Annotated in this window: 50 protein-coding genes (2 of these 50 cut by a window edge); 17 read left to right on the forward strand and 33 right to left on the reverse strand. The window is 70.3% G+C overall.

Annotation, left to right across the window (positions count from 1 at the left end; all coding sequences use genetic code 11):
• The 4 genes from ACPCJR_RS20300 to ACPCJR_RS20315 all read right to left on the reverse strand — a co-directional run.
• Positions 1–1,989, reverse strand: partial view of a penicillin-binding protein 1A gene (locus ACPCJR_RS20300; protein ID WP_391514446.1) — the 5' portion only. Its footprint begins 1,020 nt before the window's first position; 1,989 of the gene's 3,009 nt are visible here — the first part of the coding sequence; its start codon is at positions 1,987–1,989; the stop codon falls past the left edge of the window.
• Between the two features lie 79 nt (positions 1,990–2,068).
• Complete coding sequence (locus tag ACPCJR_RS20305; protein ID WP_391514444.1) at positions 2,069–3,586, reverse strand: PepSY domain-containing protein; 1,518 nt, start codon at positions 3,584–3,586, stop codon at positions 2,069–2,071.
• A 94-nt stretch (positions 3,587–3,680) separates the two neighbouring features.
• On the reverse strand, positions 3,681–4,874 hold the full coding sequence (locus tag ACPCJR_RS20310) for a flagellin (protein WP_391514442.1): 1,194 nt from the start codon (positions 4,872–4,874) through the stop codon (positions 3,681–3,683).
• A gap of 182 nt (positions 4,875–5,056) precedes the next feature.
• Positions 5,057–6,250: a flagellin gene (locus ACPCJR_RS20315; protein ID WP_391514440.1), complete on the reverse strand. Its 1,194-nt coding sequence runs from the start codon at positions 6,248–6,250 to the stop codon at positions 5,057–5,059.
• A 202-nt stretch (positions 6,251–6,452) separates the two neighbouring features.
• Here ACPCJR_RS20315 and ACPCJR_RS20320 point away from each other — a divergent pair, with 202 nt between their 5' ends.
• Positions 6,453–6,854, forward strand: a complete 402-nt coding sequence (locus ACPCJR_RS20320) for a flagellar biosynthesis repressor FlbT (protein WP_391514439.1) — start codon at positions 6,453–6,455, stop codon at positions 6,852–6,854.
• A 33-nt stretch (positions 6,855–6,887) separates the two neighbouring features.
• On the opposite strand, the gene ACPCJR_RS20325 is transcribed toward ACPCJR_RS20320, so the two are convergent.
• The 3 genes from ACPCJR_RS20325 to ACPCJR_RS20335 all read right to left on the reverse strand — a co-directional run bounded on the left by ACPCJR_RS20325 (position 6,888) and on the right by ACPCJR_RS20335 (position 8,887).
• Positions 6,888–7,103 (reverse strand): DUF3606 domain-containing protein, encoded by a 216-nt coding sequence (locus ACPCJR_RS20325; protein ID WP_391514437.1) that lies wholly within the window; start codon positions 7,101–7,103, stop codon positions 6,888–6,890.
• A gap of 118 nt (positions 7,104–7,221) precedes the next feature.
• Positions 7,222–8,361: an acyltransferase family protein gene (locus ACPCJR_RS20330; protein ID WP_391514624.1), complete on the reverse strand. Its 1,140-nt coding sequence runs from the start codon at positions 8,359–8,361 to the stop codon at positions 7,222–7,224.
• A gap of 160 nt (positions 8,362–8,521) precedes the next feature.
• Positions 8,522–8,887: a restriction endonuclease gene (locus ACPCJR_RS20335; protein ID WP_391514435.1), complete on the reverse strand. Its 366-nt coding sequence runs from the start codon at positions 8,885–8,887 to the stop codon at positions 8,522–8,524.
• Between the two features lie 232 nt (positions 8,888–9,119).
• On the opposite strand from ACPCJR_RS20335, the gene ACPCJR_RS20340 reads away from it, so the two are divergent.
• Both ACPCJR_RS20340 and ACPCJR_RS20345 read left to right on the forward strand, forming a co-directional pair.
• Positions 9,120–9,548 (forward strand): TIGR01244 family sulfur transferase, encoded by a 429-nt coding sequence (locus tag ACPCJR_RS20340; protein WP_391514433.1) that lies wholly within the window; start codon positions 9,120–9,122, stop codon positions 9,546–9,548.
• Between the two features lie 236 nt (positions 9,549–9,784).
• Positions 9,785–10,417, forward strand: a complete 633-nt coding sequence (locus tag ACPCJR_RS20345) for an HdeD family acid-resistance protein (protein ID WP_391514432.1) — start codon at positions 9,785–9,787, stop codon at positions 10,415–10,417.
• Positions 10,418–10,555: 138 nt separating this feature from the next.
• Here the strand turns inward: ACPCJR_RS20345 and ACPCJR_RS20350 are convergent, their stop codons facing one another.
• From ACPCJR_RS20350 to ACPCJR_RS20390, 9 genes are all read right to left on the reverse strand, one after another.
• On the reverse strand, positions 10,556–11,479 hold the full coding sequence (locus ACPCJR_RS20350) for a transporter (RefSeq protein ID WP_391514430.1): 924 nt from the start codon (positions 11,477–11,479) through the stop codon (positions 10,556–10,558).
• A 345-nt stretch (positions 11,480–11,824) separates the two neighbouring features.
• Positions 11,825–12,655, reverse strand: coding sequence for a 3-keto-5-aminohexanoate cleavage protein (locus ACPCJR_RS20355; RefSeq protein ID WP_391514428.1), 831 nt, complete (start codon positions 12,653–12,655; stop codon positions 11,825–11,827).
• A 28-nt stretch (positions 12,656–12,683) separates the two neighbouring features.
• Entirely contained in the window at positions 12,684–14,045 is a 1,362-nt protein-coding gene (locus tag ACPCJR_RS20360) for a sigma-54-dependent transcriptional regulator (RefSeq protein WP_391514427.1), read from the reverse strand.
• Positions 14,035–15,888, reverse strand: a complete 1,854-nt coding sequence (locus ACPCJR_RS20365; RefSeq protein WP_391514425.1) for a sensor histidine kinase — start codon at positions 15,886–15,888, stop codon at positions 14,035–14,037. Before ACPCJR_RS20365 ends, ACPCJR_RS20360 begins: the two co-directional genes overlap by 11 nt.
• Positions 15,889–16,117: 229 nt before the next feature.
• Positions 16,118–16,999, reverse strand: a complete 882-nt coding sequence (locus tag ACPCJR_RS20370) for an ABC transporter ATP-binding protein (protein ID WP_391514423.1) — start codon at positions 16,997–16,999, stop codon at positions 16,118–16,120.
• A gap of 8 nt (positions 17,000–17,007) precedes the next feature.
• Complete coding sequence (locus ACPCJR_RS20375) at positions 17,008–17,829, reverse strand: ABC transporter permease (protein WP_391514421.1); 822 nt, start codon at positions 17,827–17,829, stop codon at positions 17,008–17,010.
• Between the two features lie 13 nt (positions 17,830–17,842).
• The gene (locus ACPCJR_RS20380) at positions 17,843–18,823 is read right to left on the reverse strand and encodes an ABC transporter substrate-binding protein (RefSeq protein ID WP_391514419.1); all 981 of its coding nucleotides are present in this window, start codon (positions 18,821–18,823) and stop codon (positions 17,843–17,845) included.
• Between the two features lie 254 nt (positions 18,824–19,077).
• A complete protein-coding gene (gene minC / locus ACPCJR_RS20385; RefSeq protein ID WP_391514417.1) occupies positions 19,078–19,806 on the reverse strand; it encodes a septum site-determining protein MinC in 729 nt (242 codons plus the stop codon).
• Positions 19,807–19,912: 106 nt separating this feature from the next.
• Complete coding sequence (locus ACPCJR_RS20390; protein WP_391514415.1) at positions 19,913–21,205, reverse strand: DUF2254 domain-containing protein; 1,293 nt, start codon at positions 21,203–21,205, stop codon at positions 19,913–19,915.
• Positions 21,206–21,529: 324 nt separating this feature from the next.
• Here ACPCJR_RS20390 and typA point away from each other — a divergent pair, with 324 nt between their 5' ends.
• Positions 21,530–23,356: a translational GTPase TypA gene (gene typA / locus ACPCJR_RS20395; protein WP_110353293.1), complete on the forward strand. Its 1,827-nt coding sequence runs from the start codon at positions 21,530–21,532 to the stop codon at positions 23,354–23,356.
• A 298-nt stretch (positions 23,357–23,654) separates the two neighbouring features.
• On the opposite strand, the gene ACPCJR_RS20400 is transcribed toward typA, so the two are convergent.
• Positions 23,655–25,343, reverse strand: coding sequence for a methyl-accepting chemotaxis protein (locus ACPCJR_RS20400; protein ID WP_391514413.1), 1,689 nt, complete (start codon positions 25,341–25,343; stop codon positions 23,655–23,657).
• A gap of 420 nt (positions 25,344–25,763) precedes the next feature.
• Between ACPCJR_RS20400 and minC (ACPCJR_RS20405) the strand changes: the two genes are divergently transcribed.
• The 4 genes from minC (ACPCJR_RS20405) (at position 25,764) to ACPCJR_RS20420 (ending at position 30,000) form a co-directional block, all read left to right on the forward strand.
• The gene (minC, locus tag ACPCJR_RS20405) at positions 25,764–26,402 is read left to right on the forward strand and encodes a septum site-determining protein MinC (protein WP_391514623.1); all 639 of its coding nucleotides are present in this window, start codon (positions 25,764–25,766) and stop codon (positions 26,400–26,402) included.
• Positions 26,403–26,414: 12 nt separating this feature from the next.
• Complete coding sequence (gene minD / locus ACPCJR_RS20410) at positions 26,415–27,230, forward strand: septum site-determining protein MinD (protein ID WP_110353290.1); 816 nt, start codon at positions 26,415–26,417, stop codon at positions 27,228–27,230.
• Positions 27,227–27,508, forward strand: a complete 282-nt coding sequence (minE, locus tag ACPCJR_RS20415) for a cell division topological specificity factor MinE (RefSeq protein WP_391514411.1) — start codon at positions 27,227–27,229, stop codon at positions 27,506–27,508. The genes minD and minE overlap by 4 nt, the downstream gene beginning before the upstream one ends.
• 1,028 nt (positions 27,509–28,536) lie before the next feature.
• Positions 28,537–30,000, forward strand: coding sequence for a carbohydrate porin (locus ACPCJR_RS20420; RefSeq protein WP_391514409.1), 1,464 nt, complete (start codon positions 28,537–28,539; stop codon positions 29,998–30,000).
• 58 nt (positions 30,001–30,058) lie between these two features.
• Here the strand turns inward: ACPCJR_RS20420 and ACPCJR_RS20425 are convergent, their stop codons facing one another.
• Positions 30,059–33,259: a helicase-related protein gene (locus ACPCJR_RS20425; protein ID WP_391514621.1), complete on the reverse strand. Its 3,201-nt coding sequence runs from the start codon at positions 33,257–33,259 to the stop codon at positions 30,059–30,061.
• Between the two features lie 310 nt (positions 33,260–33,569).
• Entirely contained in the window at positions 33,570–34,526 is a 957-nt protein-coding gene (locus tag ACPCJR_RS20430; RefSeq protein WP_391514408.1) for a GlxA family transcriptional regulator, read from the reverse strand.
• A gap of 123 nt (positions 34,527–34,649) precedes the next feature.
• Between ACPCJR_RS20430 and ACPCJR_RS20435 the strand changes: the two genes are divergently transcribed.
• Entirely contained in the window at positions 34,650–35,444 is a 795-nt protein-coding gene (locus ACPCJR_RS20435; protein ID WP_391514406.1) for an SDR family NAD(P)-dependent oxidoreductase, read from the forward strand.
• Positions 35,445–35,497: 53 nt separating this feature from the next.
• Here ACPCJR_RS20435 and ACPCJR_RS20440 read toward each other — a convergent pair whose 3' ends face one another.
• Positions 35,498–36,376 carry a LysR substrate-binding domain-containing protein gene (locus ACPCJR_RS20440; RefSeq protein WP_391514404.1) on the reverse strand — a complete coding sequence of 293 codons (879 nt, stop codon included), beginning with the start codon at positions 36,374–36,376 and terminating at the stop codon, positions 35,498–35,500.
• A gap of 217 nt (positions 36,377–36,593) precedes the next feature.
• Here ACPCJR_RS20440 and ACPCJR_RS20445 point away from each other — a divergent pair, with 217 nt between their 5' ends.
• A complete protein-coding gene (locus ACPCJR_RS20445; RefSeq protein ID WP_391514402.1) occupies positions 36,594–37,595 on the forward strand; it encodes a DMT family transporter in 1,002 nt (333 codons plus the stop codon).
• A gap of 31 nt (positions 37,596–37,626) precedes the next feature.
• Entirely contained in the window at positions 37,627–38,640 is a 1,014-nt protein-coding gene (locus ACPCJR_RS20450; protein WP_391514400.1) for a zinc-binding alcohol dehydrogenase family protein, read from the forward strand.
• Between the two features lie 62 nt (positions 38,641–38,702).
• Here the strand turns inward: ACPCJR_RS20450 and ACPCJR_RS20455 are convergent, their stop codons facing one another.
• The 4 genes from ACPCJR_RS20455 to ACPCJR_RS20470 form a co-directional block, all read right to left on the reverse strand.
• Positions 38,703–39,455: a TerC family protein gene (locus tag ACPCJR_RS20455; protein ID WP_391514398.1), complete on the reverse strand. Its 753-nt coding sequence runs from the start codon at positions 39,453–39,455 to the stop codon at positions 38,703–38,705.
• Between the two features lie 250 nt (positions 39,456–39,705).
• Complete coding sequence (locus ACPCJR_RS20460) at positions 39,706–40,677, reverse strand: tripartite tricarboxylate transporter substrate-binding protein (protein ID WP_391514396.1); 972 nt, start codon at positions 40,675–40,677, stop codon at positions 39,706–39,708.
• A 67-nt stretch (positions 40,678–40,744) separates the two neighbouring features.
• A complete protein-coding gene (locus ACPCJR_RS20465; RefSeq protein ID WP_391514394.1) occupies positions 40,745–42,250 on the reverse strand; it encodes a tripartite tricarboxylate transporter permease in 1,506 nt (501 codons plus the stop codon).
• A gap of 16 nt (positions 42,251–42,266) precedes the next feature.
• A complete protein-coding gene (locus ACPCJR_RS20470) occupies positions 42,267–42,932 on the reverse strand; it encodes a tripartite tricarboxylate transporter TctB family protein (protein ID WP_391514393.1) in 666 nt (221 codons plus the stop codon).
• A gap of 463 nt (positions 42,933–43,395) precedes the next feature.
• Here ACPCJR_RS20470 and ACPCJR_RS20475 point away from each other — a divergent pair, with 463 nt between their 5' ends.
• The 6 genes from ACPCJR_RS20475 (at position 43,396) to ACPCJR_RS20500 (ending at position 50,062) form a co-directional block, all read left to right on the forward strand.
• Positions 43,396–43,647, forward strand: coding sequence for a hypothetical protein (locus tag ACPCJR_RS20475; protein ID WP_391514391.1), 252 nt, complete (start codon positions 43,396–43,398; stop codon positions 43,645–43,647).
• Positions 43,648–43,885: 238 nt separating this feature from the next.
• On the forward strand, positions 43,886–44,974 hold the full coding sequence (locus ACPCJR_RS20480) for a helix-turn-helix transcriptional regulator (protein ID WP_391514389.1): 1,089 nt from the start codon (positions 43,886–43,888) through the stop codon (positions 44,972–44,974).
• A gap of 190 nt (positions 44,975–45,164) precedes the next feature.
• Positions 45,165–46,079, forward strand: coding sequence for an SMP-30/gluconolactonase/LRE family protein (locus tag ACPCJR_RS20485; RefSeq protein ID WP_391516816.1), 915 nt, complete (start codon positions 45,165–45,167; stop codon positions 46,077–46,079).
• A 62-nt stretch (positions 46,080–46,141) separates the two neighbouring features.
• Positions 46,142–47,980 (forward strand): glycoside hydrolase family 15 protein, encoded by a 1,839-nt coding sequence (locus ACPCJR_RS20490; protein WP_391514386.1) that lies wholly within the window; start codon positions 46,142–46,144, stop codon positions 47,978–47,980.
• 413 nt (positions 47,981–48,393) lie between these two features.
• On the forward strand, positions 48,394–49,284 hold the full coding sequence (locus ACPCJR_RS20495; protein WP_391514384.1) for an alpha/beta hydrolase: 891 nt from the start codon (positions 48,394–48,396) through the stop codon (positions 49,282–49,284).
• 310 nt (positions 49,285–49,594) lie between these two features.
• Positions 49,595–50,062 carry a 5' nucleotidase, NT5C type gene (locus ACPCJR_RS20500; RefSeq protein WP_391514383.1) on the forward strand — a complete coding sequence of 156 codons (468 nt, stop codon included), beginning with the start codon at positions 49,595–49,597 and terminating at the stop codon, positions 50,060–50,062.
• Positions 50,063–50,428: 366 nt separating this feature from the next.
• Here the strand turns inward: ACPCJR_RS20500 and ACPCJR_RS20505 are convergent, their stop codons facing one another.
• The 9 genes from ACPCJR_RS20505 to crcB form a co-directional block, all read right to left on the reverse strand.
• Positions 50,429–50,629 carry a hypothetical protein gene (locus ACPCJR_RS20505; protein ID WP_391514381.1) on the reverse strand — a complete coding sequence of 67 codons (201 nt, stop codon included), beginning with the start codon at positions 50,627–50,629 and terminating at the stop codon, positions 50,429–50,431.
• Positions 50,630–50,680: 51 nt separating this feature from the next.
• Complete coding sequence (locus ACPCJR_RS20510; RefSeq protein ID WP_110353924.1) at positions 50,681–50,935, reverse strand: hypothetical protein; 255 nt, start codon at positions 50,933–50,935, stop codon at positions 50,681–50,683.
• 552 nt (positions 50,936–51,487) lie between these two features.
• Positions 51,488–52,726, reverse strand: a complete 1,239-nt coding sequence (locus ACPCJR_RS20515) for an ammonium transporter (protein ID WP_391514379.1) — start codon at positions 52,724–52,726, stop codon at positions 51,488–51,490.
• Positions 52,727–52,879: 153 nt separating this feature from the next.
• Positions 52,880–53,908 carry an urea transporter gene (yut, locus tag ACPCJR_RS20520; RefSeq protein WP_391514377.1) on the reverse strand — a complete coding sequence of 343 codons (1,029 nt, stop codon included), beginning with the start codon at positions 53,906–53,908 and terminating at the stop codon, positions 52,880–52,882.
• A gap of 15 nt (positions 53,909–53,923) precedes the next feature.
• Complete coding sequence (locus ACPCJR_RS20525; RefSeq protein ID WP_391514375.1) at positions 53,924–54,859, reverse strand: urease accessory protein UreD; 936 nt, start codon at positions 54,857–54,859, stop codon at positions 53,924–53,926.
• 4 nt (positions 54,860–54,863) lie between these two features.
• On the reverse strand, positions 54,864–55,511 hold the full coding sequence (ureG, locus tag ACPCJR_RS20530; RefSeq protein WP_391514373.1) for an urease accessory protein UreG: 648 nt from the start codon (positions 55,509–55,511) through the stop codon (positions 54,864–54,866).
• Positions 55,512–55,531: 20 nt separating this feature from the next.
• Positions 55,532–56,212 (reverse strand): urease accessory protein UreF, encoded by a 681-nt coding sequence (locus ACPCJR_RS20535; RefSeq protein WP_391514371.1) that lies wholly within the window; start codon positions 56,210–56,212, stop codon positions 55,532–55,534.
• A gap of 41 nt (positions 56,213–56,253) precedes the next feature.
• Entirely contained in the window at positions 56,254–56,919 is a 666-nt protein-coding gene (gene ureE / locus ACPCJR_RS20540; RefSeq protein ID WP_391514370.1) for an urease accessory protein UreE, read from the reverse strand.
• Positions 56,920–56,943: 24 nt separating this feature from the next.
• Positions 56,944–56,948 carry the 3' portion of a fluoride efflux transporter CrcB gene (gene crcB / locus ACPCJR_RS20545; RefSeq protein WP_391514368.1) on the reverse strand. Its footprint extends 379 nt past the window's final position, so 5 of the gene's 384 nt are visible here — the last part of the coding sequence; its start codon lies beyond the right edge, outside the window — the gene reads right to left on this strand; it ends in the stop codon at positions 56,944–56,946.

A 56,948-nucleotide genomic window follows, 5' to 3' on the forward strand; every position in this document is an offset into this window, starting at 1 on the left:
CAGGCTGGCGGGGGCCTTGGGCGCGATGCCGCCTTCGAGCAGGCGCGCGGTGACGAGGTTCTTCGAGAATTCGAGGCCGCGCCGGATCGTCGTCGCGCCCGAGCCGCCGCCGTCGTAGTTCTTCGGCGACCAGGAATCGCCGATGCCCCCGATGGGCGGCAGCGTGACGGGCGCGTCCATTACCAGGGTGTTGGGCTGCATCCCCGCGTTGAGGGCCGCGAGATAGGTCAGCGGCTTCAGGGTCGAGCCCGGCTGGCGCACGGTCTGCGTCACCCGGTTGAGCTGGCTCAGCGGATAGGAGAAGCCCCCGCTCATCGCCAGGATCTTGCCTGTGCGGTTCTCGAGCACGATGGCCGCGCCCTGCACGGTCGGGCGCACCCGCAGGTCGGCGCGGGGGCTGCCCCTGCCCTCGCGCAGGCGCACCCGCACGGCGTCGTAGAGCTGGAGCTTTCCGCGCGCGGGGCCGGGTTCGAGGCTCGCGACACGGCCATCGGGCAGGCCGACCCGCGTTCCGTTCTTGCCCGTCTGGAGCACGACCGCGAGCGGCCAGCGCACGTCGTAGAGCGGCGGCCGGGCCGAGAGAAGCGCGCGCTGCCAGGCGGGCTGGACCGCCGGCTTGGCGGGAGCCTTCGCCTTGGCGCCCTTCGCCCCCTTCGGCGGGGGCGCCGGCTCCGCGGCCGGCTCGGGGGCGGGGGTGGCGGCCTCGATGCGCTTTACGGCTTCGGCGAGGTTCAGCTCCGGCCCCTCGTAGCGGGCGCGGCCGGTGCCGCGCTCGTAGGTCGAGAGCCCCTCCTGCAGCGCGCCCTCCAGCGCACTCTGCAGGCCCGCATTCACGGTGGCGCGCACGGTGTAGGAGGCCTTGGTGAGCGATTCGAGCCCGGCGAAGGTGCGCGCCTCGCGGGCCACGTGATCGACGAGGTAGAAGCCGGAATCCTGGCGCGCGGCATCCGGCGGCCTGATGCCGAGATCCGAGGCGAGCGCCGCGTTCATCTGCGCCTCGGTGATCGCGCCCTCTTCCTTCATGCGGCTGAGCACGTAGGCGCGGCGCTCGCGCGCCCGATCGGGATATTTGTCGGGGCTGTAATAGTTCGGCCCCTTCGGCAGCCCGGCGAGCAGGGCGGCCTCGGGCAGGGTGAGTGCGCCCACCGATTTGCCGAACCACGCGCGCGCGGCCATCTCGATGCCGTAGGCGCCGCGGCCGAGATAGATCCCGTTGAGGTAGAGCCCGAGGATCTGCGGCTTGGTCTGGAGGCGCTCCAGGCGCGAGGCCACGATCATCTCGCGGATCTTGCGCTCGTAGGTGACGTCGTCGCCCACCGAGAGGTTCTTCACCACCTGCTGCGTAATGGTCGAGCCGCCGGCCGGGCGCCCCGGCGAGGCGAGGTTGCCGACGAAGGCGCGGATCACGCCGCGCTCGTCGATGCCGCGGTGCTGGTAGAAGCGCTTGTCCTCGGCCGCGACGAAGGCCCTTTGCACGAGATCCGGCACGCCCTCGACCGGCACCACGAGGCGCCGGCCGTTGGCCTCGAAGCTCTCCGAATAGGGCTTGCCGGCGGAATCGAGGATCACGCTGGCACTGGGCAGCCGGATGTCGCGCAGGGCCTCGGCCGAGGGCAGGTCCCGCACGGCGTTGTTGTAGAAGGTGATCACCGCGCCCGGGTCGAAGGGGGAGTTGGCCGGGCTCTCGCCCTTGCAGAACTGCTTGTAGCTCGTGTTCAGCTCGTTGAGATCGAGCCCGTGCAGGATCTTGGGCGCGTTGTCGCCCGCCACCGCGCTCGGATCCTCCATGGCGGTGGTGATGAGTTCGTCGAGGTTGATGTCCTCGATGTCGAAGGACTTGCGCATGTGGGCGCAGCCGTCGCGCAGGATCGCCACGACCTCCCCGCCGTCCTTGGCCGGGTCGAACTGGGTCCGCACCGCATCGGGCCGCGTCGTGACCTGGCTGAGGGTCAGCGCGGTCGCGAACAGCTTGATCAGGATGACGTTCATCGAGCGATTCTGAGGACCCCGGGCGGGACGCGGCGGAGGGCGTGCCGGCGCCGATCAAGCGGCGCACAACGCGGCTGATTTATGGAGGCGATGCCCGCGCCGCACGGCTCGTCCCCATGCGCCGCAGGCGCCGCCATCCGATCACGGTGCCCGAGAGCGCGATCACGAGTCCGCCGGCGATCAGGCCGAGCATCAGCGCGTCCCAGGCCGGGCGGCTGCGGATCAGGGGGGCGACGTCCAGGCTGTGCAGCCCGTTGAACAGCCAGCGCGAGACCCGGGCCGAGCGGTCCATCCGCGACAGGATCTCGCCCGTGGCGGGATCGACGTGGAACCACGTCGCCGACGGGTCGGCGAAGACGAGCCGCAGGACGGGGAGCGGGCGCGCCTCGTGGTGCCCGTACCAGTAGGCGTCCTCCGCCTCGATCCACTCGGCGCGCGGGGACGGCGCCTCCGGGATCAGGTGCCGGGCCGTGGCGAGGATGTGCGCGCGGTCCGGAGCGGGCGTGCCGCAGCAGGGGCGCGGGGGCGCCTCTCCGCAGGCGGCCAGGACGAGGGGGGCGCCGTCGAGCCGGGAGAAGCGCACCTCGCGCAGGTCCGGGCAGGCGCGGGCAACCGCCTCGCGGTCGAAGGGGTATGGAATCTGCGCCGGCCCCGCGTAGCGCTCCAGCGCGTCGCGCTCGGGGGCCGGCGACGAGAACCAGCGGTTCGGATTCATCGAGAGCCAGCCGCTGACGATGAAGGTCAGGAGCGCGGTCCCGCCGAGGAGCCCGCCGAGATGGTGCCAGGCCGCCCAGCCGCGATAGGGCGTCACCGCGCCCTCGGCGTAGCGCCGCCGCAGCCGCAGGCGGATCAGGCCGAGGAGCACGCCGCTGACCGCCCCCGCGATGGCGATTCCCGAGACCCACAGCACCACGTCGCGCCACAGTTCGGGCCGGGCGCGCAGGGGCGTGAGATAGATCCAGTGCGGGACGGCGCCGAGCCAGTTCCAGAACCGCTCTCGGCGCGTCGTGTCGAGGGCGATCTCGCCGGTCTTCTCCGAGACGTAGAGCCGCGTGCCGGCGGGGTCGCCCAGGGCCAGGAGCCGGAAGGGGCGCAGCGGGTCGTAGCGTTGCGGCACGGTCCACTGGTCGCGCAGGACGGGACCGAGATCCTCCACCGCCGCCGCCGCCGGATGGCGGGCGGCCACCGCGCGGGCGCGCTCGGGAGCGAGCGCCTCGATCCGCCGCCCGTCCGCGGCCGAGACCGTGCGGCGGGCGCCGTCCCATTCCAGGATGCGGTAGACCGGCTCGTCGTCGAGCATGGCGAGGGTAAGCCCGCGCGGCGCGCCCGGAAGGCCGGATCGGGCCAGGGCCTCGTCGGGCGTCAGCGCCACCCGGTCGAGGGCGACCGGCGGCAGGGCGGCGCGGCGCTCGGCCTCGGTGAGGCGCGGGAAGCCGACATACATCATCACCGCGCCGGAGACGAACCACACGGCGAAGAGCAGGCAGGTGAGGATGCCGAGCCAGCGATGGGCGAGATGGAGCCCTCGCCGCAGGCGCTTGTCGAGCCGCCTCCGGCGCCCGGCGAAGGAGTTCGGGAGAAGAGGAATCGGCCGCAAGCCTCGCGACGGGGTGCCCGCGGACGGCCGCGTTGCCGACCGCATAGACGATCCCGCCGCGAAGGGGCAGCCCGCGCCGCCCCGGAGAGGGGCCTCAGCGCAGGAGCTGCAGGATGCCCTGCTGCGCTTGGTTGGCCAGCGACAGGGCCGAGATGCCCAGCGACTGGCGCGTCGACAGCGCCTGGGAATTGGCCGCCTCCTGATTGAGGTCGGCGTTGGTCAGGTTCGCGGCGCCGGTATCGAGCACGTTGATGAGCCGCTTGGTGAAGTCCTGCCGGTTCTGCACGACGGAGAGGTTCGAGCCGAAGGTCGAGCTGGCCGAGCGCAGCGTGTCCGAGGCGCCGGTCAGGCTCGTCAGCGTGCCCTTGATGTCGACATCGAGCAGGAAGTTGCCGCGACCGACATTGGCGCCGGAATCCCCGTTGATGGCGCCGAGATCGAGGCCGTCCGCGGTCAGATCCTGGCCCTGCACGTCGAGATTGGCGGTGTCGCGCTCGTTGAAGGCGATGTGGAGCTTGTTCGACGGATCGCCGTTGCTGATCAGGTTGACGCCGTTGAAGCTCGCATCCTTGGCCAGTTGCGTGATCTGCGTCAGCAGGCTGTTGTACTGCTCGGCCAGCTTGGCGCGCGTGTCCACGCCCGACACGGTCAGGTTGGCGCCCGCGGAGATGGTGTCGTTGCTGGTGCCGTACTTGTCGGCCGTGGTGGTCGTGCCGGCGGCAAAGCCCAGCGCGGTCTGGTCGCCCGAGGTCTTGAACTCGACGTTGGCGCTGGCGTTCAGCACGATCTTCGTGCCGGTCGTGTCCTTCGAGAACATGTTCGGGCCGGCCGCGGTGTTGAGCGCGGTGATGGCGGCGTCGATCGTCGAGTTGCTGGCGATGGTCGCCGCCTTGGTCGCGCCGTTGACGTAGAAGTTGACCGTGGTGGCGCTGGTGGTGGAAGCGGCGAAGGCCGTGCCGGCGGTGCCGGTGGTGGTGATCTGGGTCGAGAGCGCCTGGTTGGCGGTGGACTTGGCCGAGTCGATCAGCTTCTGGATCGAGGTGATGCCCTGGTTGGCCGCCTGGATCGTCTGAACGCCGTTCGAGATCGAGTCGAGCAACGCGCCGAGATCACCCGAGCGGCTGCTGAAGGCCTGGGCGGTGAAGAAGTTGACAGGGTTGTCGAGGGCGGAGGAGACCTTCAGGCCGGTGGCGAGGCGGTTCTGGGTCGTGGAGGTCAGGCTTGCCGTGTCCTGCAGCGAGAGCAGGTTCTGGCGGGTGGAGGCGGAGAGTGTGACACTGGAGGACATGAGCGGAAGACCCCGATCAGGCAGATGACGAACCCGGTATTAGGGTTAATCAAGCACGGGGCGGGTTGCCGTAGGGTTAACGATGACTTCGCATCACGAGATTTCTTGCTGACCCGACGCGAGAACGGCCGGGGCGATGGCCCCGGCCGTTCTTTTCCTACGCGTTTCTCAACGTCTTCGCATCAGCGCAGGAGCTGGAGGATGCTCTGCTGCGCTTGGTTGGCCAGCGACAGGGCCGAGATGCCCAGCGACTGGCGCGTCGACAGCGCCTGGGAATTGGCCGCTTCCAGGTTGAGGTCGGCGTTGGTCAGATTGCCGGCGCCTTGATCGAGGACGTTGATCAGGTTCTTCGAGAAGGTCTGCCGGTTCTGCACGACGGAGAGGTTCGAACCGAAGGTCGAGCTCGCCGAGCGCAGCGTGTCCGAGGATGTCGTCAGGCTCTTCAAGGTCGTGTTGATGTCGTCGTCGAGCAGGAAGTTGCCGCGACCGACGTTGCTGCCGGAATTGCCGGTGATCGCAGTCAGGTCGAGGCCGTCCGCCGTCAGGTCCTGGCCCTGCACGTCGAGGTTCGAGGTATCCTTCTCGTTGAAGCTGATGTGGAGCTTGTTCGACGGATCGCCGTTGCTGATCAGGTTGACGCCGTTGAAGCTCGCGTCCTTGGCCAGCTGCGTGATCTGCGTCAGCAGGCTGTTGTACTGCTCGGCCAGCTTGGCGCGCGTGTCCACGCCCGACACGGTCAGGTTGGCGCCCGCGGAGATGGTGTCGTTGCTGCTGCCGTACTTGTTGGCCGTGGTGGTCGTGCCGGCGGCAAAGCCCAGCGCGGTCTGGTCGCCCGAGGTCTTGAACTCGACGTTGGCACTGGCGTTCAGCACGATCTTCGTGCCGGTCGTGTCCTTCGAGAACATGTTCGGGCCCGCCGCGGTGTTGAGCGCGGTGATGGCGGCGTCGATCGTCGAGTTGCTGGCGATGGTCGCCGCCTTGGTCGCGCCGTTGACGTAGAAGTTGACCGTGGTGGCGCTGGTGGTGGAGGCGGCGAAGGCCGTGCCGGCGGTGCCGGTGGTGGTGATCTGGGTCGAGAGCGCCTGGTTGGCGGTGGACTTGGCCGAGTCGATCAGCTTCTGGATCGAGGTGATGCCCTGGTTGGCCGCCTGGATCGCCTGAACGCCGTTCGAGATGCCGTCGAGCAGGTTGCCGAGATCCGAGGAGCGGTTCGACAGGCTCTGGGCGGTGAAGAAGTTGACGGGGCTGTCGAGGGCGGAGGAGACCTTCAGGCCGGTGGCGAGACGGTTCTGCGTGGTGGAGGTCAGGCTTGCCGTGTCCTGCAGCGAGAGCAGGTTCTGGCGGGTGGAGGCGGAGAGCGTGATGCCGTTGGACATGGGGCGATCCTTGTGGGTCTTGAAGTCGCCGTTTTGGCGATGACTCGACCCTCCATGCGGCGCCTTGCCGAGACCTTAATCGGTTTCAAGGATTCACGGCCTATCACCCCATTGAACGCATGAAGATCAGCAAGTCCCTCCGACGTAGTTAACGAATTCTGCAAGTCTTGTTGAACATTGAACCGTCAAGGAACCACGACCCATGGCGCTGCGCATCGAACTGAAGCCCCAGGAGCGGCTGATCATCAACGGCGCCCTGATCCGCAACGGCGACCGCCGCTCGGTCTTCGTCATCGAGAACCAGTGCAAGTTCCTGCGCGAGAGCGAGATCATCACCGAGACGGACGCCGACACCGCCGCCAAGCGGCTCTGCGTCACGCTGCAATTCATCTACCTCGCCGACAATCCGCCGGAGGCCGAGGATCTGTTCGTGCGCCAAGCCACCGAGATCCTGCGGGCGTCGCCGAGCATGGCGCCCTACCTCCTGGCGATCCAGGACGAGCTGTCGGCGCAGCAATATCACCGCGCGATCAAGCGCGGACGCGAATTGATCGCCTACGAGCGCGAACTCCTCGGGCACCTCGATGCGGCCAACGGCGGCTGATCGTCGGGGCGGCCGGGCCGCGAGTGCGACCCTTCAGACGATGCCGCTCGCCTTGTAGGGCCAGGGCTTGCCGAGATGGGCGGCGACCCGCGCCGCGTCGGAACCCACCGCCTCGACCGCCGCCTGCACCTGCTCCACCGGCACTTCGAACCGGCGCGCCCAGTAGGCGCGGTCGCGGGGCTCGCCCAGGACCACCTCGGCGGGGTCGCCGCTCGCCGCGTTCGTCTCGTTCGCCACCTCGTTCGCCATGCGCCGGCCCCTTCCTAAAGCGCGCCCGCGACGGGATGGCGGGCGCCCGGGGGAAAGCGACGGGCGGGGCGCGAAGGTTCCGCCCTCGCCTCCGCATGGCCCTGCGCGCCCGCGGCGCTCACGCCTCGCGGGGCGCCACCGACGCGGGCTGCAAGTGGCCGGTCCGGGCCGGGGCGGGGGCGATGTGGAAGGCGGCCGGACGCCGGAACAGGACGTCGAGGCGGGTGCCACGCACCAGCCGCTCGAAGGCGAGCGGCAGCGTGACCGCCACGACGGTCACGATCAGGCTCGCGAGGCCGACGCCGAGGGCGTGATCGGGAAGCGCGAGGTTGAACTTGACGATCAGCGTGCGGGTCAGCGCCATCGGCAGGAAGAAGCCGAGATAGATCACGATGGAGCGCTCGCCGCAGGCGCGCAGGGTCGCGGTCACGGGCCCGCCCGCGCGGGTCATCAGGGCGGCGAAGGCGACGATGGCGAGCGCGCCCACGGTGCCGAGCCCGAGGCTCACCACCGGCAGGCGGGCGAGCGTCGGCACGGCCTCGATGCCCGTCGGCGTGAAGACGAAGACGGCCTCCAGCAGCGCCCACAGGGCGAGGCCCGTCAGCGCCGGAACGACCGCCCCGCGCACCCGGTCGGCGAAGCGGAAGATCCATTCGGCGAAGAGGTAGCCGCCCAGGAAGTAGACGTAGCGCTCGCAGAACTCGTCGAGCAGGTAGGGCCAGCTGCTGGTCGGCAGGATCTGCAGGAGCGCGGCGCCGGCCAGCAGCACGAGCCCGGGCACGCGGCGGTGGAGAAGCTTCGTCACCACCGAGAACACCGCGAGCAGGTAGACGAACCACAGCGTCGAGTAGGGGACCACCAGCGCCTCGGCCAGGTGCAGGCCGAAGGCCGCGAGCTGGGCGCTCAAGCCGTCCGCGCCGGCGACGATCGGGCCCGCCTTGAACAGCGACTGGATCACCACCCACAGGACGTAGAAATAGGCGAAGTGGACCACGCGGCGATCCGCGAACAGGCGCCAGTCGCGGTCGATCACCCGGCCGAGGAAGAGCCCCGAGAGCAGGAAGAAGTCCGGGATCCGGAAGGGGCGCGCAAATTCCACGACGGTGTGCAGGAAGCCCTCCCCGCCCAGCGCCTCTCCGGTGCCGAGCGTCGAGTGCATCATCACGACGAGGATGATGCACAGCCCCTTGGCGACATCGACCCAGGCGAGGCGGGCCGCCTCCTCGGGAAGCAGGCGGAGGGGCTGGCTGGCCGCCATCGTGGAGGCGGGCGCGGTCTGGGGCGCAGTCTGGGGCGCGGTCATGGGCTCGGGCCTGCGAAATCGAGCCGTCATCCTCACCGCCGGGGGTTAAGTGGGGTTGAGCGCGGGCCGGCAACCTCGCGGCGCGGTTAATGCCCGGACAAGACGGTCGGGCCGGTCAGCGGCGGTCGCGCCGCGCGCGGGTCATGCGGGTCGGGGCGTGGAAGTCGTCGGGCTTGTCGCGCACCCAGGCCAGGAAGCGCGCGATCTCGGGGTCGGCCCGCAGCGCCTCGACCTGCGCCAGCCGGCGCGCGATCTCGGCCTCGCTGTAGCGGGCATGGATCGCCGAGTGGCAGATCTGATGCAGCCGCACGGTCTCCCCGTGGGTCCCGCCCTTCAGCTTGGGCGTGAGGTGATGCAGGCTCTGGCGCGCGTGCCGGGGAATCGGGCGCTCGCAGAGCGGGCAGACCGGCACGGAAGCGGGCGCCGGCCCGTGGGTTTCCGGATCCTCGTCCCGCCAGCGCCGGGCGCGCCGCCCCACCACGTTCCCCTCCCACGAAACCGCCCGGCTCCGCGGGGCGCGAGGAAAACCGGGCGGAGGGCGTCGCGGCTCCCCGGCTCGGCCGCGTCACGTGCGCCGGGGCAATCCTTCGGGACGCCCGGCTCGCCTTGCCGCCGCGCAGAGCCCGCGCTACGCCCAGACCCGCGAATCGTCCCATCCGGAAGCCGGCCGCCCTGGCGGAGCCCGGCTCGCGGCAGACCCGAGGGCCAGCGACATGAAGCGGACGCCCATCGACCCAACCTTCTCGGTCGCCGGCCAGCCGAGCCTCGAGGAGATCGCCGCGCTCGGCCGGGACGGCGTGGCGCTCCTCATCAACAACCGTCCCGACGGGGAGGAGCCGGACCAGCCCGGCGCCGCGGCCGAGCGGGCGGCGGCCGAGGAAGCGGGTCTGGCCTATCTCGACCTGCCGGTGACCGGCCCGACCCTGACCCGCGAGGCGGTCGAGCGGTTTCACGCCGCGGTCGAGGGCGCGCGAGGCCCCGTCGTCGCCCATTGCCGCAGCGGCACGCGCTCCCTCACCCTCTGGGCGATCGGTGAGGTGCTCGCCGGCCGCCTGCGCCGGGACGAGGTGGCAGCGCTGGGAGCCCGCCACGGATACGACCTCTCGGGGGCCGAGCGCTGGCTCGCCGCGAACGCGGTCTGACGCCGAGGAGGGCCACGGGTCCACCTTCCGGATGAACCGTCCCCGCCCGTCGGAGAACCGAACGGGCGCGGCTCGCTCTCACGCAACCTCTTTGCGGGGAAAGCAACTCAACGTCGGGCTGGACGGAACGCAGGACACGACCCGGCGTTGCGCCATGGTACCGGAGAAGCGTCCCGCGACGGCCGGTTCCGGCGGCGGCAGGCCGATCTCGCCGGTCGATTTCGAAGGAGTGGACGATGGTGGGTTCATCCGACACGTCCGGGGCCACGACTCCCTCTGGCGCATCCCCCCCGCCCACCGGGCCGGCCCATCTCGACGCGATGAACGCGCTGCTCGCCAGCAACTGGTGGCTCGTGGCCCTGCGCGGCGTGCTCGCCATCCTGTTCGGCCTCGCGGCCTTCCTGGCGCCCGCCGCCTTCGTGCTCTCGCTGGTGCTGTTCTTCTCGGCCTACATGCTGGTCGACGGCCTCTTCGGCATCGGCGCGGCGATCCGGGCGGCGCAGCGGCACGAGCGCTGGGGCTTCCTGCTGCTCGAAGGCCTGCTCGACATCGTCGTCGGCGTGGCGGCCTTCCTGGTGCCGGCGGCGGCGGTCTGGGCCTTCGTGCTCCTCGTCGCGGCCTGGGCCCTGCTCTCGGGCGGGCTGATGATCGCGGCCGCCTTCCGCCTCCACCCGCATTACGGGCGCTGGTGGCTGGGCCTCGGCGGGGTGATCTCGGTGCTGTTCGGGATCGCGCTGGTCATCAATCCCGGCATGTCGGCGCTGGTGCTGACATGGTGGCTCGGCGCCTATGCCGTGGCCTTCGGCGTAATGCTGCTGATCCTCGGCTTCCGCCTGCGCTCCCGCCATTCGGAGGCTGGGCGCGTTTGAGACGCCCGGGAACCCGGATCGTGCGCGAACACGCCGAGAACCGTGCCGGTCGCTCGACCGGCACGGTGACCGAGGGGATCGTTCGGCGCGTCCCTTCGCGCCGAGGTCTTCCGCTTCAGGCAACCGCGCCCGCATCCATCAGCGCTGTGCGCGCCTGATCTTCTCCGACACCGTCGGACCGGCGGCTTCGTTGCTGCGGACCGTGACCCGGTTCGGAACCTGGTCGGCCTTCTTTTCCGGCCGCCAGAGCGGCAGGATCAGGCGCACCCATCCGCGGGTCTCCTCGCCGTTGAGGTTGCGCTGGGCGATGTCGCGGGTGACGAAGGTCTGGAGCGTGAACTTCTCGAACGCGTAGCCGACCAGGGGCCCCATCGCGAACTGCCCGACGGGGCGATAGCCGGGCCGATTCGTCGGCAGGTCGGTCGAACCGAAGGCGACGGCACCGAACTGCCATTTGCCGATTCGCTTGGTCGCGGTCAGGTCGAGGTTCAGGTAGTCGGAGTAATGCACGTTGGTCGGGGAGTTCTCCGCCAGCATCGTGCCGTAATGGAGGTTGGCCGTGAGGTTCCAACCATCGGCGACATAGCTGATCGCGAAGCGCTGGGCGATCGAGGCGGAGCGGAGCGCCAGGAGCGTGTCGCTGGGCCAGAAGCCGCCGAGAAAGTAGCTGACGCCGACATTGTCGCCGATTTTCCAGGCGATCTGAGCCGTCGTCAGCGGCTGGAAGAGGCCCGACTGCCAGGGCCCCAGCTGCGGGCTCTGAAAGTTGTAGGGGAAGGATTGGAGGAAGCGCAGCTGACCACCCAGCACCTTCCAGGGCGTCGCCCAGAGGAAGACGGCGAGGTTGTTCTGACCCTGGTTAGCCCGCGGCGACGTGCTGCGCTCGGCAAAACTCGACGTGACGTTCACCTGAACGCCTTCGGGAAGCTGCCAACCCGTCGGCAGGCCGACGGTAATGCCCGGAAGGGCGGCGGAACGGGCTAGGGCCGCGGAGGGCATCCCGGCCAGACCAACACACGTGACGACCTGCGCGTAGCGGCGCGCCTTCTGACCGAACTGCAACGTTATTCCCCCAATGGCTTGCCAGCGTGAGCCGCCGTCCTCGGCCCTGGCGTTTTCTGACCCGTAGCCGCTTCACAGTGAGCGCAACGGCCGCGGGGCGACAGCCGGGATGGGGCTTATCAATTGATGTTTTCTTGCGATTGTTACGGTTTTTTCAGAATACAACAGATTAAAAATATTTTTCTGTTCTTCGCAAAATAGGGGATTATAGGCGTGACCTGATCGTTGCGTCGGCCGCACCAGTGTAGGCGATGGGCAAGATCCTCCTCATCCAGAGCTGTTTTGGGGCTGGGAATACCTATAGCTGCCGGGAGCCCCGCAGCCCCGCGGCGCGCTCCGAGGCCGTCAGGCCATCATCGCCCGCGCCGCGTCGGCGTCGGCGAGCGGACGGCCGAGGAGGCGGGCGCCTTCCGCAGCGCGGCGGATCTGGGCGGCGTTGCTCTCGGCCGGGCGGCCGTCGGGGGCGAGAAGGCTGTTCTCGAAGCCGACGCGCACATGCCCGCCCAGGGCCGCGGCGGCGAGGGCGCAGGCATTCTCCCGCGGGCCGAACGCGCAGATCGACCAGAGCGGCACCCCCTCCCCGGCTACAGCGAGGAAGGGCAGCAGGTCGGCGGGAGCGGAGACTTGCCCGGGGGTGTAGCGGCCGAGCACGAACAGCGGGAAATCCCCGCCCTCGCCGAACACGCCGCGCGCCTTCAGCTCGGCGTAGCGGATCACCTCGGCCGGCTCGTAGAGGATGATCTGGAGGAGGACGCGCTCGCGCCGCGCCCAGGCGAAGAACGCCGCCGCCGCGGCCTCGGCCGCCGCATCGGGCACGATCTCGCGCAGCGCCAGCGACACCGCCTCGGGACGCGTCTCTCGCACCACCGCCATCTGCTCCGGCGCGGCGTAGCGCCCGGCCGCCTCCGAGGTGATCTGCACCACGAGCCGCTCGCCCACCTCGGTCCGGATCGCCGCGGTGACGGCGCGGTACGCCTCGGCGTCGAGCAGATGGCGCCCGTCCGCGTCGCGGACATGGACGTGGATCAGGGCCGCCCCCGCTTCCGCGATCTCGGCGGCGGTGCGGGCGATCTCGGCGGCCGTGATCGGAAGGGCCGGATGGTCGGCCTTGGTGCGGGTGGCGCCGTTGGGCGCGTTGGCGAGGATGAGCGGCGGCCAGCCGGCGTCGTGCGTCACGGATGAACTCTCTGGTCAGGATCAGGAATCAGTCGCCCGCGCTGAGGCCCAGGCGCCGCATGCGGTCGGAGAGCGTCTTGCGCGGCAGGCCGAGCGCCCGGGCGGCCTCGGCGATGCTCTGGCCGGAGGCCTTGAGCGCATCCTCGATGACGAGGCGCTCCACCCGGTCGAGCAGGGCGTCGAGGCCCGGCGCTTGCCCGGCGCCGCCGGCCAGATCCGGGCTGAGGAAGCCGAGCATGTAGCGCTCGGCGGCGTTCTTGAGTTCGCGCACGTTGCCCGGCCAGTCGGCGAGCATCAGCGTGCGGCGCAAGGACGGGGGCACCTCGATCACCGGGCGCTGATACTTCACCGCCGCCTGGACGAGGAAGAGCTCGAACAGCAGCGGGATGTCCTCGCGCCGCTCGCGCAAGGGCGGCAGGCTCAGCGTCACGACGTTGAGGCGGAAGAACAGGTCGCGGCGGAAGCGGCCGGCCTCCGAGAGCGCGCCGAGATCCTCCTTGGTGGCGGCCACCACCCGCAGATCCACGGGCACGCTCGTGTTCGAACCCAGCCGCTCGACGCGCCGGTCCTGCAGCACCCGCAGCAGCTTCACTTGGAGAGCCAGCGGCATGCTCTCGACCTCGTCGAGGAACAGGGTGCCGCCGCTGGCATGCTCGACCTTGCCGATGCGCCGCTTGCCCGCTCCCGTGAAGGCGCCGGCCTCGTGGCCGAACATCTCGCTCTCGAACATGCTCTCGGGGATGGCGCCGCAATTGATCGCCACGAACGGCTTGGCCGCCCGCGCGCCGCCCTCGTGCAGGGCGCGGGCGACCTGCTCCTTGCCCGCCCCGGTCTCGCCGAGCACCAGCACGTCGGCGGCGGCAAAAGCCAGCGAGGCGACGTCGTCGCGCAGGCGGCGCATGGCCGGCGAGGGACCGACGAGGCAGCGCTCCACCGCACTGCCCCGCGCGTCGTCCCGGTCGAGGGCCATGCGCAGGCGGCGGTTCTCGCTCACCAGCGCGCGCTTCTCCAGGGCGCGCCGGACCACCTCGACGAAGGCATCGTTGACGAAGGGCTTCTCGATGAAGTGGTAGGCGCCCTCGCGCATGGCGGCCACCGCCATGGCGATGTCGCCGTGGCCGGTGACGAGCACCACCGGCAATTCGGGATCGCGGCGGCGGATGTCGGCGAGCAGCGCGAGCCCGTCCTGCCCCGGCAGGCGCACGTCGCTGACCACCACGCCGGGGAAGTCGCGGCCGATGGCCGGCAGCGCCGCCTCGGCACTGGCATAGGCCTCGACCGAGAACCCGGCGAGCTGGAGGGTCTGCTCCATGGAGAGGCGGACCATCTCCTCGTCGTCGATCAGCACGATCCGCGGACGCGGCACCGCCTCCGAACGATCAGGAAACATGCCGCATCCTCTCTCGGGGCGAAGTCCGGGCCGGATCCTCGGCCGCCTCCAGCACGAGGTCGAAGGCAAGGCCGCCGCCAGCGATCGGGCGGGGCCGCAGCGTGGCGCCGAACTCGCGGGCGATGGCGAGCGAGATCGGCAGGCCGAGGCCGAGCCCCTCCCCCGCCGGCTTGGTGGTGAAGAACGGATCGAAGATGCGCGTCAACGCCGCCCCGTCGAGACCCGGCCCGTTATCCTCGACGCTGAGGACGACGTGCCCCTCCCCCGCCCAGGCCCGCACGGCGACATGGGCACCGGCCCGGCCCTTGACCGCGTCGAGGGCGTTGCCGACGAGGTTGACCAACACCTGCGAAAGGCGGATCGGCTCGAACACGACCCATTGCGCGGCCGGATCGAGATCGGTCGTCACCTGCGCGGCCGAGGCGCGAATGCGGGGCGCGAGGATCGCGAGGCTCTCCGCGACCGCCGCCGCCACGTCCACCGCGACCCGCTCCGTGCCCGAGCGGCGGGAGAAGCTGCGCAGCTGCCCCGTGATCTTGCCGAGCCGGTCCACCAGGGAGACGATGCGGTCGAGATTGGCCGCGGCCTCCTCCTCGCGGCCCTGATGCAGGAAGGCGCGGGCATTGTCGGCCAGCCCCCGCATGGCGGCGAGCGGCTGGTTCAGCTCGTGGGTGATGCCCGCCGCCATCTGCCCCAGCGTGGCCATCTTGGCCGCCTGGACCAGCTCGCCCTGCGCCGCGCGCAGGTCGCTCTCGGCGCGGGCCCGCACCGCGATCTCGTCCGCAAGCCGGCCGTTGGCCGCGCTGAGATCGGCGGTGCGCGCCTTCACCTTGGCCTCCAGCTCCCGCTGCGCCGCACGGTTCTCCCGCACCCGCCGCAGGTGCTGGCGCCCGTAGAGCCCGATCAGGCCGAGCACGATCAGCGCAAGGCTCGCCCCGGCCCGGGCGCTGCGCCCGGCGATCGCCACCGGCGCGGCATCGGCGAAGAGCAGCAGCGTCCAGCCGTGGTCCGGCAGCGCCCGCTCCTCGTAGAGCGCGTGGGCATGGGGCGAGGCCTCGGAACCCTCGACCAGGGGGACGCCGCCGACATCCTCCACCCGGCCGAGATCGACCGGCGGCGCCCGCTCGCGGCCGTACTGGCGCGTGCGCTCCATCCCCTCCCGGGCGGCGGCGTCGAGGGGCTTGGTCGGGCGGAACTTCAGGGCGGGGTCGGAGGCGAGGAAGACGATGCCGTTGGCGTCGGCCACCAGCACGCGGTCGCTTCCCTCCCGCCAGACGGTCTCCAGGGGATCGAGGTCGATCTTCGTGGCCATCACGCCGCGCACCGTGCCGTCGATGACGATGGGCGCGCTGATGAAGTAGCCCGGCACGCCGGTCAGCGTGCCGACGGCGTAGAAGCGCCCTGTGCGCCCGGCGAGACCTTCGGTGAAATAGGGCCGGTAGCTGAAATCCTGGCCGACATAGCTCTGGGGCGTGTCCCAGTTGGAGGCGGCGAGGGTGAGCCCGGAGGGCAGCAGCAGGTAGACGACGCCCGCCCCGGCCGCGCCGGTCAGCCGCTTCAGATAATCGTTGACGATCGCCACCTGCGCCGGATCGTCGGGGGCGGCGATGAGGGCGCGGACCCGCGGGTCGAGAGCCGCCGCCGCGGGCAGGAAGCCGAAGCGCTCGATGGCGCCTTCCAGGCTCTGGGCGTAGATCTCGGCCCGCTGCCTTGCATCGCCCGCCAGACTCAGGCCGACGCGGGTCTCCGCCACGTCCCCCGCCTTGAGCACGACGAGGAGGGCCGCCACCGCCAGGGCGGCGAGGATGAGGGCGCGCGCGGCCGCGGCGAGGGAGACGGGCATTCTTCTTATCTAGCAGAGGCGGCTGCGGTCACCGTCATCCTCGTGCGCGAACGATGGTCGGGGAAGTCAGCCTTACGTCGCGAGGCCGGACGGCTTCGGCTCCGCCGCGCCATGACGGTTCGGCTCCTGCCTCCCCGTCATCGCGGGCGTCGGCGACGCGATCCAGCCCCGCGACCCGCGTCGATCGCGGGCCCCGCGGCCGCCGAAACCTCCGGCGGCCGCGCCGCCGTCAATCGGTCGTCAGCCCCTTCATCTCCACTTCCTCGAAGCGGTGCTGCTCGGCGGTGACGAGGGCGGAGAGGTCGCGCTTCAGGGCGTTGAAGGCGGCCGAGGCGCTGTCGCGCGGGCGCGGAAGGTCCACCCGCAGGTCGCGCTTGATCGTGCCCGGGCGGTAGGTCAGCACCACGATGCGGTCGGCCAGATAGATCGATTCCTCGATCGAGTGGGTGACGAACACGATGGTCTTGCCCGTGGCCGCCCAGATCCGCAGCAGCTCGTCCTGGAGCGAGCGGCGGGTCAGGGCGTCGAGCGCGCCGAAGGGCTCGTCCATCAGCATGACCGGGCTGTCGAGCGCCAGCACGCGGGCGATCGCCACGCGCTGGCGCATGCCGCCGGACAGGTCCTTGGGGAAGCGGTCGCGGAACTCGGCGAGCTTGAGCATGTCGAGAAGCTCGGCCACCCGCGCCTCGATGGCCGCGCGGGCCATCCCCTTGATCTCCAGGCCGAAGGCGATGTTCTGCGCGACCGTCATCCAGGGGAACAGCGCGTATTCCTGGAACACCATGCCCCGGTCGGGACCGGGCTCGGCCACCTTGCGGCCCTCGACGGCGATGCCGCCGCGGGTGGGGTGGGAGAAGCCCGCGATGGCGTTGAGCAGCGTCGACTTCCCGCAGCCCGAAGGCCCGAGCAGGCAGACGAACTCGCCCTGGTTGATGGTGAGGTCGATGTCCTTGAGGGCGACGACCTCGCCGCCCGGGACGGGGAAGACCTTGTCGACGCCCGTGACCACGATGTGCGGCGTGGCGTGGGACGAGGCGGCGGAGGGCAGCGACGCGTGGACGGGCACGGCGTCCTGGGTGACGGCTTCGAGGGGATGCGGTTGCACGGACATGGGGTGCCTCACGATTCCAGGCCGCGATGCCAGCGGAGCAGGTGGTTGTTCAGGCGGCTGACGCCCATGTCGATGAGCAGGCCCAGCGCACCGATGGTCAGCATTCCGGCGATGATCTTGTCGGACCAGAAGTATTCGCGCGCCTCCAGGATGCGGAAGCCGAGACCGTTGTTGACCGCGATCATCTCGGCCACGATCACCACGATGAAGGCGGTGCCGATGCCGATGCGCGCGCCCGACAGGATGTAGGGGGTCGCCGCCGGCAGGATCACCCGCCGGAAGATCGTCATGCGGCTGGCGCCCAGGCTGCGGGCGGCGCGGATGTAGATGCCGTCCACGTGGCGCACGCCGGCGATGGTGTTCATCAGGACCGGGAAGAAGGCGCCGATGGCGATGAGGAAGACGGCGGGCGCGTTGCCCAGGCCGAACCATAGGATCGAGAGCGGGATGTAGGCGATCGGCGGGATCGGGCGCAGCACCTGCATCAGCGGGTTGATGTGGCGGTAGATCAGGTCGCTCGAACCCATGAACAGGCCGAGCGGCAGGGCGAGCCCGGCGCCGACGGCGAAGCCGACGACGACCCGGTAGAGCGAGGCCACCGCGTCGTGCAGCATCTCGCCGGAGAAAAGCCAGAGGAACCACGAGCCGTGCGCCGGATCGTAGGCTTCCAGCGGGGCGAGATAGGCCCACCAGCGCGCCGCGACGGCGGCGGGCGAGGGCAGGACCAGCGGGTTCACGAGCCCCGCGGTGCAGGCCAGCTGCCAGATCACCAGGGCGGCGACGGGGACGGCGAGGCCTTCGGCCAGCGCCTTCAGGCGAAGGGAGTGCATGGCGTCGGGCTCCTCAGTTCGTGCCGGCGGCGGCTTTGGCCGCGTCGAGCAGGTCGAGCTTCACCCAGTCGACGGCCTTGGCGGGCACCGACATCTTGCCGATGCCATGCTGGGCCATCACGTCGGTGGTCTTCTGGATGTGGTCGGCGCTCATCTCGATCGTGTAGGGCGAGTTGGCGAGCGCCTCCTGGAACTCGGGGCCCGTGAGCTGGCCCTTGAACACGTCCTGCGTGACGAACTTCTCGGCCGTCTTCGGGTCGTCCATGAAGGTCTTCTGCGCCTTGACGAAGCAGGCCATGAACTTGGCCGCGACCGGCGACTTCTCCTTGTAGAACTTCTCCGTCATCACCAGCGTGCGGATCGGCGAGCCGACCGGCGTGTCGTAGGGCTTGAGAACCTCGACGCCGAAGCCGCGGGCGATGGCCTGGGCCGATTGCGGCTCGGTCTGCATGATGGCGTCGACCTGCTTCTGCAGCAGCGCCTGGTTGAGGTCCGGGTAGCCGAGATAGATCAGGTTGACGTCGCGGGCCTTGAGGCCGTGCTTGGCCATCTCGGCGGCGAGAAGCACCTCCTGGATCGAGCCGCGGGTGACGCCGACCTTCTTGCCCTTGAGGTCGGCCGCCGACTTGATGCCGGATTCCGTCGTCGCCAGCAGGCGGGCGCCGCCCTTGGCGAAGCCGCCGACGATGTAGACCTGGGCACCGTTGCCGCGGGCCGAGATCGCGGCCTCCGAGGCGGTGGCGCCGACATCAAGTTCGCCCGCCAGCATCGCCTGCATGATGTCCGGCCCCTTGGCGAAGATCTTGAGATCGACGCTGATGCCGCAATCCTTGGCGATCTCCTTGACGTAGGAGACACCGGCAAAATGCGCGAGCTTCAGGTTGCCCAGCCGCACCACCTCCTGCGCGGAGAGCGGGTTCGGCGCGAGCAGGAAGGCGGCGGTGGCCGTGAGCGCGGCCAGACGAAGACGCGTGGAGCGGAGGCGTTCGAGCAAGGTGCTTCTCCCTGAGGTGCCGGCTCTGCGGCCGGTCGATGTGACCCCTCCCTCATTGCAGAGCGCATGCCAGCCATGCGGGAGGCGCGCAGTTTCCTGCAATTTACTGCAATGAAAGGCATTTCCGGCAAAATCGGTCCGACGGACGCCGCGACGGGCGGCGGTTTTCCGCCAGGGGCCGGGATGGGGCGGCGGATTTCCGCCGCCGAGGCCGGTGATGTCGGGATGCGGACGCGTCGGCGCCCGAGGCGCGCTCAGTCGAGCGGCAGCAGGACGATGGCGTCGCCTTCGAGCCGGGCCTGAACCGACTGGCCGCGGCGGGTGGCGCCGAGATCGTCGGCGGTCTTGTAAAGACCGTCGATGGCGATGAGTTCCGGCTCGAACTTGCGCGCGAGGATGCGCGCGCCGGGATCGCCTACGGCGCCCGCGATGGCCCGGCCGCGCAGGGCGCCGTAGACGTGGATCGAGCCGCCCGCGATCACCTCCGCGCCGGAGGCCACCGAGCCCAGCACGGTCACGTCCCCGTCGAGGTGCTGGATCACCTGCCCCGAGCGCACGGGCGCGTCGAGCACGAAGGAGCGCGGCCGGGACGGGGCCGGCGGGACCACCAGCGCCGGCGCGGCGGGAATTTCGGCGGCATTCGCCGTGACGGCGCCGGGCTCGGGCGGCGCGATGTCGTCCACGGGCTTGCCGCCCACCAGCGGCGGCGGGAAGCCGGGCCCGAGCGAGGTCGGGCCGATCCCCTCGATGCCGAGGATGGTGATGGAGCGCCGGTTCAGCTCCTCGCAGAGATAGGTGAGGTCCGAGCGCTCGAAGCGCAGGCCCGTCACGTCGAGGATGATCGCCCGCACAGAGAAGAAGGCGGGCGCCCGCTGCTTGAGGGCGTCGAGTTCGGCAAGCCACTGATCGACCGGCGGCACCGGCGCCAGCACCATCGCCAGGAAGGAGCGGCCGCGAAAGCGGATCGGGGGACGGTCGGTCACGGGCGGCGTCGCAGCGTGTGGATCATGCCGGACAGCTTATGGCAGATCGCGGGCCGCGCCGCGCGGGGGTGCGGCGTCCTCAACAGCAAAGGCGCCCGCGCGCCGCTCAACCGGCCGGCGCGGGCGACGCATCGCCCGCCTCGAGCGCGCGGACCAGCGCGCGCAGGCGCCGCCGGTCGGCCTCGAGCGGGAGCGCGGCCTCGGCCCGCTCCAGGGCTAGCCGGGACTGGTGCCGGGCGGCCGCCGCGAGGGCTTCGTCGCCCATCCGCCCGAGGGCCGACAGCCCCTTCTGGATGGGCAGCTGCACCTCGATCAGCCCGGCCCCGTCGCGGGCCATCAGCATGAAGGCGTCCTCGACGAGGTCGGCGGTGTCGAGCGGCGGGACGTGGACGCGCGGATATTTCGGCCCCTCGCTCCCGGCGCCCTCCCCTTCCGCGTCGCCGCGGGCCCAGAGGCAGAGCAGGCGGGTCGCGCGGCCGATGACGTCGATCGCGGTGCCCGGATCGTTCGTCGCCGGGGAGAGGGCGCGCGATCCGATCTCGCTCATCACGGCGACGCCGAAGCGCGGATCCTGATCGAAGGAGCGCTCCTCGCCGATCGAGAACACGGCCTCGACGGCGTCGCGCAGGGCGCCGGCCCTCTCGCCGTCCGCCGCTCCGCCCCTCACCCGCAGCCGTGCCAACGGCGTGTGCGGGTAGACGAAGGTTCCGGGCACCGCCGTGACGAAGACCTCCGCCTCCCGCTTCTCGCAGAGGGCGGAGAGGGCCGGCACGTCGATATGCTGGACGTAGCCGATCCGGTCGGTCGTCACGAAGAGCGCGTCGGCCGGGATCGCCTCCCGGTCCCGCAGGGGCGTGCCGCCGAGATAGGGCTCCCGCAGCCGCGCGCGGATCGCCTCCCGGGCCGCCGCCTCGACCCGGTCGGTCGTCTGCCCGACGCGGCCGAGCCGGGTCAGGTGATCGATCCAGCGCAGCAGCGCGATCACGATCAGGCCGATGACGGCGATCGTCACCACGAACAGGATCGAGCGGCCCTGCTCGCCGTAGGCGCCGGTCTTCGAGACGACGAGGCCGACGATGCCGAACAGGAAGGAGCCGAGAAAGGTCGAGAGGACGGTCTGGGTCAGCCGGTCCTCGATCAGCAGCGTCGTGGCGCGGGGCGTGACGTTGCTCGTGGCCGATCCGTAGGCGGAGACCATCACGTTCAGCGAGAAGGTGGTGACGGTCAGCATGCTCGACGCGATCACGGTGAGGATGCTGTCGAGGGCATCCGCGCTGATCGTGCCGGGAATCGTCCAGGGCAGATGGCTGTCGACCACGGCGGCGAGGATCGCGGCCAGGATGCCCAGGAGGCCGATCAGCGTGGCCCGCACCCAGAGCCGCCGCGTCAGCTGCGCCATCAACCATCGCCAGCGAGGCATGTTCGGACCCCTTCCCCTCGACCGCCGCGGCGGCGCCGACCCGTCTCTCGGAGACGCTCCGGCCATAGTCGGTGGGCTCGGGCGAGGCGAGCCGCCGAGGGCCCTTGCCCGGAAAAACCATGCGGCGGCATGGCTGCCCCGCCCGGGCGCGGCGCAGCCCGCACTTGCCGGATCGGGCGACACCTTATATTGCGACGCGATACCGCCCGAATCCGTACCCTGGCGTCACGACCGTCGAAACACGGCCCGCGACACGGCGCTTTATGGCCGGGCTCCAAGTTTCCGAACGGCTCGAGATCTCCGATGAAGCTGCGCAACATCGCCATCATCGCCCACGTCGACCACGGCAAGACGACGCTGGTCGACAAGCTGCTTCAGCAGTCCGGCACCTTCCGCGAAAACCAGCGGGTCGAGGAGCGGGCGATGGACTCCAACGACCTGGAGAAGGAGCGCGGCATCACGATTCTCGCCAAGGCGACGTCGGTCGTGTGGCAGGATACCCGGGTCAACATCGTCGACACCCCCGGCCACGCCGATTTCGGCGGCGAGGTCGAGCGCATCCTCTCGATGGTCGACGGCGTGATCGTGCTCGTCGACGCCGCCGAGGGCCCGATGCCGCAGACCAAGTTCGTGGTCGGCAAGGCGCTCAAGATCGGCCTTCGCCCGATCGTCGCGATCAACAAGGTCGACCGCCCGGACGCGCGCATCAACGAGGTCGTGAACGAGGTGTTCGACCTGTTCGCGGCCCTCGACGCCACCGACGAGCAGCTCGACTTCCCGATCCTCTACGGTTCGGGCCGCAACGGCTGGATGGCCGATTCGCCCGACGCCTCGCCGGATGTCGGCCTCGCGCCGTTGTTCGACCTCGTGCTCAAGCACGTGCCGCAGGCCCGGGTCGAGGAGGGTCCGTTCCGGATGCTCGGCACGCTGCTCGAAGCCAACCCCTTCCTCGGCCGCATCATCACCGGGCGCATCGCCTCGGGCACGGTGAAGCCGAACCAGTCGATCAAGGTTCTCGACCGCACCGGCAAGGTCGTGGAGACCGGCCGCGTCTCGAAGATCCTGGCCTTCCGCGGGCTGGAGCGCGCACCGATCGAGGTGGGTGAGGCGGGCGACATCGTCTCCATCGCCGGCCTCGTGAAGGGCACGGTGGCCGACACCTTCTGCGACCCGCAGGTCGAGACCCCGATCCAGGCCCAGCCGATCGATCCGCCGACCGTCACCATGTCCTTCATCGTCAACGATTCGCCGCTCGCCGGCACCGAGGGCGACAAGGTCACGAGCCGGATGATCCGCGACCGCCTGTTCAAGGAGGCCGAGGGCAACGTCACGCTCAAGATCGAGGAAGCCGCCGACAAGGATTCGTTCTACGTCTCCGGCCGCGGCGAGCTGCAGCTCTCGATCCTGATCGAGACCATGCGCCGCGAGGGCTTCGAGGTGGCCGTGTCGCGTCCGCGCGTCGTCCTGGAGAAGGACGAGAACGGCGACGTGCTCGAGCCGGTCGAGGAGGTCGTGATCGACGTCGACGAGGAGTATTCGGGCGTCGTCGTGCAGAAGATGTCCGAGCGCAAGGCCGAGATGATCGAGATGCGGCCCTCGGGCGGCAATCGCCTGCGGCTCGTCTTCCACGCCCCGACCCGCGGCCTCATCGGCTACCAGGGCGAGCTGATGACCGACACCCGCGGCACCGCGATCATGAACCGGCTGTTCAAGGCCTACGAGCCCTTCAAGGGCGAGATCGCCGGCCGCCGCAACGGCGTGCTGATCTCGAACGACAAGGGTGAGGCCGTGGCCTACGCCATGTGGAACCTCGAAGACCGCGGCCCGATGATGATCGAGCCCGGCGCCAAGGTCTATCAGGGCATGATCGTCGGCGAGCACAACCGCGAGAACGATCTCGAGGTGAACGTGCTCAAGGGCAAGAAGCTCACCAACATCCGCACCACATCGAAGGACGAGGCCGTGCGCCTGACGCCGCCGATCCGGATGACGCTGGAGAAGTCGCTGGCCTGGATTCAGGACGACGAGCTGATGGAAGTCACGCCGAAGTCGATCCGCCTGCGCAAGATCCACCTCGACCCGAACGAGCGCAAGCGCTTCGAGCGCTCGAAGGAAGCCCTGACGGGCTGAGGTCTTCTCTCACCTCGATCGGAATGGACAAGGCCCCGATGCGGCGAACGCATCGGGGCCTTTTTCGTGGGATCTCGCTCTCGGAAAAACGCGTGCGGCTGCCGATGAGACCGATCGACCGAAACCCGAACGGCCTCCCGCCTCGGACGCTGTCCGGCCGATCCGCCCGGCCTCTTTCGTCATTGCGAGGCGAAGCTGCGGCAATCCGGGGCACGACCCTTCCGGAGAAGCCGCGGTGCGGGGTCGCTTCGCTGACGCTCGCGATGGACGAACCCGTAGCGTTCGACCGGTGACGGTATCAGGCCGCCCGCACCGTCTCGAGGAAGTGGCGGACCTGGCCGTCGAGCTGCTCGGATTGGCGCGACAGCTCGGAGGCGGAGGCGAGCACCTGATGGGCGGCCGCGCCCGTCTCCTCGGCCGCGGTGGCGACGCTGGCGACGTTGCCGGTGACCGCGCCGGTCCCGGCCGAGGCTTCGGAGACGTTGCGCACGATCTCCTGGGTCGCCGCGCCCTGCTCCTCCACCGCCGCGGCGATGGAGCCGGCGAGCCCGTCGATCTCGCGGATGCGCGCGGCGATGTCGCCGATGGCCGAGACGGCCTGCCCGGTGATGCTCTGGACCTGCCCGATCTGGCTCGAAATCTCGTCGGTCGCCCGGGCGGTCTGGTTGGCGAGTTCCTTGACCTCCGCCGCGACCACGGCGAAGCCGCGGCCCGCTTCGCCCGCGCGCGCCGCCTCGATCGTCGCATTGAGGGCGAGCAGGTTGGTCTGGCCGGCGATCGTCGAGATCAGGCCGATCACGTCGCCGATCCGGGCGGCGGCGGCGCTCAGATCCTGCACCAGCTGGGCGGTCCCTTCGGCCTCGACCACGGCCTTCTGCGCCAGCGTGGTGGAGCCGGTGACCTGCCGGCCGATCTCCTGCACCGAGGCCCCGAGTTCCTCGGCCGCGGCGGCCACCGTGCCGACATTCGTCGCCGCCTCCTCCGCGGCGACCGCGGCGGCGTTCGATTGCGAGGCCGTCTGGGCGGCGGTGCCGGCCATGCTCCGGGCGGTGGCCTGCAACTCGGTGGCGGCGGAGGAGACGGCGCCGACGATCCCGCTCACCGCGCGCTCGAAGCCGTCGGCCATCTCGCGCATCGCCGCCTTGCGCTGCGCCTCGGCCCCGGCGCGCGCCAGGGCGGTCTCCTCCTCCAGGGCCCGCGTGCGGATCAGGTTGTCCTTGAACACCTGCACCGCGCCCGCCATGGCGCCAACCTCCTCGCGGCGCTCGCGGTAGGGAATCTCGACGCCCGCGTCGCCGTTCGCGAGGCGGCCCATCAGGCCGGTCATCCGCCGGATCGGGCGCGAGACGAAGGCGTTCAGCAGCAGGATGCCGAGCCCGGCCGCCACGAGCAGCGCCGCGAAGCCCGCGCCGACGGCGAAGCGCGAGGCCGCGGCGGCTTCTCGGGCGGTGCGGCCGCGGGCCTCCAGAAGCTCCGTCTCGACCCGGGCCATCTCCGCGGCGGCGGCGCGCACCGCGTCCATGGCGCTCTTGCCGGCGCCGGACGCCTCGATCTGGCGGGCCTGCGCACGGGTCGCCTCGTCGCGCATCAGGGCGATCTCGCGCTCGGCGACGGTCCCGACCCAGCGGCGGGCCGATGCGTCGATCGCGTCGAGCCGGCGGGTCTGCTCGGCACTGTCGGCGACGAGGCCGCGCAGGCGCGCCAGGGCCTCGTCATAGGTCTTCGCGCCCCCGTGATAGGGGTCGAGGAAGCCCTGGTCGGCCGAGACGAGGTAGCCGCGCAGACCGGTCTCGCGATCCACCATGGCGCCGGTGAGCCGATCGAGCTGGAGCAGCACCTCGTAGCTGTGATCGCGCCAGCGGTTCGTCTCCTCGATCGTGCCGAGGCTACGCCAACTGATGAAGGTCGAGCCGAGCACGGCGGCCACGACGAACGCGAAGACGAGAACGAGTTTCGCGACGATGGGAAGGTTGGCGACGGCGCGCATGAGCCTGATCCAGGGGAATGATAGGCGAGGCCGGCAGCCTCGCGACTATCAAATGTGTGCTTTGTAGTCCGCTAAAGGCTCGTTAATCCGCGCGGCGCCGGAAAACATCGCTCCGATACACGACGCACGCCTCAACGAGGGCGATTCGCGGCGATCACAGGATCACGCGATCCTGGGGGCACAGGCCGGATTAATCAGTGTTTCCGGGCTGCCCCGCGCGCCAAGCCCCTGATCCGACAGGGTTTCGGCAGCAGCCCTTCGGGCCATGGAAAAATCTTGCCCGGCAATTCTTGCCCGGTTGGCGTAAAAATTAACCCGCCGGTAACCATCCCGGCGGTCAATGGGCGTGTCGGTAAGGAAACGTCAACGCCCGTGACCAGCCCCGCTCCCTCCCGCCCCTCACTGCCCCTGCGAGGCCGCGTGTTCCGCGCCGTCTCGCTCGCGCCCGAGGCTCCGCTCGCCGATTGGCTCGTCCTCCTGGACGGCGCCCTGAAGCGCTCGGGCACGCTGTTCGACGACAAGGCCGTGATCCTCGATGTCACGGGCCTCGCGCCCGCGTCGTCCGAGCTGGAAAGCCTCGTCGCCGAGCTGTCGGCCCGCAAGCTGCGCATCCTCGGCATCGAGGGTGCGCGAGATCCGCTCCCCTCGTCCCTTCCTCCGCGGCTCGTCAACGGACGCCCGGTGGGCGACGCCTTCGAGGCGCCGGCTCACGCGGAGGAGAAGCCGGGCGTGTCCTCCCTCACCATCGAGGGTTCGGTGCGTTCGGGGCAGAGCATCGTCCACCGCGAGGGGGACGTGACCGTGATGGGCTCGGTCTCCTCGGGGGCCGAAATCCTCGCGGGCGGCTCCATCCACGTCTACGGCGCCCTGCGCGGGCGGGCCATCGCGGGCGCCGCCCGCAACCCTCGCGCACGCATCTACTGCCGCAAGTTCGAGCCCGAGCTTCTCGGCATCGACCGCCTCGTCCGCACGGCCGAGGACATGGGCACTCACCTGCGCGGTCAAGCGGTCCAGATCTGGTCCGACGGCGGCGCGATCAAAATTGCAGCCTTGGGTTAAGGGGAAACGAGAATGGCCAAGGTTCTTTGTGTCACGTCCGGCAAGGGCGGCGTCGGCAAGACCACCACGACGGCAGCGCTCGGTGCGGCGCTGGCGCAGGCTGGCGAGAAGGTCTGCGTGGTCGATTTCGACGTCGGCCTGCGCAACCTCGACCTGATCATGGGCGCCGAGCGGCGCGTGGTCTACGACCTCATCAACGTCACCAACGGCGACGCCAAGCTGCCGCAGGCGCTGATCCGCGACAAGCGCCTCGAGAACCTCTCCCTGCTGCCCGCCTCCCAGACCCGCGACAAGGACGCGCTCACCGACGAGGGCGTCGAGCGGGTGATGGGCGAGTTGCGCGAGAAGTTCGACTGGATCGTCTGCGACAGCCCCGCCGGCATCGAGCGCGGGGCCCAGCTCGCCATGCGCCACGCCGACGTGGCGGTGGTCGTGACGAACCCCGAGGTCTCCTCGGTGCGCGACAGCGACCGGATCATCGGGCTCCTCGATTCCAAGACGGTCCGCGCCGAGAAGGGCGACCATATCGAGAAGCACCTGATCCTGACCCGCTTCGACCCCGCCCGCGCCGACCGCGGCGACATGCTCAAGGTCGACGACGTGCTCGAGATCCTCTCGATCCCGCTGCTGGCCATCATCCCGGAGAGCCTCGAAGTCCTGCGCGCCTCGAATGTCGGCTGCCCGGTGACGCTCAACAACCCGCTCTGCGCGCCCTCGCGGGCCTACATCGACGCCGTGCGCCGCCTGAAGGGCGAGACCGTGCCGATGGCGATCCCCTCCGACCGCAAATCCCTGATCAACAAGCTGTTCACACGGAGGGCCGCATGAGCGTTCTGACCTTCCTCAAACCGCGCGGATCGAGTTCCGTCGCCCGGGAGCGCCTGCAGCTCATTCTCGCGCACGAGCGCGCGGAGAACGGCAGACCCGACCTGATCATCACGCTGCGCGAGGAGATCCTGAACGTGATCGCCAAGCACGTCACGGTCGAGCGCGACAAGGTGCAGATCAAGCTGGAGCGCGGCGCGGGCGTCTCGACGCTGGGTGTCGACATCGAATTCCCGGTCGACACGGCCCTCAAGGGGAAGCCGAAGCGCGCCACCGCCTGAACGCGGCGCGACGACCCATAGGACCGAGCCCGCGGCATCCCGAGCGATGCCGCGGGCTTTTTTTTGCCGCGACGCCTTCGCCGCGGCCGGCCGCGAGCACGCCGCCCGGCACGACGCGCCTCCGCCCCATCGTCCGGTCGCGCTTGCGCGCGATGCCCGAGGCGTCCGTCTCGGGTCGCCTTTGCGAGACCCGGCAAAGCCACCCGGCGGCGCGCCCCCTCCGGACCGTGCCGGAGCGCTGAATCGCTCCGCCTCGCCGTGGCGAGAGCCGCCCGAAGCGATCGAACCGAAACCGCATGAGGCGGCCTTCAAGCGGGAGGGAGCCGCCCGCGCCGGCGCCTCAGGCCGTTCCCGCCTCGCCCCAGGCCCTTCCCGACTCGGCGGCGACGCGGCTTCGCATGGCGACGGCAGCCCACATCTCCGACGCGCCGATGCGGCGATCCGAGTCGATGTCGACCGCTTCAGACTTGCCGGATCTTGGGCGAGCCGATCGAACCCCGGCCGGATGCCTCGCTTTTGAGCGCGTTGCTGTGTCTGCACCCATGAAGACAGGTGCCCGTCTTCCGAAACGACCGCCGCGCTCCTCCCACGATCTCAGGCATGGCATTTCCCCAAGGGATCGCCCGTTTCTCTGCAGCAAAATTCCTGTGTGCGGATCGAAGGCCTTGCACACGCTGTGGCTTGAGCGCACAGGCAATGCTGCAAAATCCACGAAAGCCAAATCCAGAGTTGACCCAAGCACCCGTTCGGTGACAGCATTGTAATACAATAAAAACATGGTCAAAAAAGAAGCAAAAGCCTACAGTTTGACCACGTTGCTATAGAATCGAACCGGGCCATGCCTTTGCCAAGGGCCGCCGAAGGTTCGGTCGAAACCAAGAAATCGGGCATCGGCGGTCGGTTGTCTTCGGGGAATCGTCCGTCCGTCCGGCGGATCGGGGAGGGCCGCGATTGCGCTTCACGCAACGCAGCAACTCCCAAGATCAGCGAAGTCTTGATCGCAACCGACACAACAAGGGGATCGCAGGATGCAACGCGGCGGAGTGGGAACGGAGCGGGGATCGGCTCGATCCGGACGGGCGGCCTGGGCGACCGGGGCGTTGCTGGCGGCCAGCCTCGCCGGGGCGACCAGCGCGCTGGCGCAGCAGCCCTCGCCGGTGGGCCAGTTCAACGATCAGACCCAGCCCCGCACCGATCCCAGGATCGCCGAGAAACCCGCCGATCCCGTCCGCGTCGGGCCGCTCGCCCCCTGGGCCACCGACATGGCCGCGCGCGGGCTCACCTTCGACATCAACATCTACGACTTCTACCAAGCCAACCCCTCGGCCGGCCTGCGCACCGGCGAACAGTCCAACTCCGCCTACTTCGTCCTCTCCATGACCGCCGACATGCAGAGAATCGCCAACATCTCCGGCGGCACCATCAAGTTCACCCAGACCTTCTTCGGCCTCGTGCGCAACCTCAACATGGCCGCCGACATCGGCGACACCACGCTCGGCTACCAGCCGCCCTTCAACCCCAACAACAACCGCCTCTCCCTGCTCACCTACCAGCAGAAGCTCCTCGACGACCGCCTCGTCATCGAGTTCGGCCGAACCCACCCGGACCGCTACTACGGCCTGCCGCCCTGCAACTCGATCAACTCCTGCTTCCAGGACCTGTTCTACTTCAACGCCGGCTTCACCTCGCCGCTCTACGCCGTCTGGGGGGCGAACGCCGCCTACCAGCTCTCGCCCACCACCTACATCCAGGCCGGCGCCTTCTCGGTGAACCCGGGCACCAACGCGCTCTCAGGCTACGATTTCGGCTACGAGCGGCTCTCGGGCGCGCTGGTGATGACCGAGATCGGCTACAAGACCGACTACGGCATGACCGCCTATCCCGGCCGCGCCTCGCTGACCGGCTTCGTCAACACCGCCGACCACGACGACAACTTCAGGACGGTGCTGGGCACCTCGCGCGGCCTCAACCCCGGCACGCCGGCCCTGCAGAAGGCGGGCACCTCGGGCCTCGTGCTCACCGGCACGCAGACGGTCTGGCGGGCCGATGGCGGGCAGGTGGCCAACCCGACCCCGACGGCGATCGCGCTCTACACCGGCACCGGCTACGCCTTCGACCCGACCATCCCGATCCGCTTCAACTCGTTCTTCGGGGTGCTGTTGCAGGCGCCCGACCAGAGCCGGCCCAACGACACCTACGGGCTGAAGGTGAACTGGCAGCGGCTGAACGAGAACTACACGCAGTTCCTGTCCGAGGCGAACTTCATCTCGGGCGGCACGGGCGCCCCGTACTCGCGCGACAAGTTCGTGTTCGAGGCCAACGCGCATCTGGACGTGGGCGCGGGCGTGATCCTGGAGCCGGTAGTGCAGTACGTGGTCAACCCGAACACGTTCTGGAACCCCTACACGGCGCGCCGCGCCAAGGACGGCTTCTACGGCGGCTTCACCCTCGTCGTCCCGCTCGGAACCCTCCTCGGCCTCGCTCCGGGCTGACGGCCCGCGGCCCCTCCCGGTCACGGCGGCCGGGAGGGGTTCTTCGCTTCAGCGTGGCTCAGCCGCGCCGGTCGCAGGCCGCGCGCAGATGTTCGAGGAGCGCGGCCGCCTGCCGTCCGCGCTCGGCCGGATCGTCGCTCTCCCGGCGCAGGACGACGCGCCCCTCGCGCAGCGTGATGCCGTCCGAGACCGGCATGACCGGGGGCGCCTTGCCGGGGCGGAACTCGGCCGCGATCCCGTGCGGACCGCCGCTGAGGCGGGCGATCCCGAGGGCGAGGCAGCCCGTGCGCAGCCGCGCCAGGGTGAACAGCGCTTCGACCGGCTGCGGCGGCGGCCCGAAACGGTCCTCGATCTCGTCGCGCAGGGCATCGATCTCGGTCTCGGCGCGCAGGCGCAGGAGGCGCGTGTAGAGGCTCAGGCGGATTTCGGGCTCGGGGATGTAGTCGTCCGGCACGCGGCCGTTCAGGCCGATGCGCACCTCCGGGCACCAATCCTCGACCGCCTCGCCCTTGGCCGCGCGCAGGGCGAGCTGGAGCAGGTGCTGGTAGAGGCCGAGCCCGACGAGCTTGACGTGGCCGGTCTGGTCCTCGCCGACGAGGTCGCCCGCCCCGCGCAGGTCGAGGTCGCGGGCGGAGATGGCGAAGCCCGCGCCGAGCCGGTCGAGCGCCTCCAGCGTGCGCAGCCGCTTCTCGGTCGAGGGGCTGAGCGGCTTGTCCGGCTGCCAGAACAGGTAGACGACGCCGCGCCGCTGCCCGCGCCCGACGCGACCGCGCAGCTGGTGCAGCTGCGCCAGCCCGAACCGCTCCGCATCCCAGATCAGCATCGTGTTGGCCCGCGGCACGTCGAGCCCGCTCTCGATGATGCTGGTCGCCAGCAGCACGTCGCCCTCGCCCTCCGCGAAGCGCACCATGGCGTCGTCCATCTCGGCGGGTTTCATGTCCCCGTGAGCGGTGACGATGGACAGATCCGGCACCAGGGCGCGCAGCCGCTCGGCCATCGGCGCGATGTCCTCGATGCGCGGACAGACCACGAAGCTCTGCCCGCCGCGGCGGTGCTCGCGGGTCAGCGCCGCCGTCAGCGTCTCGCCCGCGAAGGGCGCGATCACCGTGCGGATCGGCTGGCGCACCGCCGGGGGCGTGGCGATCACGCTGAGGCTCTGCAGGCCGACCATCGCCGCCTGCAGGGTGCGCGGGATCGGCGTGGCGCTCAAGGTGAGGATGTGGGCGCTGCCCGCCGCCTGCCGCAGGCTCGCCTTGGTCTTGGCGCCGAAGCGCTGCTCCTCGTCGATCACGGTGAGGCCGAGATCGTGGAAGCTGACGCCGCGCCCGGCCAGGGCCTGGGTGCCGACCACGAGACGCACGCTGCCGTCGGCCAGGCCTTGCTTGACGCGCTTGGCCTCCGCCGGCGCGACGAGGCGCGAGAGATGCGCCACCTCGATGCCGAAGCGGGCAAAGCGCCGCCGGAAAGTCTCGACGTGCTGGCGCACCAGCACCGTGGTCGGCGCCATCACCGCGACCTGCCGCCCGGCGAAGATCGCGGCGGCGACGGCGCGCAGGGCCACCTCGGTCTTGCCGAAGCCGACATCGCCGCAGACGAGCCGGTCCATCGGCTCCTCCTGGGCGAGGTCGGCCAGCGTCTCCTCGACCGCCCGCGCCTGATCGCCGGTGAGCGGATGACCGAAACCCGCCGCGAAGCGCTCCATCTCGCGCTCGGGCGGGACCAGGGCCGGGGCGCGGGCGCTGCGGCGCTCCCGGGCCGCCTTCAGCATGGCGCGCGCCGCCTTGGCCAGCGTGGCCTCCGCCTCCAGGCGCCGCCGGGCCCAGGTGCCGCCGTCGAGCCGGTCGAGGGTGACGGCCTCGGCTTCCGAGCCGTAGCGCCAGATCCGGTCGGCCTGGGCCACGGGCACCATCAGGATCGCGTCGTCGGCAAAGCGCAGGCGCAGGGCGTCCTCCTCCCCCTCGCCGCCGCTGCCGATCGTCTCCAACCCCTCGAACACGCACAGGCCGTGGTCGCGGTCGATCGCCACGTCGCCGACCCGCAACTCGACCTCGCCGATCGGCAGCACGGCGGCGGGCCGCATCACCCCCGCGCCGACCCGCCCGTACAGGTCGGCGGCGGCGATCACCGTCGCGCCGCTCTCCGGCACGCGAAAGCCCGCCTCGAGCGGCGCTTCCAGCGCCAGCATCGCGCCGGGCTCGGAAGCGGCGACCTCGGCCCAGCCGTCGATCAGGCGCAAGCTCCGCTCCTCGCTGGCGGCGGCCGCCGCCCGCACGAGGCGGCGCAGGGGCTGCTTCGGGCCGGCGAGCACGACCCGCTCGCCCGCCTCGAGATGCGTGCGCAGGGCCTTGGCGAAGGCGGCCTCGGGCCGGCGCTCGCCGACGAAGGCCGGCAGCGCGACGCGCTCCCCGCTCTCGCTCGTGGCGGTGGCGAGGCTGTGATCGCGCAGGAGCGCCGCCCATTCCGCCTGCGTGAGGTAGAGATCCGTTGCCGGCGCATCCCCCTCGCGCGCCTCGGCGATCTGCTCGAAGAAGGCGGCGACGCGCTCCTCCGCCCCCGCCTCGACCACGAGGCGGGCCTCGGGCACGTAATCGAGCACGGTGACGAGGCGGGGATAGAACCGCGCCAGGCAGTGCTCCTGGCCGGTGAAGGGCTCCAGGGACAGGCCCGAATCCGGCCCCAGGATGATCTCGGTGGCCGGATCGATCACCAGCCGCTCGGTCTCGACCCGGGAGCGCTGCGAGACCGGATCGTAGGAGCGGATCGCGGTGATGCGCCCCTCCTCGTGCTCGACCCGGCAGGGCAGCGGGGCGGCGGCCGGGAAGACGTCGATGGTCCGGCCGCGGATGGCCGCCTCTCCGGGCTCGTCGACCCGGTCGTCGAGGATGTAGCCGAGCCGCTGCAACTGCGCCGTCAGCGCCTCCGGGTCGAGCCTTTCGCCGACGCGCAGCTCGACATGGGCCGGGCCCCAGGTCTCCGGCGGCGGCACGCGCTGCAGCAGGGCGGGGGCGGTGGTGAGCACGATGTCGGGCAGCGCCGCGCGGTCGGTGAGCCAGCGCAGCACGCCGGTGCGTGCGCCCATGGTGCCGCGGGAGGGCGAGACCCGGTCGAAGGGCAGGCAATCCCACTCGGGGTAGACCGCGACCGCCCGCTCCGGCGCCAGCGCCCGCAGCAGCGCGGCGATCTCGTCGAGGCGCCGCCCGTCGCGCGCCACGTGGACCAGCGGGTGCGCCGTCCCGGAGGCGAAGCCGAGCAGGGCCACCGCCAGCGCCCCCGTGGGGATCAGCGGCGCGGCGCCCGTCTCCTGATCGTCGAGAACCCGGGCCTCGCGGGCGTCGGCATGGTTCGGCTCGACGGCTTTGGACTCGGAGGCTCTCGGCTTGGAGGCTTTAGGCTTGGCGGTCGCCGGCCTTGCGGCCTTGGACAGGGTCTTCGGCGCGATCTTGGGCTTTGCCATCGTGTTCCGTCTTGGACGCCTTGCCGGTCGGCTCTGCGGGAACGCCGCTCGCGCCCGCCGAGGTTCCGGCCGTGCGGCGCCGTCCCCAGCTTCGACTCGTCCCGGCACGCGGCCCTCAGGCCGCGGAGGCGGGCGGGCTCTCGATCAGGCGCAGGCTGCGGCGCAGGCTCTGCGGGGGCTGGCCGTAGGCGCGCAGGAAGGCGCGGCGCATCCGGTCGCGGTCGGCAAAGCCGGTGTCGCGGGCGACCACGTCCAGCGCATGGCGCCCGTCCTCGATCATGGCCTGCGCGGCTTCCAGCCGCAGCCGCTCCACGGCCTTGGCTGGCGACTGGCCGGTCTCCTCGCGGAAGAGGCGGCTGAACTGGCGGGGGCTGACGCTGGCGGCCTCCGCCAGCTCCTCCACCGTCAGCGGGTTGCGCAGGTGCTCCTTGGCGTAGACGAGCGCGCGGCGCACGCGGCCGGAGCGGGGCTCCAGTTCCAGCAGCGCCGAGAACTGCGACTGGCCGCCGGGGCGGCGGTGATAGACGACGAGCTTGCGCGCGATCGCTCGCGACAGCTCCGCATCGTGATCGTCCTCGATCAGGGCGAGCGTCAGGTCGATCGCCGCGCTCATCCCGGCCGAGGTCCAGACATGGCCGTCGGAGACGAAGATGCGGTCGTCGTCGACGCGGATCGCGGGATAGCGCTCCTGCAGCGCCCGGGCATGGGCCCAGTGCGTCGTGGCCGTGCGGCCGTCGAGGAGGCCGGCCTCGGCCAGGGCGAAGGCCCCCGTGCACAGTCCCGCGACCCGGCGCGAGGTCCGGCCCGCCCGGGCGATGTAGTCGCGCAGGGCCGGCGAGAGCGGGCGCGGCAGCAGTTCGCCGGCCACCATCAGCGTGTCGGGCGCCTCGGTCAGCGGAACGGTCTCGATCCGGATGCCGAGCGAGGAGCGGACGCTTCCCCCGCGCTCGGACATGACGGTGAGGCGGTAGGCCTCCCGGCCCAGATCCCCATTGGCGAATTCGAAGGCCGACAGGGCGGCCATTCCCATCACCTGGAAGCCGTCCTCCAGGATGAACCCGACCTGCCGCATGGCCGCCCCTCAGCATGTCCTGATTTGACGTTTCTACGTCATTTCGGACAAAAGCGTCCAGCCGTAGTGTCCTGACATCGCCGCCGGCCGGGAGCCGGACGGCCGTTCGGAAGGACCACGATCATGACCGCTTCAAAGGGAACCGTCCTCATCACCGGCGCCTCCTCGGGCATCGGCGCCGTCTACGCCGACCGCTTCGCCGGACGCGGCCACGACCTCATCCTCGTCGCCCGCAACGGCGAGCGACTCGCGGCCGTGGCGGAAAACCTCGGCCACCGCCACGGCGTCGCGGTGCGCACGGTCGAGGCCGACCTCACGAGCCCGGCGGGTCTCGCCGCGGTCGAGACCATCCTGAGGAGCGATGCGCGCATCACGCATCTCGTCAACAATGCCGGCTTCGGCAGCGCCGCGCCGCTCGCCGCAGCCTCCGTTGAGGAGATGGAGCGGATGATCGCCATCAACGTCACCGCACCGATGCGCCTGACCTACGCCGCCGTTCCCGCCTTCACCGCGCGGGGCAAGGGCGCGATCATCAACATCGCCTCGATCGTCGCCATCGGGCCGGAGGTGCTGAACGGCGTCTACGGCGGCTCGAAGTCCTTCGTGCTCGCCTTCAGCCAAAGCCTTCGCAAGGAACTCGACGGCACCGGCGTCGCGGTGCAGGTGGTCCTGCCCGGCGCCACCGGCACGGAATTCTGGGACATCGCCGGGCTGCCCGCCAGCAACCTGCCGCAGGATTGGGTGATGTCGGCCGAGGATCTCGTCGATGCGGCGCTGGCCGGCTTCGACCGGGGCGAGTTCGCCACCATCCCCTCGCTGCAGGACGCAGCCGAGTGGGAGGCCTGGGAGGCGGCGCGCGCGACCATGCTGCCGCACCTGTCGAGCGCCGTGCCGGCCGCGCGCTACCGCGCGGTTTGAGGGGCAGCCGCGGCGCGGCCCCGGCGCCCGCCGAAGGGCTCGGCCTTCGGGCGTTACGCGGCGAGGCAGGCCTCGTCGCGCCCGGCGAGGCTCTCGCCGAGGAAGGTGATGAGCGGCTGCACGAGGTCGGCGGCCCGCTCCTCGCCGAGCACGCTCACCTCCGTCATCGGCAGGGCCGGCCACAGGTCGGGGGCGCGCAGGATCTGCATCCCCTCCTGCAGGAAGGAGCGGCCGAGCAGCGTCACGCCGAGGCCGCCGGCCACCGCCGCCTGCACGCCGGTCAGGCTGCTGGCGGTGCAGGCGGCGGTCCATTCCCGGCGCACGGAATCGAGTGCCGCGATCATCATCTCGCGGTAGCTGCAGGGCGGGGCCAGCATCACCAGCCGGGCGGGCCTCGTGAAATCGAGCTCGTACCGGGCCGAGGCCAGCCAGACGAGCGGCTCGCGCCAGATCACGCGCCCGCGCGGATGGGCGCCGCTGCGCTTGGCGATCACCGCATCGAGGCGGTTGGCGTCGTAGGCCTCCAGCAGGGTGCAGCTCAGACCAGTCATCAGGTCGATATGCACCCCCGGATAGAGCCGGCCGAAGCGGGCGAGCAGCTTCGGGAGCTGGCCCGGGATGAAGTCCTCCGAGACGCCGAGCCGCAGCGTGCCGCTGGCGGGCGGCTCGCGCCATTCCCGCATCAGCTTGTCGTTGAACTCCAGCATCTGCCGCGCGGCCACGAGCAGGCGCTCGCCGTCCGGCGTCAGGCCGAGGGTGCGGCTGGTGCGGTCGAAGACCCGCCGCCCCAGGATCTCCTCCAGGCGCAAGACCTTCTGACTCACCGCCGATTGCGAGCGATGCACGACATCGGCCGCCGCCGTGAAGCTGCCGGTCTCCGCCACCGCCACGAAGGCGCGCAGCAGATCGATCTCAAGGTCGGGATGGCGCATCGATCATTCGATTTCCTGCTTGGATCCGACACAGCTACGCGCCCGGCTTCTCGCCGGCAACGGCTTAGGCTTCTGAGCTAGAAGGAAATCCGATCGCACCGATCAGAACTATGCGTTTCCCGGATCAAAGGGTCGGGCGCATCCTGGCCGGGCTCGATCATGCCGATCGGCGCTTCCCCGCCGGGGCCGCGTGGCCCCGCCCTCGAAGAGGCCAGTCATGTCCGCCTCGGTCACCCTTCCGCCCGCCTCCGCCCGCCGCACCCTGTCGGCTTCGGCCGCGCCTGGGTTCTCCCGGCCGGTGCAGGGTCTCGGCGGCGCGGTGGTGCGGCGGGTCTCGCGCGGCGGCCCGGCCCTGCTGCTCGGCGGCGCGATCCTGCTCTGGGGCGCGAACTGGCCGGTGATGAAGCTCGGGCTGAACCACGTCTCGCCGCTGTGGTTCTCGGCCCTGCGCTTCGCCCTCGGTGCGGCCTGCCTGTTCGGCTGGCAGGCTGTGCGCGGCGAGATTCGGCGGCCCCGGCGGGCCGACCTGCCCGTCCTCGCCTCCATCGGCCTGCTCCAGATGATGCTCTTCACCGCGCTCGGGGCGCTGGCGATGACGCATCTGCCCGCCGGACGCTCGGCGATCCTGAGCTACACGACGCCGATCTGGGTCGTGCCGGCCGCGGTCCTGATCTTCGGCGAGCGGATCGAGGGCCGGCGCTGGGCCGGGATCGGGCTGGCGGGGCTCGGCGTGCTGGTCCTGTTCAATCCGCACGCCATCGACTGGCGGGACGGGGCGATCGTCGCCGCCCACGCGATGCTGCTGGCGGCCTCCGCCGCCTGGGCGGTCTGCATCCTGCACCTGCGCTACGGAGGCGCGGTCTCCTCGGCGGTGCAGCTCGCGCCCTGGCAGATGCTGCTGGCCGCCGCCGTGCTGCTGCCGCTCGCCGTCGCGGTCGAGGGGCCGTTCACGGGCGACGGATCGGCGGCCTTCTGGGCCTGCCTCGTCTTTGTCGGCCCGCTCGCCACGGCCTTCGCCTTCTGCGCCGTCAACGCCGCGAGCCGCCGGCTTCCCGCGAGCGCGATGGCGACGGCGATGCTCGCCGTCCCCGTCACCGGCCTTGCGATCGCCACGACGACGCTCGGCGAGGCGCCCGGCCCCGACCTCATCCTCGGCGCCGGGGCGATCATCCTCGGCATCGCCGTCAGCGCGCTGCCCTCCCGCGGGGGCCGCAGCTGACGCGGCCCCTCATCGACAAGGAGACACTCCCATGCGTGCCGTCGGCTTCACACAATCGCTGCCCATCGCGGACGAGAGGGCGCTGATCGACCTTGACATCGCCGAGCCCGTGCCGGGTCCGCGCGACCTCCTCGTCCGGGTGCGGGCGGTCTCGGTCAATCCGGTCGACACCAAGGTCCGGATGCGCGGCGCGCCGGCCGACGGGGCGCCGCAGATCCTGGGCTACGACGCCGCCGGCATCGTCGAGGGGGTCGGCGCGCAGGTGACGCGGTTCCGGCCGGGCGACGCGGTGTTCTATGCCGGCGCCCTCGGCCGGCCTGGCACCAATGCCGAGCTGCATCTCGTGGACGAGCGCATCGTCGGGCACAAGCCCGCCGCGCTCTCCTTCGCCGAGGCCGCGGCGATGCCGCTCACCGCCATCACGGCCTGGGAGGCGCTGTTCGACCGGCTCGACATCCGCCGGGCCGTGCCGGGCGCCGACGCCGCCATCCTGATCGTCGGCGGGGCCGGGGGCGTGGGCTCCATCGCCACCCAGCTCGTTCGGCAATTGACGGATCTCACCGTCGTCACCACGGCCTCGCGGCCCGAGACCGCGCAGTGGAGCCGGGATCTGGGCGCGCACCACGTCATCGACCACACCCGGCCGCTCGCCGCCGAGATCGCGGGGCTCGGGATCGCACCGACCTTCGTGTTCTCGACCACGAACACCGACCGGCACCTGCCGGAGATCGGCCAGCTGATCGCGCCGCAGGGCCGGTTCGCGCTGATCGACGATCCCGCCGCCCTCGACGTGCTGCCCTTCAAGCGCAAGAGCGTGTCGACGCATTGGGAGTTCATGTTCACGCGCTCGATGTTCGGCACGCCCGACATGGACGCGCAGGGCCGCCTGCTCGACGAGGTGGCGCGGCTGGTGGATGCCGGCACGCTGCGCAGCACGGTCGCCGAGACGTTCGGGACGATCTCGGCCGCCAACCTCCGCCGCGCCCACGCGCTGATCGAGAGCGGGCGGGCCAAGGGCAAGATCGTGCTCGAAGGCTGGGCCTGACCTGCGCACGGGACGCTCCACCGCCGCGACGCGCCAGAGCGCGGCTGGGCGCGGCTGGGCGCTCAGCCCCGCAGCACCTCGGCTTCCGCCGCCTCGACCGCATGGGCCTGCTCGGCCGCGACGGCCCGGTCGGACTTGCGCCTGAGCCAGGCGCCGACGGCGACCACGAGGGCGGCGCCGAGAGCGCCCGCGACGTAGTGCATGTTGGGCTGCAGGGCGGCAGGCAGCGCCTCGATCCCGTGCTGATGCACCAGCCGGTCGGTGGCGATCATCTCGCCGGCGACCCAACCGAGCAGGCCGCCGCCGAACCAGATCAGGATCGGGAACCGGTCGATCAGGCGGGTGATCAGGCTCGCGCCGACCACGAGGAGCGGCACCGACAGGGCCAGACCGATGATGAAGAGCTCGTCATGCCCTTTGGCGGCGCCCGCCACCGCGACCACGTTGTCGAAGCTCATGACCGCGTCGGCCACGACGATGGTCCAGATCGCCTTGGGCAGGCTCGCGTGCTCCTGGATCGCGCTCTCGCCCTCCTCCTCGCCGCGCACGAGCTTCACGGCGATGTGCAGCAGGATGAGGCCGCCGACGACCTTCAGCAGCGGCACCGCGAGCAGCTGCGAGATGATGACGGCGAAGAAGATGCGCAGCAACGCCGCGGCGAAGGCGCCCGCGTAGACGCCGATGCGCCGCTGCCGCTCGGGCAGCCCCCGGCAGGCCAGGGCGATCACCACCGCGTTGTCGCCCGACAGGATGATGTCGATCCAGACGATCTGGAGGAGGGACAGCAGGAAGGAGGAACTGAGATAGGAATCCACGGTCGCGTCTTTTCGCTGTCTCGGCCCGTCGGGATGCCGGCGCCGTCCGCCTCCGGCACGCCCCGATGCGGGCGCGGCAAGTGGGTGTCTTGTCGTGAGGCGCCGCCGACCTCCGAGGGGTCGGCGACGCTTCGGCGTTCGTCGGGACGGGACGTGCCGGATCGGCACCCCTCCCGGATGGGCCGTCACGGAAAGCCGGCCCCGATGGCACGATGATGGCGATGCCCCGGGGCCGGCGGTCGCGCCCGCCTCAGGGATTGGCCTCGACGGCGGAGCGCAGCACGGGCGTCCAGCGGGCGACCTCGCTCTCGACGAGCTTCTGCAGCGCGTCGGGGCCGGCCTCCGCCTCCTTCGGCACGGTGCCGCCGAGATCGAGGATGCGCTTCCTCGCGTTCGGGTCCTTGAGGGCGGTATCGAGGGCGGCGACGAGCTTGGCCCGGACATCCGCCGGCAGGCCCTTGGGCGCGAAGACCGCGTTCCAGGCGCTGACCTGATAATCGGGCAGGCCGGCCTCCTTCGTGGTCGGCACGTCGGGCAGGCTCGGGGAGCGCTCGGGCGTGGCGATGGCGTAGGCCTTGATCGTGCCGCCGCTGATCTGCGGGGCGACGTTGACGATCTGGTCGGTCATGAAGTCGACCTGACCCGCCATCAGGTCGTTCAGCGCCGGGCCGGTGCCGCGATAGACCACGAGGGTGGGCTTGGCGCCGATGAGCGAGTCGAACAGCACGCCCGTGGAGTGCGAGACGGAGCCGACGCCGGCATGGGCTTGGTTGATCGAGGCGCCGCCGGCCTTCACGGCCTCGACGAAGGACTTCAGGTCGGGGGCCGCCATCGCCTTCTTGGCGACGATGACGATCGGCGTGCCGGCGGCGAGCCCGATCGGGTCGAAGCTCTTGGCCGGGTCGTATTTCAGGCCCTTGAACAGGGCCGGCGCCGCGCCGTGCGTGCCCATATGGCCCATCATGATGGTGTAGCCGTCGGGCGAGGCCTGCGAGGCCCGGGTGATGCCGGTGGTGCCGCCGGCGCCGGTGACGTTCTCGATGACGACCTGCTGACCGAGGACGCGCGACATCGGCTCGGCGACGATGCGCGCGATGACGTCGGTCGGGCCGCCGGCCGCGAAGGGCACCACCATGGTGATCGGCCGCTGCGGGTAGGTGTCGGCGGCCGCTCCGAAGGCGGCGAGCACCGACAGGAGACTGATCGCGAGAGCCGTTCTCATGGTTTCCTCGTCCCTTCCAGATGTTTGACTCGTCGGAGATTCCCGAGCCCGTCCGGCCTCATGCCGCTCAGGCTTCCGTAAACACCTCGTCGCGGCTTTTCCGCAGCGAGGGCAGGAGCGCCAGCGCCAGGATGGTGAAGGCCACGAGGAACAGCACCGCGCTGACCGGACGCTCGAGGAAGACCATGGCGTCCCCGCGCGACAGGGTGAGCGCGCGGCGCAGGTACTCTTCCATCAGCTTGCCCAGCACGAAGCCGAGCAGGAGCGGCGCGGGCTCGAAGCCGAACTTGATCAGCACGTAGCCGAACACCCCGAAGGCGGCGATGAGCATCACGTCGGTCGGCAGCGAGTTGATGGAGTAGATGCCGATCGAGCAGAACATCAGGATCGCGGGGAACATCAGCCGGTAGGGCACCTTCAGCAGGCGCACCCAGACGCCGACAAGCGGCAGGTTGATGACGAGCAGCATCAGGTTGCCGACCCACATCGAGGCGATCATGCCCCAGAACAGTTCGGGGCTCTTGGTCATCACGCCGGGTCCCGGCACGATGCCGTGGATCGTCATGGCGCCGACCATCAGCGCCATCACGGCGTTGGGCGGGATGCCCAGGGTGAGGAGCGGGATGAACGCGGTCTGGGCGCCCGCGTTGTTGGCGCTTTCCGGGCCGGCGACGCCCTCGATGGCGCCGCGGCCGAAGCGGCTCGGATCGCGGGCGATGCGCTTCTCGACCGTGTAGGCGGCGAAGGGGCCGAGGACGGCGCCGTTGCCGGGCAGGATTCCGAGCAGCGCGCCGATCGCGGTGCCGCGCAGGGTCGCGGGTGTCGCCTGCCGCAGATCCGCCAGGCCCGGCAGCAGGCGGCCGATGCGCGCCCGGGCGATCTCCCGGGTCTCGCTGTTGTCGAGGTTGCGCAGGATTTCGGCCACCCCGAACAGGCCCATGGCCAGCACGGAGAAATCCACGCCGTCGGTCAGGAAGGTGAAGCCGAAGGTCATCCGCTCCTCGCCGGTCTCCAGGTCGGTGCCGATGCAGGCGAACAGCACGCCGACCAGGATCATGGCCACGGCCTTGAGCACGGAGCCGTGGGCGAGCACGACGGCGAAGGCCAGCCCCATGACCATCAGGGCGAAGTATTCCGCCGGCCCGAAGATCAGGGCGAGGCGGGTGAGCGGCGCGCCGAGCGCCGCGATCAGCAGGGTGGCGACGGTGCCGGCGAAGAACGAGGCGATCGCCGCGGTGCCGAGCGCGATGCCGGCCCGGCCCTGGCGCGCCATCTGGTGGCCGTCGAGGGTGGTGACGACCGAGGTCGCCTCGCCCGGGATGTTGACGAGGATCGCCGTGGTGGAGCCGCCGTACTGCGCCCCGTAATAGATGCCCGCCAGCATGATCAGCGCGCCGACGGGATCGAGCCCGAAGGTGATCGGCAGGAGCATGGCGATGGTGGCGATCGGCCCGACGCCGGGCAGCACGCCAATCAGCGTGCCGACGAGGCAGCCGAGGAAGCAGAGCATGACGTTCTGCAGGCTCAGCGCGACGGCAAAGCCCAGACCGAGGTTGGAGAGAAGATCCGGCACCGGCGTTCGCTCCCGATCAGGCGGTCATCGAGTGCCGGGCGACGTCGGTCCCGGCCCGGCGGGAGGATCGGCGCTGCAGGAGCAGCAGGCCCAGGCCGATGAGGGCGAGCGCCCCGGCCGCCAGCCGCAGCATCACGCGCGAGGGGATCTTTCCGCTCGCCGCCTCGATGAGGGCGGTGGGAAAGATCGGGATCGGCAGGTTCAAGAGGTCGCCGAACAGCAGCATGCATCCGGCGGTGAGCAGCAGGGCGAGGATCAGAAGCTCGCGAAAGCGCGCCTCGGGGCTCGCATAGCCGCCGAGGATGACCGCGAGCGGCCCGGCGACGATCAGGCCGAGGCCGGGGGTGGTGACCGGGCCGAAGCCGACGGGCCGGATCGTGACCGCGAAGGCGAGGATCGCCAGCACCACGACGACCGGACCGCGCAGGCCGAAGCTCTGCAGCCCCTCGCCCCCGCGGACGACGCCCGTCACGGCGAGCGCGAAGCCGCAGACGGCCACGCAGACCGCGACCCAGTGCGGCAGCATGCCGGGCCCCATGGCACCGAGGGTGCCGCGCGGGAGACCGCTCGTGGCCCAGACTCCGAACACTCCGAGCAGGATGAGGCCGAGGCCGGCCACCACGTTCTGCGACACCCACGAGACCGCATTGCCCGGTCCCGCGCCACCCGATGGGTCGCTCATCGTCCCCTCTCAACGAGCATGCTCGCTCCGGCCCTTCCCTCCTGCGGCGGTGTTCGGGCAGGCCGCGGCCTGCGTCTCTCACCACCCGCGCGCCGCGCGCGGCACACCGGAAACGATCGGATCCTCCCCTGAGGAATTTTGTCCAGAGCCTATGCCGTAAAGCGAAGTTTCGACAAGACCTCGCAAGCGTTGAATCGCGTCTTTCCCGGCCCTCTTTATCATCGACAACGCAGCCCGCGCACCCCCGAAGCGGGAACGGCTCTCGCGATGGCGCGGCCGCGAAGCGTACCGGGCCGGCTCCGGGGGACACGCCTGCGGGTCGACGAGCCTGCCGCCCGGCTCGGACTATCGGCCCGGCGGGTCCGCCCGAAGTTCGATGGCCCGAGCCGGGCGCTGAACCCATTTCTGTGATCGCGCGTTTGATGATCCAACTCGACAGGACATCGGAAAAAGGAGCCCTTCGATGCGCAAGATTCTGGTCGCTACGGCTGCCCTGGGCACGCTGCTGATTCTTGATGTTCCGAGTTTCGCACAGGGATTCCGCGTCGGCCCCGGGGGCGTCGAGATCGACGACGGCCGCGGCTATCGCGAGGAGCGTGACGAGCGCCGCTACCGCCGCATGTGCCGGGAGCTTCGCGACCGCTGCGAGAACAGGGACATCTACGGCGAGGAGGGCCAGGGCAACTGCCGACGCTACCGCCGCATGTGCGGCTGAGCGCGACGCTCGCGGTCGTCGCTTCCCCGAGCGCCGGGCGGGCACGGGAGTCGAGATACCGCGCCGGGCGGCCCCGATGCGAGAACGACGGGCCGGAGTCTCGCGCGTGGTGACGGGCGCCTCTCGCGGCGCCGACATCCTACCGCATGGGGGAAAGGCCCGCTGATGACCGTGAGATCGCGGGGCGGCTCGACCGTGCCCGCCGGTCGAGACTCCGGTGACGGCTTCAGGACGAACGATGTCAGCCGATCCTGAGGATTTGATCGATCGGGTCTACGAGGCGGCCGCCGTTCCCGGACTCTGGCCCTCGACGTTGAGCGCGCTCGCCCGGTTCGGCGGAGGCGGCGGCGGCCTGCTGTTCACCAGCCAGGGCCTGGACTTCCGCTACGTCGCCTCGCCCGAACTCGAAGGCTACATGGAAGAATTCATGGCCGACGGCTGGGTGGCCCAGAACGACCGTCCGGTCCGGCTCTTCGCCCGGCAGCATCCGGGCTTCCTGACCGATCTCGACGTCTACACGCCCGAGGAACTCGACACGAATCCGGTGTTCACGGACTTCCTCCGGCCGCGCGGCTACGGCTGGGGTGCCGCCACGGCCATCACGGTGCCGAGCGGCGAACGGATCGTCTTCGATGTCGAGCGGGCCTACAGGGACGGCCCGGTCCCGGCCGACATCGTCGTGCGGCTCGACGCCATGCGGCCGCACCTCGCCCGCGCCGCGACGCTGTCGGCCCGCCTGCGCCTGCAGGCGGTGCAGGTGGCTGCCGATGCCCTGGAGATGGTCGGCATTCCGGCCGCAATCCTCGGCCGTCAGGGGCAGGCCCTGGCGATGAACCGCAGCTGCCAGGCCCTGCTCGGCACGACCGTTCGCGACGGTCCCCGTTTCGCGCTGGCCGACCCGGCCGCCGACCGCCTGCTGGCGGAGGCGCTTCGGACGGTCGCGGCGGTCGGGCTGGCGCGCACGCAATCCATTCCCGTTCCGGCCAAGGAGGCCGAGCCGCCCGCCGTCGCCCATGTCCTTCCGGTCAAGCGCAGCGCGCGCGACCTGTTCGCGGCGGCCTCGGCCATCGTGGTCGTCACCCCGCTGGCGCAGGACCGGCTGCCCGGTCTCTCGGTGCTGGAAGGGCTGTTCGATCTGACGCCCGCCGAGGCGCGGGTCGCGCGCGGCATCACGGGCTGCCGCACGGTCGAGCAGATCGCGGCGGAGTCCGGCACCTCGCCGCAGACGGTGCGCTCGCAGCTCAAGAGCGTGATGGCCAAGACCGGCGTCAACCGGCAGGTCGAGCTCGTCCGCCTGCTCTCGGGGGTCGCGCTGCCGCGCTCGTGAGACGTCGGGCGACGACAGGTGCGTGAGCGCGCTCGCCCTGACGCGGCCGGCTGGAATCAGGAGCGCACCATCACGACAAGACCCGCATCGTGCGGATTAAAACTTAATTCTGGACGTGCCCAAGACGACAATAGTCAAAAAGTCGGAATGACAAGAAACGGGAACCGATTGTTCATTGGAGCGTAAACCCATGTTCTTCGGGAGAAGCCCTGCATTGTCCGATCCATCGATCCGTGTTCTCGATCCGACGCGATGCCATCTCGGTGAGGGGCCGAGCTACGATCCGGCGACCGACACGGCGTGGTGGGTCGACATCCTCGAATGCCGGCTGTTCGAGAGGCCGCTGGACGCGCAGGCCGGCCCGGCCCGGATTCACGCGCTGCCGAAGATGGTCAGCGACATCGCCGCGATCGATTCAGGCCGGCAGCTGCTCTCGGCGGAGGACGGGCTCTACATCCGCACGGTCCGGGACGGACGGCTCAGCCTGTTCTGCCCGCTGGAGGCGGAGGATGCGGGCACCCGCTCGAACGACGGCCGGGTGCATCCCTCCGGCGCCCTGTGGATCGGCACCATGGGCCGGGACGCTGAGGCGGGGCGCGGCGCGATCTACCACGTCGCAGGCACGCGAGTGACGCGGCTGTTTGCCGGCCTCACCATTCCGAACGGCATCGCCTTCTCCCCCGACGGCGCGACCGGCTACTTCGTCGACACCGACGAGGGCATCCTGCGGCGCGTCGCCCTCGACCCCGCCACCGGCCTGCCGGTGGCCGAGCCGCAGACCCATTACGACCACAGCGACGGCGAGGGCGGGATCGACGGCGCCGCCGTGGATGAGGAGGGGCTGATCTGGACCGCGCGGTTCGGCGGGGCCTGCCTCGACGCCTACAGCCCGGCGGGCGAGCGGGTGCGCACCGTGCCCGTCCTGGTCCGCCAGCCGACCTGCCCGACCTTCGCCGGGCGCGGGCTCGACCGTTTGCTGGTCACGAGCGCCTACGAGGGCATGGGCGAGGCCGAGCGCGCGGCCGATCCCGAGCACGGACGCACCCTGCTCGTCGATCCGGGCGTCCGCGGCCTGCTGGAACCGCCCTTCCGCCTCGACGCCTGACCGGCGCCCTGCCCTCCCCTCTCGAAGCAGGGCGTCCGGAGCACGGCGCCCGAGGAACGACCATGGCCGATCCCCACGACCGCCCCTATCAGCCGATCGAGGCCTATGCCCTGCTCAGCAATTGCGAGGGCTGCGCCCTGGTCGCCCGCGACGGCGGGATCGACTGGGCCTGCCTGGAGCGCTTCGACGACGATCCCGCCTTCTCGCGCCTGCTCGACCGCGCGCGCGGCGGCCACTTCACGATCCGCCCGACGGAGCGCTTCGAGACGGCGCGGCAATATCTGAGCCGCAGCAACATCCTCGAGACCACCTTCACGACGCAGACGGGCTTCGTCACCCTGCACGACTTCATGGTCGGGCCGGAGGGCGGGGAGGGTCGGCCCCGGCTGGTGCGCCTCGTCACCGGCATCTCGGGCCGCGTGCCGATGATCGCGCAGTACCGGCCGCTTGCCGGGTTCGCCGAACGCTTCGCCCCCTTGCGCGCCGACCGGGGGCGCGTCACGGCGGAGGGCTGCCCCGGCCTCGTCTCCGATGCCACCTTCGCGATGGAGGGCGAGGTCGCCGCGGCGCGCTTCACCGTGGAGGGCGGCGGCGAACAGAGCTTCGCGCTCTATCTCGAGGCCCCGCCCGAAACCTGCCCGGACGCCCGCGCCCTGATGGAGGCCACGCGCCGCGCCTGGGTGCTGTGGACGCAGGATGCGGCCTATATCGGCCCGCTGGCGGACGAGTTGATGCGCTCGGCCCTGGTCCTCAAGGCCCTGACCTACGAGCCCACGGGAGCGATCATCGCCGCGGCGACCACCTCCCTGCCCGAGGAGATCGGCGGCATCCGCAACTGGGACTACCGCTTCTGCTGGATTCGCGACGCCTGCCTGTCCTTCTACGTCCTGAAGAAGTTCGGCATGATCCGCGAGGCGGAGGCCTTCTTCGGCTTCGTCACGGCCTTGTGCGAGCGGGCGGAGGGCCGGCTCAAGCCCCTCTACAGCATCTCCGGCGAGGCCGATCTCAGGGAGATCCAGGTCGAGCATTTCGAGGGCTGGCGCGGCAGCGCCCCCGTGCGCCACGGCAACGAGGCCGCCGAGCAGCATCAGGCCGACGCCTACGGGCAGGTGCTCGACCTGCTCTACTTCCACGAACGCCTGGGAGGCACGATGCCGGAGGCGATGCGCGCGCACGGGGCACGGCTCGCCGATGTCTCGGCGGCCCACTGGCACGAGCCCGATGCGGGCCTGTGGGAGCCGCGCAAGCCCGAGCAGCGCTACCTGCACGCGGCGATCATGAACTGGGTCGCCCTCGACCGGGCGATCCGCCTGTTCGGCGAGCGGGAGGCGTGGTGCCGGGAGCGCGACCGGATCGTCGCCTGCGTCAACGGCGAGGGCATCCACCGCGACGGCTACTACCCGCAATATATCGGCGGCGACGCGGTCGATGCCGCCCTGCTGATCGCGCCCATGGTCGGCTTTCCCGTGGACGAGGCGGCCTTCGCCCGCACCGTGGACACGGTGATCGAGCGCCTTGGCCACGGCCATCTCGTCTACCGCTACAAGAACGACGACGGCCTGCCGGGCCACGAGGGCACCTTCCTGCTCTGCGCCTTCTGGCTCGTCGACGCCCTGCTCTGGCTCGGGCGCGACGAGGAGGCGAGCACCCGCTTCCAGGCGTTGCGGGCGATGCAGAACGATGTCGGGCTCTACGCCGAGGAAGCGGCCGAGGACGACACCTTTCTCGGGAACTTCCCGCAGGCCTTCAGCCATCTCGGCTTCATCCACTCCGCGCTGATGCTCGACCTCTACGAGCATGGCGGGCGCGACGCGGTGCGCGGCACCTACGCCGATCGCTCGCTGCGCGAAACGGATAGCCGCCGAGCGCCCAGCATTGCGGGGGCCGAGGCGGGCGCGTGAGGGCCGGCATGCCTCGCATATGCCGTGACGATCACCCGATGCCGGCGCCGCCTGATCACTTTCGATTGCCGAACGCCGTCATCGCGAGCGGATGCGAAGCGATCCAGGGACGCGACCTTGCCGGACGGATCGGCGCCCTGGATGGCTTCGGCTCCGCCTCGCCATGACGATCAAGGGGAAATGGTCTGACCTGCGTCCCTTCCTCACCCACCATCGGACCGAGCCGGTCGCAGATGCAGATCCCGGCCGACAGCCCGAGACACGCCCCTGGAAACACCGTCTCGCAAAGGCGCGATGACGAAGCTTATCCCGATGACGGACTTGCGCCCGCAACGAGCTTCACAGGAGGATGGGCGGCGGTTTCGTCTGCCCCCACGGATGAGACCTGTCGTGCAGCCGGATTGGAGCGAGAGATGCCGCCATCCGAGATCGACCTCATCCGGGCCCGCCTCGCGGCGCATCCGAGGCCGGCCGACCTCGCGGCGCGGCGCGCGCGGATCGACGGTCTCGGAGCGGGCTACGGGCTGCCGCCGGACGTGGTGGTCGAACCGGTCGACGCCCAGGGTGTGCCCGCGGAGTGGACGAGCACGCCCCTGGCGGGCGGCGGGCGAGTCGTGCTGTTTCTGCACGGGGGCGGCTACGTCTCCGGCTCGCTGACGAGCCATCGCCACATGGTCGCGCAGGCCGGGCGCGAGGCCGAGGCGCGCACCCTCGCCCTCGATTACCGGCTCGCGCCCGAGCATCCCTTTCCGGCCGCCCTCGCGGATGCGCTCGCCGGGTACCGCTTCCTTCTCGACGCGGGCGTCGCCCCGGCACGGATCGCGCTCGCGGGGGAGAGCGCGGGGGGCGGGCTCGCGCTCGCGACGGCCCTGTCGCTGCGGGAGGCGGGACTGCCGCTGCCGGGTTGTCTCTGGCTCAGTTCACCCTGGACCGATCTCGCCCTGACCGGCGCCAGCCTGGAGACCAAGGCCGCCGTCGACCCACTGCTCGGCCGGGCCTACCTCGCCGAACTCGCAAGCCTCTATCTCGACGGCGCCGATGCGCGAAATCCGCTCGTCTCGCCGATCCATGCCAACCTCGCGGGCCTGCCGCCGATGCTGATCCAGGTGGGCTCGGCCGAAACGCTCCTCGACGACTCCCTGCGCCTGGCGGCCGTGGCCGGGGCGGCGGACGTATCCGTGCGCCTCGAGATCTGGCCCCACATGATCCATGCCTGGCATCTCTTCTATCAGGAGGTGGCGGAGGGGCGGCGTTCCCTGGCGCAGGCAGGGGCCTTCATCAAGGCGCATCTCCCCGGCGGCTGAGGGCGAGACGCCCGGCCCCGGCGCCACCGCCGGGAGCCTCAGGACCCTGCATCGTCGCGCTCGTCCGCGCTTCGTCTCCACGGAAATGCGGCAGCGGAAACGACGGGCCGATCGCGAAGCGCGCCGCCATTTTCGCGACAAGGCCATGCGGTCGGCCGTCCGGCTCGGCGAGGGCACGCGCCGGCCGCGGCGGGCGAGCGACGCGAACGGGTGTGGCGATGGGTGTTCCGATCCGAAGCGGCCGAAGCTCGTTATCCGTCGGGCCGCCTCGACGAGGCGGCCGCCAGATAGACGATGGTGCGATGCGTCGATGCCGACCGTGTTTCTCGACTGCGACGGGGTGCTGGCCGATTTCGATCGCGGCGCCTGCCGCGTGCTGGGGCAGCCGCCCGAGGCGTTCCAGCGCCGCTTCGGCCTGAAGCAGTTCTGGAGCCGGCTGGCAGCGGAGCCCGACTTCTTCACGAACCTTCCGCTGCTACCGGATGCGTGGGACCTCCACGAGGCCGTCCGCGCCTGCCGGCCCGTGATCCTCACCGGGGTGCCGCGGGGGAATTGGGCCGAGCCGCAGAAGCGGCGCTGGGCGGAGCGCCACTTTCCCGACACCCCCATGATCACGACGAGCGCGGCGCTCAAGCGCGAGCATTGCCGCCCGGGCGACGCCCTGATCGATGACTGGGACAGTCACCGCCACCGCTGGGAGGAGGCGGGCGGCGTCTTCATCCATCATCGAGACGCCGCGTCATCGATCCAGGCGTTGCAGGCGCACGGCTTCCTCTGAGGCCCGATGCCATGGCCGGGCGCGCAACCGATGCCGCATCCCGTGACCCCACGGACCGTAATCTGGATAAAAAATTCCAGATCCCCGGCCAGGAATGAAGAAAAATCTTGCTTGTAAGTGCGTGCAGCGGCGCGTAGACCGCCGGCGACAAGACAGAAAGAGGCCGCCCCCAGCGAGGAGGCGGCCCGAAGTCTTGGGAGGAAACGCTCAAGAAGAGCGGTAAGACCGCGACGCCATCGCAGTCTCACGTGATACAAAATTAATTGGTGCGCCGCACATAGCAACCCCCATCGGGGGCGATTGCCGATGCATGAATCGCATCGCTCGTGCCTCGCGTGCGCCAACGCACCGTAGCCCATCCAGGGGCTACCCGGTTTGCACCTGCCGCTGATCGCTTTCCAACTGCTGCAGCAATTCCGCCAAGCGCGGATCGAGCACCTCGTCCAGCACCGGCTCGTACAAAGCCTCCAACTGCCGCCCGAGCCGCAGCCGCGTGCGGGCGTCGAGGATCGGACCGCGCTCGACCGCGGCGATCGGCGACGGAAGCGCGTCAGAATTGGAGTTCATTGGGGACCGGCGCTCGATAGGGGCATGAGGCGGCTGCAGGAGGCCTTGCGATCAGCCGACCGCACGATCCGCGTTCCTGCCCGGGGAGGGCATGCGCAGGCATTCGGTCTGGAGATCGAGGAGATAGGCGGTCAACCGGTTGCGGATGCCCGGATCGGCGCAGGACACCGCCAGAGGCACCGGCAGCGCGTCCCGCGGGATGGCGTAGATGACCGCTTCGGCGTAGCCGGCGGCGCCGCGCTCCGAATCGACAGCCAGACGCCTCGTGCCGGTGGGCAGTCCGATCGTGATGGTGATGGCGGCCACAGCACTCTCCGCGCCTGCATGTGCTGAGGGGAAACTGTCACAGCCTGCCTTGGTTGCCGAACCGTTGAGGAACTCGCCGGAAAAGAGAGCTGTGAGCGTGACAACGGTTCGTCGGTGTCGGCGGCGCGCGGTTCGCGCGCGACACAGATCGTTCGGAGTTTGGGCGAACGCGCGCAGGCGCGGTGCGGATCGGGGTCCCGGGCCTCAGGCTCGGATCGCCGCCAGGAGCGGATTGACCTCGAAGATCGGGCGCGGCGGGCGCAATGGTGGTGCACCGCCCGCCCGGGCTCGGCGCCGTCTCCGGTCCGGCCGGTATGCCAATTCAGGGGTTGCGAGAACGTGTGCTCGGCGCGGGCCCGCTTGCCGGGTCGGGCTCGAACACCGCCCGAGGGCCGATCACTTGCGCGACTTCGGATATCCCGAACCGGCTCGAAGCGTCGCCGATAGCGTCCGGATCTTGATCGCGCCGGCCGAACAGAGACCGCAGGTCCAGCAGGGGCGCCTCGCCGTTCGAGCCGGTCCGGTCCGGCAAAGGCGTTGGCAGCGGGGACGCTACTTCGGGAGGGTGCGATCCATGTTCCACAGGTTGAAGGCGCGCTCGCCGAGCATCGTGTCGAGTCCCTCTTCCTGGATTTCATCCGGCACCCTCAGCGTCCCGAAGTAATCCAGGCCCTTCAATATGATGAGCGTCACGACGGAGGCATAGGCGCCGACGATGGTGACGGCGAGAAGCTGGACGCCGAATTGCTGCAGACTGGCCGAGACTTGATTGATGTGCGGGCTGGCCAGGAGGCCGATCAGCAGAGCACCGGTCAGGCCGCCGACGCCGTGGGCACGCCAGACTTCCAGCGTGTCGTCGATCTTCAGCCACTTCTGGACGTGTTTGGCAAAATAGCAGGCCGTCGCGCCGATGGCGCCGATCGCCAGGGCGGCGATGGGCTCGACGTAGCCGGAGGCCGGCGTGATCGTCGCGAGCCCCGCCACCGCGCCGACGAGGACGCCGGAAAAGGACGGGTGCTTGGTCTCGCGCCATTCCCAGAACATCCACACCAGCATGGCGATGGAGCCGGCGAGCATGGTGTTGGTGAAGGCGTAGGCCGCCAGCGCATCCGCCGCATAGGCGCCGCCGGCGTTGAAGCCGAACCAGCCGAACCAGAGCAGACCCGCGCCGAGAGCGACCAGGGGCAGGCTGGCCGGCGCGGATTCGGATTCGCCCGCCGCCACCCTCCGTTTGCCGAGAAACTTCGCCGTCGCCAGCGCCGAGAACCCCGCGGACGTGTGAATGACGATCCCGCCGGCGAAATCGACGACGCCGAGCTTGGCCAGGAAGCCGCCGCCCCAGACCCAGTGCGCGGCCGGCAGATAGACGAGGATGGTCCAGGCCGTGATGAAGAACAGGTAGGCGCCGAACTGAAAGCGCCCGACGAAGGCGCCGGTCATCAGGGCCGGTGTGATGATCGCGAACATCATCTGGTAGGCAAAGACCATGATGAAGGGGATGTTCGGCGCGTAAACCGGGTTCGGCTCGATGCCGACCTCGTACATGCCGAAATAGAACCCAAAATCTCCGATCGCCCCGCCGATATCCGGGCCGAAGGCGAGGCTGAAGCCTCCGAACACCCAGATCACACCGACCACACCGATGCAGACGAAATTCTGGATCATGACGGACAGCACGTCGCGCTGCCTGACGAGGCCTCCGTAGAAAAGCGCAAGAGCCGGCGTCATCATGAGAACCAGCGCGGTGCAGAGGAGGATGAAGGCCGTGTCGCCGGCATTAATGCCTTGCATCGCATGCTCCTTGATCTGGTCTTCTCGGAAGAGGGAGGTGTCGGCGCGTGCGGTGCGCGGCATCCTCGGTCCGGCGGGACGATGCCGACCGATCGAAACGGGATCGATGCCGTGCCTGCGCTCGGAGCGTCCGGATGACGGCGCCCCGGGGCGTCACCGTGCGGTTCCGGCCGCGTGGACCGGCGCCTTGCCGGACCCCGTGCCTTGGCCGTCGATCATGGAACCGGCGACGGGCCCGTGCGGATGGGGCGCCATCAGCTTCTTCGGCGCGATAAAGAGGTACATCGTCAGCACGTAGGGGGCGGTGAAGGAGGGGATGCCCGCCGGCGCGACCATGACGTCGAGGGCGCCCTGGACGAAGACGGTCATCACGGTGGCGAGACCGGCATAGACGGCCACCCGCGGCGCGGGCGTCAGGAAGACGGCGCCGACGGCCATCGCCGTCAGGACCGGGCTGAAGCCGTAGAGGCCCTGGCTCACGGCCTTGGGATCGGCCCCCATCGCGATCGCGACGACCATGCTGATCAGCGATCCGGCGGCGGCGGCGATCCCGGCCGAGACCGAGGCGATCAGGATGCCGGCCAGGAGGATGACGCCGCTGACGGCGCTGCCCAGCAGGTAGACCTGCGCGATGTTGCGGAAGAAGATCGCGACGAGGTCCGTCGGCCCCGGAATGCCGGTGAAGTCTGGTGCGACATCGCCCGCGAGCTTGGGGGCCTCGCCCGTCACGTGCAGGCCGCCGAAGGAATAGGCTGCAGCGACCATCAGCCAGCCCGTCACCACGAAGGGGCCGGTCGAGCCGGGAATGCCCCATTTGCCGGTGAGCGTCGCGCTGAAAGCCGCGGTGAAGACCGTGCTCGCCGCCGCGCCGATCACGATCGAGGCCCAGAGCTGGGGCGAGGCTGCGATGAAGGTCGGAAGCGCGGCCCCGACGAGAACGCCGTTGAAGCCGTAGAGACCGGAGGAGACGGAAGTCTCGTCGCATTCGAGAAGTCGTGCGGTCAGCGTTGCGACGAGAACGCCGATCGCCGCCCCGATCGTGGTCGCCCAGACACCGCTGACGGAGGAGGCATAGGCCATCGCGGCGAAGAACAGCACGCCCGTCAGGGCATTCTCCATGAAGAAGACCTGGCTCGTCCCGCGCAGCGACTGGACGAGAAGGTTGCTCTTCGCTCGCGGCATGGGTCCGGTCCTCGCTCAGCGCCAGTAGGGTTCGGCGGGAAGGGACCGGTCGCGCGCCTCCTCGCGCACGATGCGCCAGAACCGGCGGACCTCGCTGCGCACGTCGTAGGTCTCCACGCCGACGGCGCGCAGCATCAGCCCGGCGGCGTTGGGCAGGCGGCTCACGCCGGACAGCGCCCGCGGCGCATCGATCGGGAAATGGGTCTCGAACCGTTCCTTGATGCGCGCGGCCGTCTCGGGAGGCGTGACGCAGAGGATGTTGGCGAAGGCGTCGAAGCCGCGCATCACCGCCGCAAAGGCGATCGTCGGATCGCCCTTCTCGATCAGGATCTTTTCCGCGAACAGCCTGGGCCCGCCGGGCCGGCGCAGGCTCACGTCCATCGACAGCAGGTCGAAGCCGAACCGCTCCTCGACATGATGATGCTTGCGGCCGGCCAGCACCATCTCGCCGTAGAGCAGGGTGGCGTCCGCCGCGACGACGAGGTCCGTGCGTGAGAGGAAGCGCGAGCCGCGATAGGGAATGGTGAAGTCCGGCAGGTATTCGAGGTAGCCGCCGGCCTCGACGGTCACGGTCTGGTGCTGCGAGGCGTAGTTCGCATCCATGCAGTGGATGCGGTTGGCGCCCTGGGTGGAGACGTGCGCGCAGGCGCCCTCCCCCACCGCGATCTCGATCGTGTAGCGGTCGCCCTGGAGGATGCCGCCGCCGACCGAGATGATCGGGCAGACGGGCAGTTCGGGCATCGCCTCGTCCCAGTAGAGCGCCTGCTGCACGAGCAGCGGGGCGACCCGGTAGAGATCGTGGAGCACGGAGCGGCGATCGCGCAGCGAGAACCCGAGACGCAAGTGTCCGACCTTGCCGGGCGCGCCCGCCCGCATCTGCGCCGGCTCGGTCTGGAAACCGCGCAGTTCGCGCGCCGCGTCGATGAGGCCGAGTGGCTCGTGCGGAGTCATGGTCTCACGCGCTCGCCGCGAGCAGAGGATTCGTCCTCACGTCGAACAGCGCCATGTCGAGAATGAGCTGGAGGAGGTCGTCGACGCCCTCGCCGGTCTTGCAGTTGGTGAAGAGGAACGGCTTCTTGCCGCGCATGAGCTTGGAGTCGCGCGCCATGACGTCGAGGCTCGCGCCGACATAGGGGGCGAGATCCCGCTTGTTGATGACGAGGATGTCCGACTGGCAGACCCCGGCGCCGTTCTTGCGGGGGATCTTGTCGCCGGCGGCGACGTCGATCACGTAGATATAGAAGTCCGCCAGCGCCGGGCTGAAGGTGAGCGTGAGGTTATCGCCGCCGGATTCGATCAGGATCACGTCGCTGTCGGGATACTTGTCCTCGAGTTCCTCGACCGCGGCGATGTTCATCGACGGATCTTCGCGCACGGCGGTGTGCGGGCAGGCCCCGGTCTCGACGCCGACGATCTTCTCCTCGATCAGCACGCCGTTGAGGGTACGGCGCACCTGCTTGGCATCCTCCGTCGTCACGACGTCGTTGGTGATGATCAGCGGCTTGATCCCCAGCGCGATCAGGCGCGGCGTGATGGTCTCGATGACGGCCGTCTTGCCCGAGCCGACCGGGCCGCCGATGCCGATACGGGTGATCTTCTTCATCTCGACTTCCTTTGCCGCACTCAATTCATGAACAGGCGGACACGGACCGTGGTGTGATGGGCAACGAGCACGTCGAAGACCGGCGCGAAGGCGGCCATCTCGTCGAGGGCGAGATCGCGCACGGCGCGGTAGTCGTCCTCGACGCGGCCCTGGGCGGCGAACAGGATGCGCTGGGTCTCGAAATGGTCGATCCGCATCAGCCGGAGCGCGGCGCTCAGGATCATCGAGGCCATGCCGTACTGGTGGACGACGAAGGCTTCCGTCTCGTCCGCGCCGAGATGTGCGAGGGTGATCGCCTGACCGATCGGCAGGCAGCCGGGGGTGGCGTCGGACCGGATATCCGCGAGCCAGCGCTCCAGTATCGGCGAGGGGCTGATCCTGAGCGCCAGCTCGGCGAGCTTCTTGCCCATCCGCGTCAGCATCAGTTGCTGCTCTTCCCCGACGCGGCGGCAGAGCAACTCCCGGTCGGCCGTGACGATGCCGGAATCGTCATCCGCCAGGGCGGCGCGATGAGCGTGCAGCAGCGCAACGCCATCCACCCGGGCGTTCTGGTGCAGAACGAGTTCGACGAACTGCAGCAGGCTGCTCGCGTCGGTGACGATGCCCGTCTGCAGCGCGGATTCGAGGCCGTTCGAGAAGGCGAAGGAGCCGATCGGCAGCGTCGAATCCGTGAATTGCAGCAGGCGCGCGAGATGAGCCATGCCGCGCGGTGCGAGACGGGCCCTCGGCTCACCGTGGCGCATCACGCCACCGGATCGTGGCGGTGATGATGCGCGTGCGGATGGCGAGGGTCGTGCGCGTGATCGGGATGGTCGTGGTGATCTTGGTGATCTCGGGCCTGTGCAGTCTCGTGAGCGCCGTGATGGTGGTGCGGGGTGGCGTCGGCGCCGGCGAAGAGCAGCCGGACCTCCTTCGCGTCGAGCCTGGCCGCCACCTCCTCGCCCGGGGCGAAGCGGGTCTTCACATGGGCGAAGGCGTGCGTGCGCATGACCGACGCCATCACCTTCTGATCGACCGAGAGCGGCACGTAGACCGTCGATCCCTTGATCACGGCGGGCCAGTGCTGGTTGCCGAGGCCGTGCCCGAGTTCGAAGGCGGCGCGCAGGATCTCGTGCGGCGCGAGGTTTCCCAGCCCTTCCAGCTCGATGACCAGCACCTCCTTGAGGGCGATCCGGGCCACGACGATGAGCCCTTGCGCCGCGTCGTAGTGGAGCACGTCGCCGTCGTGCAGGTGCTCGGAGCGCGGCAGCGAGATCGCCAGCTCGATCCCGCTCTCGCTCGCCTTGCGCAGGCGGCTCTTGGGCGCCTCCCATTGCTCCAGCACGAGCGGATCGATCCGCGCCTGCCCCGTGCGCTCCTGCCAGACCGGATCGCCGAGATGACCGAGTTTGTGTTCGACGAGGATCATTCGTCTCTCCAAAGCGGACCGCGCTCACG

The sequence above is a fragment of the Methylobacterium sp. NPDC097929 genome (assembly GCF_049543375.1).
GTDB lineage: Bacteria > Pseudomonadota > Alphaproteobacteria > Rhizobiales > Beijerinckiaceae > Methylobacterium.

Coding starts and splice junctions, on each gene's coding strand:
- ureE (WP_391514370.1), bottom strand. CDS start 56,919: ATGATCCTCGTCGAACACAAACTCGGTCATCTCGGCGATCCGGTCTGG.
- ACPCJR_RS20420 (WP_391514409.1), top strand. CDS start 28,537: ATGCAACGCGGCGGAGTGGGAACGGAGCGGGGATCGGCTCGATCCGGA.
- ACPCJR_RS20475 (WP_391514391.1), top strand. CDS start 43,396: ATGCGCAAGATTCTGGTCGCTACGGCTGCCCTGGGCACGCTGCTGATT.
- ACPCJR_RS20535 (WP_391514371.1), bottom strand. CDS start 56,212: ATGGCTCATCTCGCGCGCCTGCTGCAATTCACGGATTCGACGCTGCCG.
- ACPCJR_RS20320 (WP_391514439.1), top strand. CDS start 6,453: ATGGCGCTGCGCATCGAACTGAAGCCCCAGGAGCGGCTGATCATCAAC.
- ACPCJR_RS20370 (WP_391514423.1), bottom strand. CDS start 16,999: ATGTCCGTGCAACCGCATCCCCTCGAAGCCGTCACCCAGGACGCCGTG.
- ACPCJR_RS20315 (WP_391514440.1), bottom strand. CDS start 6,250: ATGTCCAACGGCATCACGCTCTCCGCCTCCACCCGCCAGAACCTGCTC.
- ACPCJR_RS20400 (WP_391514413.1), bottom strand. CDS start 25,343: ATGCGCGCCGTCGCCAACCTTCCCATCGTCGCGAAACTCGTTCTCGTC.
- ACPCJR_RS20480 (WP_391514389.1), top strand. CDS start 43,886: ATGTCAGCCGATCCTGAGGATTTGATCGATCGGGTCTACGAGGCGGCC.
- ACPCJR_RS20360 (WP_391514427.1), bottom strand. CDS start 14,045: ATGTTTCCTGATCGTTCGGAGGCGGTGCCGCGTCCGCGGATCGTGCTG.
- ACPCJR_RS20435 (WP_391514406.1), top strand. CDS start 34,650: ATGACCGCTTCAAAGGGAACCGTCCTCATCACCGGCGCCTCCTCGGGC.
- ACPCJR_RS20505 (WP_391514381.1), bottom strand. CDS start 50,629: ATGAACTCCAATTCTGACGCGCTTCCGTCGCCGATCGCCGCGGTCGAG.
- ACPCJR_RS20450 (WP_391514400.1), top strand. CDS start 37,627: ATGCGTGCCGTCGGCTTCACACAATCGCTGCCCATCGCGGACGAGAGG.
- ACPCJR_RS20375 (WP_391514421.1), bottom strand. CDS start 17,829: ATGCACTCCCTTCGCCTGAAGGCGCTGGCCGAAGGCCTCGCCGTCCCC.
- ACPCJR_RS20515 (WP_391514379.1), bottom strand. CDS start 52,726: ATGCAAGGCATTAATGCCGGCGACACGGCCTTCATCCTCCTCTGCACC.
- ACPCJR_RS20470 (WP_391514393.1), bottom strand. CDS start 42,932: ATGAGCGACCCATCGGGTGGCGCGGGACCGGGCAATGCGGTCTCGTGG.
- ACPCJR_RS20365 (WP_391514425.1), bottom strand. CDS start 15,888: ATGCCCGTCTCCCTCGCCGCGGCCGCGCGCGCCCTCATCCTCGCCGCC.
- ACPCJR_RS20440 (WP_391514404.1), bottom strand. CDS start 36,376: ATGCGCCATCCCGACCTTGAGATCGATCTGCTGCGCGCCTTCGTGGCG.
- ACPCJR_RS20330 (WP_391514624.1), bottom strand. CDS start 8,361: ATGGCGGCCAGCCAGCCCCTCCGCCTGCTTCCCGAGGAGGCGGCCCGC.
- minD (WP_110353290.1), top strand. CDS start 26,415: ATGGCCAAGGTTCTTTGTGTCACGTCCGGCAAGGGCGGCGTCGGCAAG.
- ACPCJR_RS20460 (WP_391514396.1), bottom strand. CDS start 40,677: ATGAGAACGGCTCTCGCGATCAGTCTCCTGTCGGTGCTCGCCGCCTTC.
- ACPCJR_RS20430 (WP_391514408.1), bottom strand. CDS start 34,526: ATGCGGCAGGTCGGGTTCATCCTGGAGGACGGCTTCCAGGTGATGGGA.
- ACPCJR_RS20390 (WP_391514415.1), bottom strand. CDS start 21,205: ATGGCGCAGCTGACGCGGCGGCTCTGGGTGCGGGCCACGCTGATCGGC.
- ACPCJR_RS20340 (WP_391514433.1), top strand. CDS start 9,120: ATGAAGCGGACGCCCATCGACCCAACCTTCTCGGTCGCCGGCCAGCCG.
- ureG (WP_391514373.1), bottom strand. CDS start 55,511: ATGAAGAAGATCACCCGTATCGGCATCGGCGGCCCGGTCGGCTCGGGC.
- ACPCJR_RS20525 (WP_391514375.1), bottom strand. CDS start 54,859: ATGACTCCGCACGAGCCACTCGGCCTCATCGACGCGGCGCGCGAACTG.
- ACPCJR_RS20345 (WP_391514432.1), top strand. CDS start 9,785: ATGGTGGGTTCATCCGACACGTCCGGGGCCACGACTCCCTCTGGCGCA.
- ACPCJR_RS20485 (WP_391516816.1), top strand. CDS start 45,165: ATGTTCTTCGGGAGAAGCCCTGCATTGTCCGATCCATCGATCCGTGTT.
- ACPCJR_RS20325 (WP_391514437.1), bottom strand. CDS start 7,103: ATGGCGAACGAGGTGGCGAACGAGACGAACGCGGCGAGCGGCGACCCC.
- yut (WP_391514377.1), bottom strand. CDS start 53,908: ATGCCGCGAGCGAAGAGCAACCTTCTCGTCCAGTCGCTGCGCGGGACG.
- ACPCJR_RS20490 (WP_391514386.1), top strand. CDS start 46,142: ATGGCCGATCCCCACGACCGCCCCTATCAGCCGATCGAGGCCTATGCC.
- ACPCJR_RS20495 (WP_391514384.1), top strand. CDS start 48,394: ATGCCGCCATCCGAGATCGACCTCATCCGGGCCCGCCTCGCGGCGCAT.
- typA (WP_110353293.1), top strand. CDS start 21,530: ATGAAGCTGCGCAACATCGCCATCATCGCCCACGTCGACCACGGCAAG.
- ACPCJR_RS20445 (WP_391514402.1), top strand. CDS start 36,594: ATGTCCGCCTCGGTCACCCTTCCGCCCGCCTCCGCCCGCCGCACCCTG.
- ACPCJR_RS20500 (WP_391514383.1), top strand. CDS start 49,595: ATGCCGACCGTGTTTCTCGACTGCGACGGGGTGCTGGCCGATTTCGAT.
- minE (WP_391514411.1), top strand. CDS start 27,227: ATGAGCGTTCTGACCTTCCTCAAACCGCGCGGATCGAGTTCCGTCGCC.
- ACPCJR_RS20310 (WP_391514442.1), bottom strand. CDS start 4,874: ATGTCCTCCAGTGTCACACTCTCCGCCTCCACCCGCCAGAACCTGCTC.